At 46.4% G+C, this 57,671-nt stretch carries 21 protein-coding genes (2 of these 21 running past the window's edge); 1 reads left to right on the top strand and 20 read right to left on the bottom strand.

The features are described from left to right. The 19 genes from CPIN_RS16900 to CPIN_RS16810 form a co-directional block, all read right to left on the bottom strand. Positions 1–4,274, bottom strand: the 5' portion of a protein-coding gene (locus CPIN_RS16900) for a non-ribosomal peptide synthetase (protein WP_012791051.1). 5,350 nt of this gene lie to the left of the window's left edge; the window shows 4,274 of its 9,624 coding nt (coding positions 1–4,274); the start codon lies at positions 4,272–4,274; the stop codon falls past the left edge of the window. Positions 4,275–4,291: 17 nt separating this feature from the next. After that, positions 4,292–5,317 (bottom strand): TauD/TfdA family dioxygenase, encoded by a 1,026-nt coding sequence (locus CPIN_RS16895; RefSeq protein ID WP_012791050.1) that lies wholly within the window; start codon positions 5,315–5,317, stop codon positions 4,292–4,294. A gap of 25 nt (positions 5,318–5,342) precedes the next feature. Further along, entirely contained in the window at positions 5,343–8,657 is a 3,315-nt protein-coding gene (locus CPIN_RS16890; RefSeq protein WP_012791049.1) for a condensation domain-containing protein, read from the bottom strand. A 101-nt stretch (positions 8,658–8,758) separates the two neighbouring features. After that, positions 8,759–10,699, bottom strand: coding sequence for a methylaspartate mutase subunit E (locus CPIN_RS16885; protein WP_012791048.1), 1,941 nt, complete (start codon positions 10,697–10,699; stop codon positions 8,759–8,761). A gap of 18 nt (positions 10,700–10,717) precedes the next feature. After that, positions 10,718–11,434 carry an aspartate/glutamate racemase family protein gene (locus tag CPIN_RS16880; RefSeq protein ID WP_012791047.1) on the bottom strand — a complete coding sequence of 239 codons (717 nt, stop codon included), beginning with the start codon at positions 11,432–11,434 and terminating at the stop codon, positions 10,718–10,720. 27 nt (positions 11,435–11,461) lie between these two features. Beyond that, on the bottom strand, positions 11,462–13,336 hold the full coding sequence (gene asnB / locus CPIN_RS16875) for an asparagine synthase (glutamine-hydrolyzing) (protein WP_012791046.1): 1,875 nt from the start codon (positions 13,334–13,336) through the stop codon (positions 11,462–11,464). Between the two features lie 28 nt (positions 13,337–13,364). Next, positions 13,365–14,342: a TauD/TfdA family dioxygenase gene (locus CPIN_RS16870; RefSeq protein ID WP_012791045.1), complete on the bottom strand. Its 978-nt coding sequence runs from the start codon at positions 14,340–14,342 to the stop codon at positions 13,365–13,367. A 34-nt stretch (positions 14,343–14,376) separates the two neighbouring features. Beyond that, on the bottom strand, positions 14,377–17,631 hold the full coding sequence (locus CPIN_RS16865; RefSeq protein ID WP_012791044.1) for a condensation domain-containing protein: 3,255 nt from the start codon (positions 17,629–17,631) through the stop codon (positions 14,377–14,379). Between the two features lie 29 nt (positions 17,632–17,660). Then, the gene (locus CPIN_RS16860; protein ID WP_012791043.1) at positions 17,661–20,912 is read right to left on the bottom strand and encodes a non-ribosomal peptide synthetase; all 3,252 of its coding nucleotides are present in this window, start codon (positions 20,910–20,912) and stop codon (positions 17,661–17,663) included. Between the two features lie 16 nt (positions 20,913–20,928). Continuing rightward, a complete protein-coding gene (locus CPIN_RS16855; RefSeq protein WP_012791042.1) occupies positions 20,929–42,297 on the bottom strand; it encodes a non-ribosomal peptide synthetase in 21,369 nt (7,122 codons plus the stop codon). A 30-nt stretch (positions 42,298–42,327) separates the two neighbouring features. After that, positions 42,328–42,852 carry a transcription termination/antitermination protein NusG gene (gene nusG, locus CPIN_RS16850; protein WP_012791041.1) on the bottom strand — a complete coding sequence of 175 codons (525 nt, stop codon included), beginning with the start codon at positions 42,850–42,852 and terminating at the stop codon, positions 42,328–42,330. Positions 42,853–43,310: 458 nt separating this feature from the next. Then, positions 43,311–44,486 carry a lanthionine synthetase C family protein gene (locus CPIN_RS16845; RefSeq protein WP_012791040.1) on the bottom strand — a complete coding sequence of 392 codons (1,176 nt, stop codon included), beginning with the start codon at positions 44,484–44,486 and terminating at the stop codon, positions 43,311–43,313. A gap of 93 nt (positions 44,487–44,579) precedes the next feature. After that, entirely contained in the window at positions 44,580–45,311 is a 732-nt protein-coding gene (locus tag CPIN_RS16840) for a LytR/AlgR family response regulator transcription factor (protein ID WP_012791039.1), read from the bottom strand. A gap of 11 nt (positions 45,312–45,322) precedes the next feature. Beyond that, a complete protein-coding gene (locus CPIN_RS36725; protein WP_012791038.1) occupies positions 45,323–46,495 on the bottom strand; it encodes a sensor histidine kinase in 1,173 nt (390 codons plus the stop codon). A gap of 7 nt (positions 46,496–46,502) precedes the next feature. Beyond that, positions 46,503–47,831, bottom strand: coding sequence for a S41 family peptidase (locus tag CPIN_RS16830; RefSeq protein ID WP_187294782.1), 1,329 nt, complete (start codon positions 47,829–47,831; stop codon positions 46,503–46,505). 228 nt (positions 47,832–48,059) lie between these two features. Then, on the bottom strand, positions 48,060–48,239 hold the full coding sequence (locus CPIN_RS16825) for a hypothetical protein (protein WP_012791036.1): 180 nt from the start codon (positions 48,237–48,239) through the stop codon (positions 48,060–48,062). A 194-nt stretch (positions 48,240–48,433) separates the two neighbouring features. Further along, entirely contained in the window at positions 48,434–51,562 is a 3,129-nt protein-coding gene (locus tag CPIN_RS16820) for a lantibiotic dehydratase (protein WP_012791035.1), read from the bottom strand. Between the two features lie 88 nt (positions 51,563–51,650). Continuing rightward, the gene (locus CPIN_RS16815) at positions 51,651–53,780 is read right to left on the bottom strand and encodes an outer membrane beta-barrel family protein (RefSeq protein WP_012791034.1); all 2,130 of its coding nucleotides are present in this window, start codon (positions 53,778–53,780) and stop codon (positions 51,651–51,653) included. Between the two features lie 405 nt (positions 53,781–54,185). Further along, on the bottom strand, positions 54,186–54,425 hold the full coding sequence (locus CPIN_RS16810; RefSeq protein ID WP_012791033.1) for a hypothetical protein: 240 nt from the start codon (positions 54,423–54,425) through the stop codon (positions 54,186–54,188). A gap of 383 nt (positions 54,426–54,808) precedes the next feature. Here CPIN_RS16810 and CPIN_RS16805 point away from each other — a divergent pair, with 383 nt between their 5' ends. Beyond that, positions 54,809–56,584 carry an amidohydrolase gene (locus CPIN_RS16805; RefSeq protein ID WP_012791032.1) on the top strand — a complete coding sequence of 592 codons (1,776 nt, stop codon included), beginning with the start codon at positions 54,809–54,811 and terminating at the stop codon, positions 56,582–56,584. Positions 56,585–56,831: 247 nt separating this feature from the next. On the opposite strand, the gene CPIN_RS16800 is transcribed toward CPIN_RS16805, so the two are convergent. Next, positions 56,832–57,671: the 3' portion of a helix-turn-helix domain-containing protein gene (locus CPIN_RS16800; RefSeq protein WP_245552114.1), read on the bottom strand. 129 nt of this gene lie beyond the right edge of the window; the window shows 840 of its 969 coding nt (coding positions 130–969); the start codon falls outside the window, past its right edge — the gene reads right to left on this strand; its stop codon occupies positions 56,832–56,834.

Below are 57,671 nucleotides of genomic sequence, written 5' to 3'. Positions count from 1 at the left end.
TTCTCACCGAACTGATAATTTTTCAGCTGCACCATTACATCATATAAAGGAGACCGGCTCATATCCCTGTCCAGGTTAAGGTCATCGACAAGTCTGTCGAAGGGATATACCTGGTGTTCCAGTCCGCTGAGCAATGCTTTTTTCACTTTATCCAGCAGCAGGGTGAAAGGTTGATTACCGGCAAATTGTGTACGCACCGGGATGCTGTTCACATAAAAGCCAATCTGATCTTCCAGCTCCAGGTGTTCCCGACCGGCATTAGGCACTCCGATAACCATATCTGTCTGACCGGTGTACCGATAGAAGCAGGCTTTCACGGCAGCCAGTAATACCATAAACAGAGAGGCATCTGCCTGTTGGGCAAGCGCCGTCAGTTTTTCTTTCAGCTCAGCCGTGACGCTGATGCCCATCTTACGACCGTTATAACTTTTTACACGCGGGCGGGGGTAATCCAGTGGCAGGTTCAGTACAGGCACTTCTCCTTCGAACTGTTTCCACCAATACTGCTGATGTTCTGTGATAGCTGAGCTGGTCAGTAATTTATTCTGCCAGGCAGCGAAGTCTTTATAATGTATTTTTAAAGGAGCCATCGGGTTAGCAGCTCCTGCGGTATATGCATTGTATAACTGCAGTACATCATTGACAAAAACCTGCATGGACCAGCCATCGGAAATGATATGATGCATATTGTAGATAAACAGGTGCTTATTGTCTTCCAGCTGGACCAGTTTTGTTCTGATCAATGGTCCTTTTTCGAGATCAAAAGGCGTATCTGCTTCTTCGTCCAGGTACTTGCTTGTAAGTGCCTGTTTATCACTTACCGCACTCTCGTCGATATACTGCATAGCGAAGCGCTCTGCTTCATACCCGCTGATCACCTGTCGGGGAGAACCTGCCACGATCCGGAAGCTTGTACGCAAACTTTCATGACGTCTGATCAGAGTCTCCACGGCCTTTTCCAGTGCTTCCCTGTTAATATTTTCAAGCACGTAGTTGCCTGGCATATTATAAGCAAGTGCAATTTCTTCGAATTTACACAGTACCCATATTCTTTTCTGCGCGTGAGATAATTCATAATCCGGCTGCAGGGACAATGGGGTGATTTTTTCGAAGGAGGTGCGACGTTGTTGCCTGATATGCTCGGCCAGTCCTGCGATGGTCAATGCCTCAAACAGGTGGCGGATCTCCAGTTTTACGTTCAGCTCTTTGAACAAACGGGAAATGATACGTATGCCTTTGATGGAATGTCCACCCAGGTCAAAGAAGTTATCGTTAATGCTGATACGCGGTTTCTGCAATACTTCTTCCCAGATCTTTGCGATACCTGATTCCAGTTCGTTACGGGGAGCTATATAGGCAGTCTGTTGCTTCAATGCAGCTTTACGCGGATCCGGTAACTCTGCACGATTTATCTTACCGTTTGGCGTCAATGGAAGCGCCAGCATATTTACGTAGTAGGCAGGAATGCTCCAGGAAGGTAATTGTTTCTTCAGGAATTCATCCAGGGCAGCTTTATCCGTCTTTGCGCCGGATACGAAATAAGCGGTAAGGTATTTATCACCCTGTTCATCTGTAGTGGCAATGACAGCTACATCTCTGATGCCAGGGAATTGGCGCAGACAATCCGCGATCTCTCCTGTTTCCACACGATAGCCTCTGATCTTTACCTGGAAATCAGATCTTCCCAGGAATTCAATTTCACCAGAGGGAAGCAGACGGCCCAGGTCACCCGTACGATACAGGCGACTACCTGGTTGCAGCGGGTCTGCGATAAATTTCTTTGCTGTCAGTTCTGGATTGTTGAGATAACCAATGGCTACCCCTTTTCCTGCAATACAGATTTCACCGATAGCACCTACCGGTACCTGTATGTCAGCACCTTCCTGCATCAATCTTATTTTATTGGTACCCAGGGGACGACCAATAACAGGACGATTACGGAAGTTATCAAAATTGTTATAGGTAATAGTACGGGCGATAGCGCCGATGGTCGCTTCAGTCGGACCATAGTGATTGACAAAGGTAACATCCGGACGATGGGCAAAGTATTTCTCCAGGTGTTGCGCCCTGATCTCTTCTCCACCAAGCAGTATTAGTCGCAGGCTGTATTCCTTTACCTGTTTTTCAAATCCCGGATCATTGACCAGCAGATCGAAATGAGAAGGTGTCAGCTTGATAAAGGAGATTGCATTCCGGGTAAGGGCGGCAATCAGTTCATCCGGATTCAGTGTTGGTCTTTCTGGCAGCAGGTATAAAGTTGCACCAGATAAGAGGCTACCCCAGAAGGCAGTATAACCCAGGTCAAATGCCACTGAAGAGAAAAAGAGACTTGCATCTCCCTTGCCTATCTGGTAGGCAGATCTGAACCAGTTTGCGTAATGCAGTAAAGATCCGTGAGAGATCTGTACGCCTTTAGGACGACCGGTAGAGCCAGAGGTATAGATCAGGTATAGCGGATCAGCCGGTGCAATCGCTACCGCTTCCACATCTTCGTTAAAACCTTTCAGTACCTGCAGTCCTTCATCCAGTCTCAGTAAAGGAATAATATCAGGTACGGCGGTTGTTTCGCCGGTAATCAGCAGGCGGGACTTACTGTCATCCAGCATAAACTGTTTTCTGTCATCAGGGAAAGAAAGATCCAGCGGGAGGTATACCGCACCAGCCCTGATAATACCGAGTATGGCAACGATCATCATGGGAGAGCGTTCGATACAAACGGCGACAGTATCACCTTTGGATATGCTATAACGGCGCTGCAGCATATTGGCCAGCCTGCAGGCAGCTGCATCCAGCTGCTGATAGCTCATTGTTTTATCATCCCATCCGATAGCAGCCGCATCTGCATTGACGCCCGCTACTGCACTGAATAAAGCCGCTATACTATCGGCAGGAGACTGTAGTTCATATTGTGCGGTATTGAGTACGTTGAAGACCTTTTCATCTGCCCGGCTCAATGCAACACCATCTTTGATGGCGGCTTGTGGCGCCTGAACGAATTGTTGCAGACAAGCGACTACCTGTTGTAATAACAGGCCCGCTTCTTCTGCGTTTAAATATTTCTTACTCCAGGATGCCTGTAAACCCAGTTCTTCATTAGCGTATACACCATTCAGTTTGAATCCAAAGAAAGATTCTGCACTTTCCCAGCTATGCAGCAGCTGCCCGTTGCCGGTGGCTTCCGGGAAAGATAGCCATTCGAATCCTACCTTGAAATACTCCCGTGCCACAGCTGCGTATTCGCTGCTGTTATATCCGAAAGTGCTGTATTCTTCCCAGCTGCTTACGCGGATAATGGATTGCCTAATATTCTCAAGCAGGCGCTGACAGGTGACATCCTCTCCCAGCTCCAGGTATAAAGGCAGTGTTTTGCCGACAGGCCCCAAGGTACCCTTCAGTTCTTCATATAAGCGTTCGTTATTAACATAACCGATTACCAGTGCATCTTCTTTTGTATGCCTGTAAAAAGTCGTAAACAAAGCGGCGAGCAGTAGTTCGCGAAGGTCTTTTCCTGTTTTTTCCGCCAGCGTTTCCAACTGCCGGGTAAGCGTAACGCCCAGTGGCAGCAGGCGGGTATGCCTTACTGCATCAGGCAGTTGCTGACCTGTTGCTTTACCAAAGAACTCCTTATCCAACAGTTGCTCAAATTTATACTGGGACCAGAATTCTTCTGCTTCCTCAGCAGGAGTTTCAACGAGGCTGTTCTGCCATTCAGAGAATTGCTGATAAGGAATCACTTCTTCTACAAGCTGGCTTTTCAGCAGGATATTTCCTTCTGCATTGTACAGGGTACACAGTTCATGCATCAGGAAACCGGCGGAATAGCTATCCATCAGAATGGCTTCAGCCAGGAAATGAATCATGTGATCGCCACCAGGTGTGCTGCTATGGATAAAGGCAGCATAGCCACCACGCCCATTACGGGCCTGTATAGCCGCTTTCTCTTCAAACATGGCTGCTACCTTCTCTTTTGCATCATCCGGCCCCATACCAGCTGGTAACAGCAATTCCTGCAATTCAGGCGCCTGCTTCTGCTGTGTTATCTGCAGCGGGAACAGGGCGCCATCGCGTTCAGGGAACACGGTGCTCAGCACAGGATACGTGTTATAGAGACTTTCGACCGCATGTTGCAGCACCGGTCTGTCAAACACACCGGTGACTGCTACTGCAATATGATGATAAGGCATACTGCCTGTTTCTTTATACCAGGACCAATAACGTCTCTGCTGCGGCGACATGCGTACGCCATCCACCTGCAGACCTACTTCTGAGATCATCTTGAAAGTTTAATTGGTTAACGATTTGGTTCCCACATGGCGACCATTATCTTTCTGTCGCCTTCAAAAGGATTACGTCCATGGGACATCAGCATGTTATCGAGTAACAGCACATCTCCTTTCTGCCAGGGGAAAACGATCTTTGCCTTGTCATAAGCAGCGCCTATTTCCTTTAATATCTCCCCGGGTATCGGCGTACCGTCTCCATAAAAAGTATTAAAAGGCATTTCTTCGCTGGAAGTAACTGCATCTGCTACTTCTTCGTCCAGGTTGGCCGCGTTGAAGAAATAAGCATGATTGAACCATATTTCTTCACTGGTCACCGGATGCGCTACAATAGCCGGACGCGTCCAGCGGATCTGCAAGCGGTTATTCTCTTTCCATTCAAACTCCATTTCATTCTGCCGGCACTCCTCTTCTACCTCGCTGCGATCGCTTGTCTGGAATACTGTTTGCCAGTCCAGACCAAGTCCCCCACCCAGGTTACGGACATACATAATGCCTTTTTCCTTGAACAGGGCCCTGGTTGACGGAGACAATGCTTTCAGTACCTGTCTGCTATCTGCAATGGGCGTCTCCCCTCCTGTTTCTGATGGTTGCAGACAATAAAACATGATCTGCAATGGCCATCTGTAAGAGTAAGACAGTTCATTATGCATGTTGATGTACTGATCTGCAGGATGGTCAGTAGACGTATAGATGCGGTCTTTGATCTCGGTACGAGGAGAAGAACGTTGCGTATATGGCATTGCATTCTGCGAAAACTCCTGTACGATCAGCTGGAATAACTCTACAGAGCTGACATTAAATCCTTTGAAGAGCAGGCCGCCACGGGAACGTAACTGCTCTTTAATGAGATTCATATTAGCAGGTATCCATCTGTGCAGCAGTGTATCTTTATCTTCTGTTATAATCGTTGCGGGCACCTGCCGGCTGCCCGGCTCTCCGTACAGCACATTTACATTGGTCTTGTCCAGCCGGTGTAACCTTGGCTGTGTGGCCAGCAGGCTTTTTAACCTTTGCTGTCTTGAGTCCTGATTCATAACTATGTGATTTTATAATGTCAGCTCATCTTGCGCCTACACGGAAATTCTTCAATACTTCCAGGTTGCGATGCCTTACATGCTGTTGTTTTTGTTCATCAGCCTCGGCCGATTGTGTTTTTACATTTGCGATCAGCGTGTCGAGGGAAGCCGATGGCTGCTCAACAACCAATGCGGCCAGACCATTTAAGTCGTCCATTAGTTTTGTTGCAAAGGAAGCTTTGAACAGGTCGGTATTGTATGCTAATACGAATACGAAGGGCTCATTCCCATTTTCCACCGCTTTGATCCATAGATCCGATTTGATGTATTTAAATCCCGGATAGATTCCTTTTACGGTTATTGTAGCGTCTTCCGCCTGCTGATCAGCCGTTCCGGCATCCGATGCGGCATTCATGAAAGAAATGTAGGTCAGGCCGACATCAAACAGGGAATTACGCTGTTTATCAAACTCCGCATCTATATCTTCCAGTACATTTTCGAATGGATAATCAACATGGTCAAATGCCCTGAGGGTCACTTCTGCTACTTTACCCAACAGCTGTGTAAAATTGTCGGTTCCACTGAAACGGGTACGTAATGGAAGCGTATTGAAATAGACACCGATCTGATTGTCTGTGTCAGCGTGTGCGCGGTCGGCTACCGGTGAACCAATCACAATATCCTGCTGTGCTGTATGCTTATACAATAAGAGTTTTACAAGTGCCATCACCGCATTGAAGCCACTTACTTTATGCTGAACAGCGAGACTACGGAGCGCGGTGCTCACTTTTTCGTTCAGTCTGAAAGACACTTCTTCTGCATTAAACGTCTGCTGTGCAGGGCGTGGATAGTCCAGTGGCAGTTTGAGTTTAGGGGCCGCCTCTGCAAACTGTGCTTTCCAGAAAGCGCGATGATCTGCCGAACGGGAAGTCAGTCTTTCGTTATGCCAGGCGGCAAAGTCTTTATACTGGATCTTCAGCGGTTCAAGTGCCGTTTGTTTTCCTTCATTGAAGGCATCATAGAAAGCCAGCACGTCACGTGCAATGATTTCCTGTGACCATGCATCGGAAACAATATGATGGGTAACAAAGACGAACAGGTGTTCATCCTTACCTGTTTTCAGCAATGTTGTTCTAAGCAGGGGGCCATTCTGCAGATCAAATGGTTCAAGCGCTGCTTCCGTTGAAAAAGCGATTGCTTTGTCAAGTGGAGACGCTTCATTGCTATAGTCATACAACTTCAAGGAAACGTTCCAGGAGGCGGCGTCATGAATACGTTGTCTTGGTTCTCCATTTATAAGCTCAAAAGTGGTACGCAGTATCTCATGACGTCCTACCAGTGCTGCCAGTGCTTTTTCGAATGCCGCTGTATCCAACGGGCCTTCGAAAAGGTAAAATTCCGGTACGTTGTAGAGCGCACCATTATCCGAAAACTGGTCAATGGCCCATATTCTTTTCTGTACAGCAGATACTTCATATGTATCCTGTTTAGCAACCGGTCTGATAGCAGTGAATGCTTTCTTACTGCCTTTTTCTACAAAACCTGTCAGCGTTGCGATGGTTGGATTTGCAAACAGGTCATTGATCGTGATCATCACTTCAAAACGTTTGTAAACCTGTGAAATGACCCTGATCGCTTTCAATGAAGTGCCACCGATAGAAAAGAAAGACGCATTACGTCCGATCTGTTTCATTTTGAACACGTCACGCCATATATCCTCCATAATCGTCTCACTGGCGCTGGCAACTACTGCAGATCCACCTGCGGCATCTGTGTTGTCTTTATACTCCGGCTTAATCAGTGCCGCTTTGTCTACTTTACCGTTCAGTGTAAGCGGGAATTCCTTCAGGTGTATGAAATAAGCGGGCAATACACTGTCGGACAGTTTTTCTTTTAATACGCTACGCAGCTTCGTTGCATCCTGCGCAACACCTGTATAATAACAAGCGAGTTCCATAGCGCCTGTCGGACTTTCGATTGCTTTAATCACTACCTGTGCGATACCCGCAGTTTCCAGGATAATCTGCTCCAGTTCCTGCAGTTCCACCCTGATGCCGTTGATCTTCAACTGGTCATCCTGACGGCCCAGTACTTCAATACTACGGTCCTTACGATAGCGGCCCATGTCACCAGTACGATATGCCAGTGGTACGGAGCTGCCTTCCAGTGGATTCTTTACGAAACGTTCAGCGGTCTTTACAGGATCGGCGAAATAACCTTTTGAGGTATAATGAGTGATGATATATATTTCTCCGATTTCGCCGATTCTGGCCAGGCGGTTACCATTCATGACAGCAATAAATGCCTGGTCGATTGGTTGTCCGACATGCAGCGCCTCTCCACCATCTTCAGGTATCTCTGATATACGGTGAAAGGTTTTTACCAGGGTTGTTTCAGAAGCGCCGTAGAGATTAACAAGTTCTGTCGTGGTACCTGCAACACGTCTCCAGGCGGCTATATCTTTTGCATATAACATTTCTCCCGCCATGAGAATAAATTTCAGATCGGGGAAAGCGACGCTTCCTACCGGCTGCTGTTCCAATTCCCTGGTGAGCAGACGGAATATAGAAGGCACACAGTGGATCAATGACACTTTCTGTGCCTTCAGCCATTCAATCAATACAGGCATCTGAAATTTTGCATCTGCAGGGAGCACACACAAGGTACCTCCGGTACAAAGCGGTACGAACAGATCGCGCAGGGAAGCATCAAAGGTCACCTGTGCAAGCTGGCTAACGCGGCAGTTCTCATTCAGGCCGAATTCTTTTATCTCCCAATGTATGTACTGGCTCAATCCCTGGTGACTGCCAAGAATAGGCTTTCCGCTGCCGGTGGTACCGGAAGTGAAAAAGATGTAACAGCTATCTGTTTCGGTATCATTCTGAGCGACATTGCCAGGAAATGCAGCGGGAGCAAGCGTACCCGCTTTATCAACTGAAAAGAGCTGTGTCGCCACATCGTCCAGCACCAATACATACTGAAGACTGTCAGGCCCACCTTTGACAATATTCCTGGCGGTATCCAGTAATTCTTTATTGGTAACAATGACTTTGCTTCCGGTGATGGAGAGCATATTCTGTACACGTATTATAGGAATACGTGGGTCCAGCGGCATATAAATAAGTCCTGTTCTGAACAGTGCGATGGTGGTTGCTGCCAGGTCAGCCCCGGCGGGCAACAAGGTAGCTACTACTGTTTCCTTTTCCAGCCCGGCGTCCTGTAAAGAGGCTGCCAGCTGCAGGCTACGCTGCTGTAGCGCTTCGTAGGACACTTCCTGCTGTCCGTTTGCAACAGCAGTCCTGGATGGATATTTGCTGCTGATATTATCAAACAGCTCATGTAATAAAGGATATTTCATCTTTTAGATTATTTTTTGTTGCTATAAAATCTGCCGGTCCCCTCGCGTTTATCCTGCACGGTCGCCGGCTGACAGATATCGATGTACGTTTATGTGATAGATCAGGTTACATAATGACCGTCCAGCGGCCAACGTTGGTATTCATTTTTCCAGATCCGGCTCAGGTCTTTTTCCAACAGCGAGAAAATACTGGGGTCTCTTTCCATGGTTTTCCTTTTGTGGACTTTCTGGTGATGGAAGTCTTTTACACTTTCACTAAAAGGCAGATTGCCAAAGTCATGAAAACGTACTGCTCCTTCTACATCGCGTACACATACAACCTTGTTCTGGTTGTAGATATTCGGAGACCATGGGATATCGATGACGCCCTGTTCTATTGCCATCAGCGCACCTTTGATAATGTCGCCGTTACCCAATTCGAGGATCACGTCGATGATCTGTTTTACTTCTTTCCGTATGAGCTGTTTTTCTTCTTTTATTTTCACGTGGTTCAGCAACGATTTCTCTGCGCAGAGCGCACCACGTTTTGATAAAGCCACTGCTTTGGAGTTATCATATCGATCCGGTATACGGATGGCTTCTACGGCGGTCTTTACCATTACTTTGGTTGCGCCGGCGAGCGTAGCCGTAATGGAAGAATTAAAGATCAGCTCTTCTGCTTTAGCATAATCTGCAGGGAAAGCAGCCATGAACTGATGGTATACAGTAGTTACCCTGCAATTGGTGAAACCGTATTTACGCAGGTAGTAATTGACCTGCTCATCCAGTACAGTTACCGCGGCGATATCCTGCGAGCGGTTGCCCTGTTCTGCGTATCCGGCAGAAATACTTACGATTCCCTGCCGGGCGCTGGCTACTGCCTGTATGACATTGACCACAATCGCCAGGGACGGTTCAATCAGTGTAGCTGTCAGTACCCCAAAATATTCGCGGTTGATCGCAACCCCGAACATTTCATAGTAGCGTGCTGCCAGGCGGTCTACAAACTGCCATCTCTTTAAAGATTCTGTCGGAGAGGTCAGTTTATCGTAAGGCAGGCAATAACAGATAAAACCACCTTCCAGCGCACTTACTCCCGCCTTGAGGGCGATCTCGTAAGTGAAGCGATGGTCCGGGCCACCACCTCTTAGCTGAAAAGGTCTTTTTAGTGATAAGAGCAAACGTCTTACTTCGCTTACACCATAAATCGGAATAGGAAAACCATTCAACTGGGAAGACTTTCGTTCAATACTGAGCAGGCGCCCTTCTTCGGCACGGTGATACAGTTTTGAACGGGAGGCAGCATCCAGCTGTACGGAACTGACATCGCTGCCTTCCGATTCCAGGTACTGCAGCAGTTCTATCTGATCTTCAATATTGGCGACGCCTGTTCTGGGTTGAAAAAGCGGCGATTTATTGCTGACCTTATTGTTCCATAACAAATCGTCGAGCGTACCCGTCACTGCGGCGACTTTCTGGTACTCCGAATGCAATACATCTGTACCTGTTGGCCATTCCTGCAATACTTCCCGTCTTTCCTTTTCCAGCTGTTCGTCTGTCAGCCGGCCGGTATGTACTTCCGACCAGTTTACAGGCTTTTGCTTTGCCATGTTGGCAAAGCGCTGGCGGTTGTTCTTTTTGGGAATATTATGGTATTGCAGATCGCGCTGGATATTGTTCAATACTTCGCTGAAGGGAACTGGCTTGGGATACACATTACTGAATCCCATGTTCAGAAAACGCTTTTTAATGGCAAAGTCTGACTCACTCACGGAAAGGCTTCCTCCGAGATACCAGAGTTTGGTGTTTTTTTCTTTCAACTGATATTCAGAAAGAAGGCGATTAAAGTCCTGTAGATAGAGTTCTGCGTGGCCATTTTTATTAGAGATAAGGATCGCATCAAAGAATGGCGCCAACTTAAAAAACTCTGTCAGACTATTGCGTATGCCGATCGACTTCACATGGAAACCAGCTTCCCTGAAGCCCAGTTCCAGCAAGCCGATACCTACGGAATGCGCATCGTCCCCTATACCTCCTATCAGGATGGCATGTTTTTCTGTCATAGCGGTAAAATGGAAGTGTTAGATATATTGATAACAGGTATCAACTACTTTCTGGGCCAGTAATTCAAACACGTCTACATAAGGCATTTTCACATTCTCTTCATTCAGCACAAGTGGTACTTCCGAGCAGGCGCCGATAACCACATCGGCTCCTTTATCCTGCAGCAAAGGCACCTGGTGTGCAAAGAGACGGATAGCTTCCGCTGACGCGTGACCTGATTTCAGTCCATCAGGTTTATAAATCGGCCCCATGAAATATCTTTCCTGTTCGTCTCCCTCCAGGCAGATCACTGTTGCTCCCAGTGGTTCAAGCGCCTTTTGAAAAATGCGTGACCGTAATGTGCCGGTAGATGCAATAACACCCACCTTCAAGCCATCCAGGTCACCGAACATTTCCTGTAAACGTTCAACAGTAAATTCGATCGGGTCGGCAAAGTAGCCATTGAAAACAGGCGCCAGCGAGGACTTAAAGTGGTATGCCGTCAGGCAGGCCATTACAGCCACATCGACGTCATTATTGTTTAGTATTTTTACTGAACGCAGTAGCTCCGGTAAAGGAGAAGTCTCATTGTATACGATAGCCCGCGTTCTGTCAGGTATCGCCGTATTATTATGTAACAACACATCGATATACTCCTGGTCCTTCTCGCCATAAGACAGATCGGTGATCCGCTTAAATAACCACGAAGCTGCATGGGATCCCATGCCTCCGATGATACCAAGTTTCTTTGTCATAAATGATGTTCAGTTTAAGTATGAAGGCTAGAGGGAGGGCATATCGAATACTTCGAGGAAGGTGTTGAATGTGAGTACAATGATCAGCAGATCGGTATCGTATGGCAGATTCAGTCTGAAATCAGGTGCTGAATAAATACGTTTGATCCTTTCTATTGTGTCCGGGTTGAAATAACCCTGACGTTTGATCTGGCTGTAAGACAACATATCATTAATCCATTCCACGTTATTCTGCAGCAGCTGTGAACTGCCCGGTGCTACCCAGCTAAATTTCTGACGAGTGCTGATACTTTCCGGCAGATAACGTCTCGCCACCTGTTTCAGGATGTATTTCTCCGTCATGTGCTTCAGCTTCACCGCAGGCGGGATCGTCTTGATAAAATCTACCAATTCGATGTCCAGGAAAGGATAACGACCCTCTACAGAATTGGCATAATTCACTCTGTCGGCATGATCGGAGATCAGGTGATCTGACAAGCGTAATTTCAGATCCAGGTAAGAACGTTTATGGAACGGATGACGACCTTCCAGTCTGCTCTTGTTAATAGGTAATGTTTCCAGACAGTCGATCGTATCGAAGTTGTCATTGATCTTATTGGAATATACTGCTTTGGTCGTATTCCTGAAATCGTAGTGATTTGTTTCATAGAAGAAATCAGGATCTCCCCAGAGCTTCTCTCTTAATTGGGCTTCCAACATTTCTTCCAGTCCTGCCGGCCTTTCAAAACCTCTGCGCTGTACATCAAAACGGTAACCAACATATCCACCGAACAATTCATCAGAACCTTCGCCGGAGAGCACTACTTTGATATCGCTATTACGTACGTTTTCAGACAAAGCAAGGGAGCAGGTGTTGTAAGATTCTTTTAAGGCACCTTCTGAAAAGTAAACAGCGTCTTTCAGTTTTGCAGCCACCTGTGACCAGTCAAATTCTATCTCTTTGTGAATAGAATTTACTTTATTTGCTACTAAGCGCTGGTATATTCTTTCATCGTGCTCGCTATCTTCTGCACGGGGATAACCAATTGAAAAGGATTTGTAAGATGCATCCGGATTCAGGCGCTTCATCATAGAAGCGATCAGACTGGAATCCAGTCCGCCGCTAAGATAGAAACCCACCGGCACATCCGCATTCAGGCGATATTTCACTGATTTCAGGAGCAACTCTTCCAGACGGTCTACGTAATAGTCTTCATCTTTTTCTTCCTGATGGATCGACTCAAGGGGATAATCCAGGTCCCAGTATTCTTTTACCTGTATATCTGTGCCTTTTACCTTGAGATAGTGTCCTGCTTTCAGGCTGTTAATGTCTTTAAAGAACGTAACCGGACTTACTATACCAGGGAAAGAAAACAGCTGGTCGAGTGCCGTCGGATTTACTTCTTTTCTTACGTGCCTGTTTCTCAGCAGGGCCTTGATCTCAGAACCGAATATCAGCATCTGATCTACAACCTTGTAGAACAGCGGACAAATACCAAACTGGTCTCTGGCCAGGTACATGGTATCCTGTTTTTTGTCATAGATACAGAAGGCGAACTGTCCGTTCAATCTGTTGATGAAATCAATACCATAGGCTACGTAGAGGTGTACGATCACTTCGACATCACATTCTGTTTTGAAGCGATATCCTTTTGCGATCAGTTCCTGACGCAGTTCCTTGTAGTTATAAATTTCTCCGTTACAGATCAGCACTACGCTGCCGTCTTCGCTGTAGAAAGGCTGTTGTCCATGCGCGAGGTCAATGATGCTCAGGCGTCTGAAGCCCAGACCGATATTATCTTCAATCAAATAAGCAAAATCGTCCGGACCACGGTGCTGGATCGCATCTGCCATTTTCTTTACCTCTTCTCTTTCAACTCTCTTACGTTTTCCGAAATCTAAAATTCCTGTTATTCCACACATAAATTTATTATTCAGTTGTTAAGAAAAATTATTCTACCATAGATACTACGATCTTTCTGTCGCCGGTGTAGGCCTTACGGCCATGCGCCACCAGCATATTTTCCACTATTACGAAATCCCCTTTTTCCCAGGGCCTTACCACTGTTACGGTATCAATTACGCGGATAATTTCATGAATCGTCGATTCCGGTATTTTACTACCATCGCCGAAGGAAACGAACAATGGAAGATCTTCTTCCACACCCGCTGACATCCGCATTAATGTTTTGTATACTTCTTCCGGGAAGTGTGTTGGGTGATACTGGTCGGCCTGGTTAAACCAGACCTTCTCTCCTGTCACCGGATGTATCCTTGTGGCAGGACGAAGATTTATCAACCGGAGACCGTCATTCTTTTTCCATTCATACTGGATATCGATGCTGCGGCAGTGCTGCTCAACAACAGCTTTGTCGTCCGTGCCGAAAGTATCTTTCCAGGATGGTCCCATTCCCTGTCCTGCGTGGAGGTTTCTGATGTAGCGCAGTTGTTTTCTTTCAAACTCTTCGAGGATTTCGGCTGGCATTACATCAATGATAGTACGGCTGTCTACCAGGGGTGTTTCTCCGCCAGTTCCCGGAGGAATGACGCAACCGAATATCAGGCGTGTTGGCCATTTAGCGGAATAAGACAGCTCATTATGCATTGTGATGTTGTAGCTGGAATCGTATTCCGTAGAGATGTAGACATGTCCTTTGAGGTTTCTGCGGGGGTAACTGCCATCAAGATAATCTCTGAATTTTGACCCCAGGGAGCCGGTAATGTACTCAAACTTGTCAACGCTGTCGATGTCCATTCCCTGTACCAGGATAGCCCCGCTTTTCAGCAGGTTACTATCCAGCCAGTCTCTGTTAGACTTATACCAGGCGATGAAGTCTTCGACAGAAGCGCCGTCAAAACGTATAGTGAGCGGAAATGTACCTTCATCTATCGTTGGCGTCCGCCCGATATGTCTTGATGAAATTTCCATATAGGTAGGTATTTAGCGTGAATGACTGATTTATTTATAGTTGTGAAAGCGCATTCATAAAAGATTGTTCTTCTTCTTCCTCGTCTACGGCACGTTCGATTGTGATGTCTTTGATCTTTGTCGCAGGGAGTCTGCTTAAAGTGCGAATGACGGTCAGGAAGTTCTCTATGACCAGGCGGATACCTTTCTCTGTATAGAGCTCTGTATCATATTCGATAGAAGCCAGTATTTCATCTCCGTTCTCCTGGAAGTTGAATGTCACATCTACCTTACTGGTAGCGACGGTCAGCTCTATCTGTTTAACTGACATTCCTTCTATATCACTGATGGGGTATTCGAGGTTATTCTGTGACTGTATGAGTATGTTAAACATTGGCATACGACCGAAGCGGGCATCCAGTCCCAGGCGTTGTACCAGCATATCTATGGGGTATTCCTGATACTTATGTGCGCCCGTTATACATTCCCTTGTTTTATCGAGTACTGTCAGGAAGTTATCTTCGGGATCCAGTGTAACACGCAAGGGCATCAGATTAACATAAAACCCTGCCTGATCCTGTAGTTCCAGTCTGGGTCTGCCGGAAAAAGGCGCTCCGGTTACGATATCGGCAGTACCGGAATAATGATATAGTAGTATATTGACAATCGCGTGCAGGCTGATATAATCCGTCACGGCAGAAACCTGTGTTAAAGCCCTGAGCTGGCGGGTTGTCTCCTGGTCCAGCAAAAAATCTATGCTATGACCGATGCCGGCACGCGCCTTGTTTCTGTCTGTTTGTGCGGGAAAAGTAGCTGGCGTAAATGGAGCTGCAAACCTGGTGGCCCAGTATTCCTCCATTTCTTTCAGTCGTTCACCCTGGAGCTGACGATTCATCCAATCTGCATAATCACGGTACTGGAAGCGTAGTGGTTTCAATGTCTGCTCTCCTCTTCCTTCGAGTGTGTTGTACAGCACCAGGAGGTCGTTGAGTAATACGTCTTGTGTCCATCCGTCACCGATAATGTGGTGCCAGTTGAAAACCATTGCGTAATGGTCGTTGTCCAGCTGCAATAATGTGTTGAAAAAGAGCGGACCTGTTTCGAGGTTAAATTCCCGCTGCTGTTCTGCCCAAACGATGGATGGTATACCTCCATATAGTTCCAGTTGCTGCTGTCTGTCAAAATAAGCGAAGGGGATCAGTTCACTATTCACGGGGTGAACACGTTGTTTGGGTTCGCCGTCTACTTCGATAAAAGTAGTCCGTAACATCTCATGTCTGGTAATCAACGCTACCAGTGCTTCACGGATAAGCGCCGGTTTTATATTCCCTTTTAGCTCTACTGCGTGTACGATGTTATACAGGTTCTTTTGTCCGCCAAGCTTATCATAGATCCATAACCTGCGCTGTGCATAGGTAACATCATAGTACTCTTTCTCGGGTAGTGGTACAATGTTGGCGCCGCCTGTTTTTACTGTTTCATCGATAAGTGTGGCCAGTTGCCTGATGGTATTATTGACAAACACGTCTGCAAACGTCAGCGATACATTAAACACGTGAAAGATCTGCGATACCATCTTAATCACCTTCAGCGAAGCACCACCCACTCTGAAAAAGTTGATAGCCGTACCCACGCGGGTCAGTCCCAGCAACTCCTGCCACATTGCTTCCAGTTTGTTCTCTGTTGGCGTTTGCGGGGCAACATACGCATCATCTGATATCAATACTTTCTCCGGCTTAGGCAATGCATTCTTATCTACCTTACCATTGATGGTCAACGGGAACTCTTCCATTCTGATCAACGCAGCGGGTAACATGTAGCGGGCCAGTTCAGATTCCAGGTGTGTTCTCAGGACATCTTCTTTCACTTCTGTAGAAGTATAATAGCAAATCAGCTCATTTTCATCTGCTGTATTTTTCAGGGCAATGATCTCAGCTCCGGAGATTCCATCCAGACGTAATACTGCCTGTTTTACTTCGCCCAGCTCTACTCTGACACCATTGACTTTTACCTGTTCATCCTTTCTGCCTATGACCTCTACGGATCCGTCCTCCAGGTATACACCATAGTCTCCCGTACGATGTACAATCTCTTCGCGGTCTGTTACAAGCGGGTTCTGTACAAAGACAGTGCGGGTCAGTGCTTCGTTTTTATAATAACCTTTAGTCATGAAAGGCGTCACAATGTAGATCTCTCCGATCTCACCTGCACGGCACAGGCGACTGCCATTAACGACAGCGATCATTGTATTATTCAGCGGCCGACCTACATGTATCACTGCAGAAGGATCTTCCGGTACGGCTTTAATACGGTGGAAGGTTTTGGCCATCGTTGTTTCCGAAGTACCGTACAGGTTCACCAGTTCCACATGTTCTCCTGCAATACATCTCCATTGGCTGACATCCTTGCTGTACAAGCGTTCTCCCGCCATTAAGATATGTTTCAGGGCAGGTAATAACTGTTTGCCGGTATTAGTATTGAGTGATCTGGTAATCAGTTTGAAGATAGAAGGCACACAATGCACCAGGTTGATCTGCGATTCTTCCAGCCACTCTATCAGCAGGGGGATGTTGGTACGGCTACCGGCAGGCGGAAAACATAAAGTACCTCCGATACTCAGGGGTACGAAGACATCACGCAGGGAAGCGTCAAAAGTGAACTGACTCAACTGGCTGACGCGAACGCCGTTGTCCAGTTTAAACTCATTCATTTCCCAATGAATAAAATGACTCAGACTGTCATGGCAGCCTACTATTGCTTTCGCTTCTCCGGTCGATCCACTGGTATAAATAATATAATTGGCATCATCTGGTCTGATCTCCGGGAAAGGCTGAAAGGCAATACTGCCTGGTGTTTCTGCACCGGCGTAAGTGCTGTCTTCAAAATGTTTTACCGTAACCGGCAGCTCCTCGTCCAGGACGATCATTGTGCAGTTGAATGCAGACTGTTCACGGATAATATTCTCCGCTACTGATGCCAGTGCAAGGGTAGTGACACATACCGCAGGACGTGTCTGTTCAAAGATGGTATGTAGTTTTTTTGCGGGCAATGATGCATCAAGGGGCATATAAATATTACCGGAACGAAAAACTGCCAGCAGTGCGCTTACCAGGGAAAAACCAGGAGGCAGCATCACAGCGACGGGTGTACCTGTTGCCGGATTATAATGCAGCAGGTACTGCGTCAATGCTTCGGAGCTTTCTTTCAGCTCTTTATAGGTCCATGATCGACGGCCTTCTTCAACAGCCACCCTTTCCGGAGCTGTAACAGCCTGCTGATCAAACACGGTATGAATGATTCTCTTATTCATTTGTACAAAATATTGAACGGTGGAAATGTTTAATAATCGCGACTGATACCATTACTGATCTGCAGACTGATATTGCTGATCTCTTCGTTAATAGCTACCGGTACACTGTTGCTGAGTGCAGCCAGTGTTGTCTCCGGATTAGCAGCCACCTGTTCCAGCAAGCGGATAAAGTCATCCTGTACCTGCCGTATACGCGCTTCTGTAAATAAAGCGGTATTGTATTCTATTACTACGCTGATCCTGCCGTTTGCAGGTGTTGCGGCGAAGTTAAACGTGAGATCAAATTTGGCTGACTGGTGTTTGAAATCAACCGGAATGACATGCAGATCCTGTAACCCTTCCTGGTATGTTTCCAGGGCTTCTTCATGTGCCTCCTGCATTTGGACAAATACATTCAGGAACTGCATTCCGCTTCCGTTGTTGGTCAGCTCCAGTTCCTCCAGTATCTTTTCAAACGGATAGATACCATGTTCATATGCTTCTGCTGCATTTGCAGCTACTTCGTCAAGTAATTGAGAGAAAGTCTCTCCGGCTTCCAGCTGGCTTCTTAACAGAATAATGCTGACAAAAAGACCTAATTGGTCTTCCAGGTCCGGATGACTACGACCTGCATACGGTGAGCCCAGCAGGATATCTTCTCTGCCGGTATAGCTATACAGTAAAATGTTGGTGAGTGTCAACAAAATAGCAAAGCTGCTCTTTCCTCTGCTACTACTCAAGTCAAAAACTGTACGACTCAATGTTGCCGGCAGATCGAATGTAAAGAGCCGGCCTTCATAACTTTTCCCGATGGAGTTAAAACCGGCAGCCGATAATTTAAGCGGCTGTAAGTCTCCTTCCAGCTGCGCCTTCCAGAAATCTTTGTGACGCTGTGCGGCGAGACTATTGATATATGCATTATGCCAGGCGGCATAGTCTTTATATTGTAGTTTCAGGGAAGGTAATTTCGGTACATCATTCCGGCTGAAAGCAGCGAATAGCTCCAGGAACTCTTTAAGCAGGAGGTTCACCGACCAGCCATCTGCCACCAGGTGATGCTGGGTCAATACCAATATGTGTGAACGTTCATTCAGCTGCAATAACCTGAAACGGATCAGCGGTTCTTTCTGCGGATCAAACACTTTGAGTGAATCCGCTTCTGCTACTGCCTTTCCTTCCGGATCCAGTGTATTGTCATACTTTTCAAAGGAGATATTGATGGCGGCAGGATCAAATGTATGTATCTGCTGGCGCAGCTCCCCTTTGTCAACGACAAATGTGGTACGTAGCATTTCATACCGTTGTACCAATACGTGCAATGATTTTATAAATGCATCCTGATTAAAAGCACCTTCAAAACGATAGGCGCCGGTCATATTGTAAGCCGCCAGCCCTCTGCCGTATTGCAGATGCAGCCAGATGCCTTTCTGCGCATAAGTGGTTGCATAGTTATCTGCTACAGGCGCAAGTTCCAGTGATTCAAATGCTTTGCACTGCAGGCTTTTAATATGTTCATACAGACTGATCACTGTTGCATTGTCAAAGACATCTCTGATCTTCAGGCGGACATTGAATGCACGATAAAGTTTTGAGATGATCATAATGGCTTTAAGCGAAGTACCTGCTGAATAGAAAAAATGCGTATTTCTATTGATCTCCTGCAGCCCTAATACTTCTCTCCAGATACTCATGATTGTCAATATCGCCGGATCAGTTTCTTCAATCCCGTCGCCTGTAGCTGCGGGAACAATAACCGGTCTCGGTAACGCTTTCTTATCTACTTTGCCATTGATGGTCAATGGTAATTCTTTCATGTAGATGAAAAAGGCCGGTACAAATGCGGCTTGTAACTGTCCCTGCAAGTAGGTACGTAGGTTTTCATTCTGCGCTTCGCCACCCACATAATAACAGGCCAGCTGATTTTCATTAAACGCATCAGGGATCACGATCACTTCTGCATCCTGAACGCCCGGAGCGGATAACACGGCCTGCTTTACTTCGCCAAGTTCCAGGCGGATACCATTGATCTTTACCTGGTCGTCCAGTCTACCATGGACTTCAATATGACCATCTTCGAAGAAACGGCCCATATCGCCTGTTTTATGCATAATATCCACGCGATCTTTTACCAGTGGGTTCTGCACAAATACTGATTTCGTCAACGCTTCATTACGAAAATAGCCGTTTGTCATAAACGGCGTTTTGATATAGATCTCTCCTATCTCACCCGGCGAACAGAGGCGGTTGCCATTCAGTACAGCCACCATAGTATTGTTCATTGGCCAGCCTACATGTATCACAGCGGAAGGATCTTCCGGTGTTTCCTTGATTCGATGGAACGTTTTGGCCATTGTTGTTTCGGAAGTACCGTACAGGTTCACCAGTTCCACATGCTCTCCAACGATATTCCTCCATTGGGTGATATCCTTACTGTACAAACGTTCACCTGCCATTAAGACCTGTTTCAGATCAGGGAATAGCTGTTTGCCGGTGGTATCATCCAGACATCTGGTGATCAATCTGAAGATGGATGGTACACAGTGTACCAGGTTAATCTTCTTTTCTTCCAGCCACTCTATCAGCAGTGGGATATTTGATTTAATACCAGCCGGCGGGATACAGATACAGGCGCCTGTTGCCAGGGGCAGAAATATATCACGCAGGGATGCATCAAAGGTGAATTGGCTCAACTGGCTTACCCGGTAGTTTTCATTTACGGCGAACTCATTCATCTCCCAGTGAATGAAGTGGCTGAGACCTTTGTGGTTACCTAGTATCGCTTTCGCTTTACCGGTTGAACCGGAGGTATAAAAGATATAACAGCCATCTTCCGGGCGGATTTCCGTATCCGCAGGTACAGGCAGTGTATCGCGCTGACCTGTTACAGAAAAAGCACCCTCCTTGTCCATAACGATCATTACCGGCAATGTTGCATAATTCATATACAACAGTGCCTTAGCATCTTCCAGCATTTCAACTGAAGTGATCACGATATCGGGATTACCTTCTTCCAGCACCTGTTGCATTAGATTAGCGGGGAAGGTAAAATCGGCAGGCAGATAGATACCGCCGGCCTTAAAAATAGCCAGTACGGCAGCAATCAGTCTGGCGTCAGCACCCATCAGGGTCATGGCAATCCTGTCGCGACCAATACCCTGCAGGCGCAGGGTTGTTGCCAGATCATTTGCCAGCTGGTTTAATTCCCTGTAGGAGACCTTTTTTTCCTGGTCTTCTACGGCTATACGTTCAGGGAATAACTGCGCTTTTGCTTCAAAAACGCTGTGAATGATTCTCTTATCCATGAGGATGATAATTTTTTTAGAAAGATTCGTCTATGCTGGCAGTAAATGCCTGTTGATATTGCTGCATAAGGTTACCACTGCCTGCGGCCAGCAGCATACGCGTTTCGCCCAGTGTGCGTACGCTTTCGGTAAGGAGTATGTGTATCAGGCGTATGCAATCAGCCTGAATGGTGTTAATTGTGTCGGGTTTGAAGAGGTCTGTATTATATTCCAGGTCGATGGAAATGCCGTCGTCTGTTTCCATGACATTGACTGTCAGATCGTACTTGCTGAAGGCCAGTTGCTGATCCGCCATATGGATACTAAGACCTTCCAATGCTGCAGCATCCTGCTGGTGTACCATGTGTGCATCCTGTATCTGGACCATCACATCAAACAGCGGCGATCTGCTCAGGTCTGTGTGTCCTCCCAGTTCTTCCACCAGGCGCTCAAAAGGATAAGCGGCATGTGTATAAGCATGGGTGATACTCTGCCTGATCTCATGAACGAAATCCTGTAAACTGGACTGTGTATCCAGTTTAGAGCGAAGCGCGATGGTATTGACATAACAGCCTACCTGATCTTCCAGTTCCGGGTGATAGCGGCCTGAAACAGGGAAACCAACCACGAGTTCCTGCTGTCCTGAGAGACGGTAGAGCAACAGTTTAGTGACACTTACAAAGAACATAAAGAGACTGATCTCCTGCTGTTCCATAAAGGTCTTGATCTTTGCTGTCTGCGTTTTATCCAGTATAAAGCTGCGGGTGTTCCCATTGTAGCTTTTGAATGAGGGACGCGGGAAATCGTATGGCAACTGTAAAGCAGGCACGCCGTCCTGGAACTGGCTCAGCCAGTACTGGCGATGTGCAGCGAATGCCGGACGTTGCATCTGTTCCTGTTGCCATGCAGCATAGTCTTTGTATTGTACAGGTAAGGCAGGTAATACGAGGTTTCTGCCATTGCGGATGGCGTTGTAGAATACCGCCACTTCCCGCAGCATGATACCTGACGACCAGCCATCAGAAACAATATGATGTGTTGTAAATAATAAGAGATTACGTTCTGCCGACAATTGCAGCACCTTAATCCGCAGTAAAGGACCTGTTTCCAGGTTAAAGGCAACCTGAGCCTCTTCATCAGCGATTTTCATGGCAGCAGCTTCCGCATCCGGTGTCGTTGATAAGTCTATCCATTCAGGTGTGCTATAGTCGTCCGTTGCAGGTAATACCTGTTGTGCTGCCTCATCTCCGGCTTTTACAAAGACCGTACGTAAGATCTCATGTCTCTCTACAAGACGACTGAAAGCTTTTGTTAAAGCCGTCTTATCCAATTGACCTTCGAGTATGTACGCCACCGGGATGTTAAACGCAGATCCTGATGAACTTTCAAACTGATCTGAGATCCAGAGTTGTTTCTGAGAGAAGGAAAGCGGGTAGTGTTCCATTGCTGGTAATACCCGGATACTTTCGAACCCTTCCGGTTGTTTCTTTTCTATCAATGCAGCGAGTGCGCTGATTGTCGGTTTATTGAAGAACTCTGTCAGGAGTAATTCCACACCGTACTGCCTGTAAATACGGGATAGTATCTGTGTGGCCCTGATGGAGTTACCACCAGCTTCCAGGAAAGAAGTCTGTACGCCAAATGCTTCATGGCGCAGTACTTCTACCCATATACGGAACAATGCCTTTTCTACCGTTGTTTCCGGTGGACGCATACCGGTATTCATTCTTTGTTTCTGTACCTGGTATACAGGTATCTGCAGGAGTCTGGCGCCACTGTTATAGAGTAATGGCAGCTGCAAAGCATAGTGTGTGGCATCTTTTTCCATTGCCAGCACCGGTTCCCAATCTGCAACATCCGTCAATACTGTTTTATGTTCTTCTTCTACCGTAAAATAAGGCGGCAAAAGATGCATTGGATACTTCTCTGTCGTATCAGTATGCAACAGCAGGCGATGAATATGCGGACCGTTCTGTTGCAGGAATGCGGCTCTTTCTGCAACTGCTTCAGGCAGCGGCATGATCAGGCGTATTGCAGGACCATTTGCGGCAGTATGCAGAACAACGACATACTCTTTGTTCACATGATCTGTGATATGTCTTGTTTCCCTATACCCTACCAGCTGGAAGAATTGTAATGCCGGCTGGATATCGAAAGTGACCATACTGATTTCCATCTCTGCCGGTAGCAGCTGACCGGGCAGACTGTCATTGTCTTCTATAAACTCGACAAGGCCGATTTGTTTAATGTCGATGAACACGACCCGTTTATAGCCGAACAATACAGCCTGCTCCGGTTGCTTTACTATTTCAAACGCCAAACCTTTTCTTGTAAGCCTGTCGAACAGCGTATCAATGTCCTTCACACGGTAACACCAGTGATAAGGCTGATCGCCGTTACGGCTGATAATATTGTTTACCGGAGATAATTCATCGTGTGCAGCGATTAATTCAATACCACCGCCAGATGCTGTCCGGCACATATAAATTTCTACATTCTGTATAGGATCATATACCAGTTCTGATGCAGTGAATCCGCTATCTGTATAGAATCTCAGGGATGCTTCCAGATCGCTTACCGCTACACCAATATGGTCAAATACCAGTACTGTTGATTCTTCTGTCGTTGTCGCTACAGGTTCCGGCGGTGCCGCACTTGTCAGTACAGGCAATACAGCAACTATGTTCTCTGGCAATATCTCGTAAAAAGTGGATTTGCCTTCTGTCTGCACCGCGGTCCAGGATGTGGAAGCCAGGAACTGTGCAAAAGGCTTGTTTTTGCCTGTATCTGTGAAATGGCAAACAATCTTCTGCAATCCGGCTGCCTGTGCCTGTTCTTTCAGCACTGCCAGCATACTTTGCTCTACCTGACGCCCCAACACACGACAACTCAGCAGGAAGGTGTCTACAAGCAGGCTGTCTTCCTGGATAGTCGTGATCAATGCGCCTGTCAGACCGTAATCACCGAATTTATCTGTTACCCGGATTGTCTTACAATGACGGGCGCCACCCAGCATATATGCCTCGATCTCGTGTGCCGTCTTCTTCTGTCCATTCAGATTGAACTGATTGGTACGTTCCGTCAACTGTGCCACACGTGGAATATCGGCTTCCTGTACATCCTGCACGATGATCTGTAATTGTAACTGTGCAAGGAAATCACCAATAGTAGGCTGTGCTTCCAGGATGTTCCGACGTTCTTTTTCTGCCTGGTACATCTCAGTACGTTTTCTGTCTTCTTCAGTTACGGTGAACTTATCGAAGGCCCAGATATGCGACAACCAACGTGGTATAAAACTGGTTTCTTCCGGTAACTGCAATACGAGTACTTCAGGATGGGCAGCTGTGACAGCGGTACATTCTACCGGACTATCATCTATGAAACAGCAGGCGTTAATACCGATATTCAGTTCTGTTACGATTTCCTGTATGTTAGCCGCCTTATTATTCCAGTTAATACGCCAGGTGACGAAATCATCCTTCCGCAGCACCATATCCGTACGCTGTTCGAAAACCTCCCATACATCCGCCTCATTGTTCTTGCTGGACAATGCCAGCAGGAAACCTTCTTCTTTCTTCTGCTTCATGAAACGTTGCAGCGCGATATGTTCGGGTAACAACTGAATCCCGTTCACGCCATCCTCTCCTACCACCCCAGACCATAAAGTATTATCACAGTCCAGTACGATCAGTTTGAACGATGGTTGTTTGTAAGCCCTGATCTGTCTGGCCACCATGGTTGCCACGGCTGCATAGACTTCTTCCTGGAATGGGATATGACCCAGTTTATCACGTTGCGTATCATATAGCTCCGCTATTCCAAAGCGTTCTCCAATGCTGCTCAGGTCCAGTGTATGTACATGGTCCATCCCGGCAAGCGCCGCCGTCCAGCGATAATTAATCTGTTCCAGGAAAAGGAACATCTCAGTATCAGGACAAGCCGCTGCTACAGGCGGTATTACACCGACCATGTACAATGCCTGCCGTTGAGCCGACTGTAAAACAGAGATCAGTTGTTCCAGGCTTTGTGTTACCAACTGGCGTTGTTCAGCAGCTGTTCCCCTGGCGTCTCTGATCCAGTCTTCCCAGCGTACCAGCAACAGGTTGATATCCTTGTTACGGGCGCTCAGGCTGTCATCATTCAGGAGTTCCTGGAAGACCTGGTTGTAAGGTGCCAGTTTTACCTGTACAGGAATACTGAAGCGGTCTGTCCACCAGGTGATATAATCTGATAAAGGATCTGCTGTAAAGGTAGCAGCCACCACCAGCTGAAGGGACGTGGGCTGTGCCGCCGGCACTCCCTTCAAGGTGGCATTGTAGGTTTTTACTGCATCAATCCTCCTTTTTTGAATTGCATTTGTATAATCAGTCAGGTACACATTGACATTACCCAGGTAAGCGGGCAGTCTGTCATGTATCATACCGTTGATATGCGTGTAGTAAGCAGCTACATCGTTCCATCCTGGTTTCACGGCAGCAGGAGTAGCCGCTGCTCGCTGATGCTGATGATGAATCGCGTAGATATTATAAAGCGCTGTTCCAGCCAATTCTTCTTCCTGTTCTACATATACGCCGAAGCCATGTTCTTCCAGCAGACGGGTAATACGTTCAAGACGACCGTCCGTATCATGTACTTCCACAATCACCTGCCGGATACGTTTCCAGTCAGCCGCTTCAATACCCTGCAAAATGTCCCATTCGCTCTTTTCCACGTCAACTTTCAGCAGATCGATCCATTCAACACCCTGTTCTCTCATCACATTGGATACGGTAGACAGCCGGCATTCCCATTTCTCGGAACGGATCATATCTTCCAGTATCTCTTCCATGTGTTTTTCTGACATGGTGCTGCCTTCACTATCCAATTTGTTCTGCAGGTAGCGGCGTACCACTTCCTTGTCCTCTATGGCGTCGCCAAAACGGCCCGAGATGATGGTGTTGTTAGGATAGTATACGAATTCTGCCGTCGTCTCTTCGGTGGACAGCCCCATATTCATCGCCGTAATACCTAAATTGTACATAGCGGCATTAGCAGCCAGACAATTGTAGATCGGTGGTATCGGTTCGAAGGCGAATACACGGCAACCAGGGAAGTGATGTCCTGCATACATGCTGAACATACCAATGTTAGCGCCTACATCGAATATGACATCACCGGGATGAATGGTGATATCATTCCTCAGGTAAGCATGTTGCTCAAATACCTCGTGATAAGTAAAGTCTGTCTCTGTCTTGTTCTTGTAACAGATCGGTAACCCGTTAGGGAGTGTGTAGACCTGTTTATCTTCTCTATGCTCATCCAGGGCGATGTTGAGTAACCGGGCAATCGTATGTCCTTCTTCACCACCCGGTGTTATGAATACATCCAGTGTATTCTCCTCCGTCACCTGGGCATTCGCTGCTATGATACCAGGCAAAGTCTCCAGAGCGGCATTCACTTCAGCCGCATATACCAGGTGACCATTCATGATCGCCATTGGGATGTCCTTATCAGACACTTCATCTGCCGGGATATCTTTCACCGCCAGCTCTTTCACTGTAATCGCAGGTGCTGACAACATGTTATTTGTCAGTACTGTTAAGGCCTGTGATATGCTAACGATACGCGCTCTGTCGTAGATATTCGTATTGAAGCCGAGGTCCAGGCATAGCTCTCCCTCTTCCATCGTGAAGATGAAAACGAGATCAAATCTGGCAGTATTTGTGGAAAGATCCAGCGCAGCTGTCACTGTACCTTGCAGATCCAGTGAAGTGGATTCATTACTCTGCAATACCAGCATTACATCTGATAAAGCTGCATGGCTCGGATCGTATTGTTGTGTAGCGTCTTCAATGACCATATCATAAGGATACATCTGATAGCGGTATGCCGCTACGGTTGTATCCTTCACTTCCTGTAACAGGGCTTCAAAGCTCTGTTCGTCAGAAAAGCGTGTTCTTAAAGGCAGTGTATTGGCAAAGAAACCGATCTGGTCATTCAGGTCGGCATGTTCTCGTGCTGCTATCGGAGAAGTAATGACGATATCATCGATACCTGTATAGCGATATAACAACGTGTTTACCAGGGCCAGCAGACTCATAAAAAGGGTTGCATCCTGTTCTCTGCTGAACTGTTGTAAACGTGTTGTTACAGCTGTGCCGAAACGGCATTTAACTACATCTCCATCGAATGTCTGAAGGCGTGGACGTAATCTGTCTGCCGGCATATTCAACCATGGAGCAGGCTTGTCAAAACGTTTGCTCCAATAGTGTTTTGCCTCTTCCCCAAACTGTCCTTCCAACAGACGGCTATGCCAGCCGGTATAGTCTTTATATTGTACAGACAGGGTTGACAATTCAGGGGTCCGGCCTGCTATCAATGCATTATAGATAGCAGAGATCTCCTTACCGATCACACCCTGTGACCAACCATCTGAAATAATATGGTGAATACAGAAAACAAAGATGTAACGTTCTGCTTCCAGTTGTATCAGCGAAGCACGGAACAAAGGCCAGGTATGCAGGGCAAAGCCATTATGCATAGCTGCATGTAAAAGTTGTTCCGCTGTGGCTTCCTTATTGGCGTCCTCTCTCAGATCATGGTAAGCAATCTGCGCTTTTACCTTATCCGCAGCAAGTACCTGTTGTTTTGGCTCGCCAGCGGATTTGATGAAGATTGTACGCAGACTCTCGTGTCTTCCCAGCAGTATATTCAGCGCAGCATCCAGTATTGTTTTATCCAGCTGACCTTCTATATTGTAAGCGCCCGGGATATTATACGCACTGGTGTTGCTTTCCATCTGATCCAGTATCCACAGGCGCTTCTGTGCATGTGACACATTATAATGTACCTGTTCGGCTACCGGTGTCAATGCTTCATAGCTTACCTTATCCGCAGCTGCGATCACTTCAGATAATGCGGCGATGGTATTATGCAGGAATAAGGTCTTCAGTGATAGTTTCACGTTCAGTTCCTTATGGATACCCGCAAGCAGTCTGGATGCTCTTAACGAGTGCCCCCCTTTATCAAAGAAATTGTCATAGATGCCGATATCTTCTCTCTGCAATATTGTTTTCCAGATGGACAATAATGCAGTTTCAGTTGCATTACGCGGTGCTTCCAGTGCTGCTGTCAGTTCAAGCTGAGGAGCAGGCAGGCCATCCCTGTCTACCTTTCCGTTTGCATTTAAAGGCAGTACTTCCATATCGATGTAACAGCCGGGTTGCATGTAGGAAGGTAATCTGTCTCGCAGGAAGGATTGCAGGGCAGCTGTTGCTGTTGCTGCCGTCCATACCACATAGGCAGCCAGTTCCTTTTCACCGGCAGCTGTCGTAAATGGTATTACCACGGCATCTTTCACTGCTGTATGTTCCAGGATAGCATCCGCTATTTCACCTGGCTCAATACGGAAGCCTCTTATTTTTACCTGGTCATCGGTACGACCTGTAAATTCTACTTCTCCTTTATTGTTCCATCTGCCGATATCTCCGGTACTGTACATGCGTGTACCTGGTTTGAATGGATTATCGACAAAACGTTCCCTGTTGCGGTCATCCATATTCAGGTAACCAGTAGCCAGACCATCACCTGCCAGATATAGTTCGCCGTAGCTACCTACAGGTAACGGACGGAATTGTTTATCCAGGATGTATACCTGTGTACCGCTGACAGGATAACCTAATGGTATTGCGCCGGTCTGGGCTTCCCGGATCGGGTAACAGATAGAGAAAGTTGTATTCTCCGTCGGACCGTAACCATTAATGATATTGATATCCGGGTACAACGAAAGTACCGCGTTAATATGTGCAGGAGATAATTTATCACCTCCTACCAGTATATCTTTCAATCCTTCAAACAAGGAAGGGTCGTTATCTACCAGCTGATTAAACCAGGGCGCACTGAACCACATCATAGTGATATTATGCTGTTGAATGGTGTCTTTCAGTATATCTGCGTCCATCAGTTTATCGTGATCCAGCAGGTACAGGGTACCACCGTTCAGCAGCATGCCCCATATTTCAAAGGTGCTGGCATCAAATGATACAGAGCCCGTCTGCAGGAGTCTGTCTTCTTCGCTGAACGTAACATAGTTCGGCGCATACACCAGGCGAACGACACCGATGTGTGGTACCATCACACCTTTAGGCTTACCGGTAGAACCGGAAGTATAAATAATGTAAGCCAGTGCATTAGCATCATTGGCAGTATCAACATTCCCATTGTCTACACCATTGCTTAGTGCTGCCGCGGCCAAAGCAGCTGTCAGGACTACTCTCGGAAGACTATCTTCCAGCATATAACTGATACGGGATGCAGGGTAAGAAGGGTCTATCGGCACATATGCCGCACCTGCCTTTAAGATACCCAGTAAACAGACAATCAGCTGTTCTGAGCGTTCCATCATTACCCCTACCAGGTCGCCATTTACTACACCATGTTCACGGCGCAGATAATCGGCTATTTTATTTGCGGCACTGTTCAATGCCGCGTAGGTTAGCTGACGGTCTTCATATACCACGGCGATGCTCTCACCCATACGCAGGGCTTTTTCTTCAAACAAGCTGTGTATACTACGATCGGCAGGATAAACACTGCTACCGGTATGATTGAATGTATGTAATACGCGGTTGAGTTCTTCTGCAGACAGATAAGAGATATCTGCCAGGGCAATGCTGCTGTCAGCAACTATCTCATTGACAAATTCACTATAGTGTGATGCGAAACGCGCTATTCTTTCTGCACTGAACAACCGGGTATTATATTCTATCTCTATTGAGATGCCGGCTGCGTGTTCTTTAAAAATCAATGTCAGGTCAAACTTGCTGACTGCCGTATCCATATTCACTTCTTCCCATTGCAGTGCATTACTACGGAATTGCTGAGACACACCACGTGCATCACGGTCCTGTAACACAAGCATCACATCAAACAGCGGGCTGCGGCTCATATCGCGCTGTACATCCAGTTCTTCCACCAGGCGGTCAAAAGGATAGTCCTGGTGTTCAAAACCACCTAACACCACCTGTCTCACTGCCTGTAAAAGACGATCAAAGCTATCCCTGCCGTCGAACTGTGTACGCAATGCCAGTGTGTTTACATAGAAACCCAGCTGACGTGCCAGTAATTCGTGGTTACGACCTGCTACAGGGCTACCAATTACGATATCTGACTGACCAGTGTAACGATATAGTAATCCTTTTACACTCGCCAACAGGGTCATGTATAAACTTGCCTCATTACGGCGACCTGTTTCATATAAACCTGCCAGTTGCGTTTTGTTCAATTCCATCCGCAATGTCTGACCTGCATAGGTCTTCACAGCAGGACGGGAATTATCAACGGGTAAATCCAGCACAGGGATGCCATCGGCGAACTGGTTCCGCCAGTAAGCTCCTGCTGTTTCCAGCTGACCACCCTGTAACTGTGCCTGTTGCCATGCACTGTAATCTTTATACTGAACAGGCAGCGCCGGCAGTTCTATTGACTGACCATTACTTAGCTGATCATATATGCTCACCAGTTCTTCTACCATTACTTCCGCCGACCACTCATCAGAGATAATATGATGCATGTTCAGCACAAACACATATTCTGCTTCTTCTACTTTATATAAACCAGCCTGTAATAATGGAAAACCTGACAGCTTGAAGACTGCCTGATGAATACGAGTTACATATGCAGATAAAGCTTCGCCTTTATCTGTACGTGCTTTCAGATCTGCATAGTCTAATGCGATCTTCGCTTCCGCTAATACCTGTTGACGGGGATGACCATCTTCTGTAATAAATATGGTACGCAGTATCTCATGACGCGCAATCAATGCATTAAAAGCATCCTCTAATACACCGGCGTCCAGCGCTCCCTTCACCCGGTATTCTACCGGCATGGTGTAAGAGCGACCCTGTTCTTCCAGCTGATCCAGCAACCAGAGGCGGCGTTGTGCATGAGACAGTTCATAGCTGGACTGCTCTTCCACCGCTACCAGTGGCTTAGCCGTTACTGCGGATGTTGCCTGACTGCCCAGCAGTGCTGACAACTCCGTAATACGCGGGTAAGTAAACATGTCACGGAAGGACAGTTCTACACCCAATTCCTGACGGATACGCCACAAGGCGCGCATTCCTTTCAGGGAATGACCACCGAGGTCAAAGAAATTATCATGGATGCTGATCGGATGTTTCTGTAATACTTCTTCCCAGATACTCACCAGGGTTTCCTCTACTTTATTACGAGGACCTTCATAAGTACAATTGGCATTCAATACCGGTGCAGGTAACTGCTTACGGTCTACCTTACCATTGCTGGTGAGCGGCATCGCATCCAGGGTGATATAATACGCAGGATGCATGTATTGAGGCAGTTTCTCTCTTAACCAATTACGCAGTCCTTCTTCGTCTGCCCCCTCCTGCCATACGATATAACTTACCAGTTCTTTCTCTCTGTCAGATACACTATAAGCCAGTACTACCGCTTCACGTATGCCACTATAAGCACCCAATACATTTTCTACTTCACCTGGTTCAATACGATAACCACGGATCTTCACCTGGTTATCACCACGACCCAGGTACTCGATATTACCTGCGGATGTCCATCGTGCCAGGTCACCGGTACGATAGATACGTCCACCTGCCAGATAAGGATCAGTAATGAAACGTTCTGCCGTTAATTCAGGACGGTTCCAGTAGCCCAGACCCACACCAGCGCCACCAATGCACAGTTCACCCGTTACACCATAAGCACAAAGCTGCAGGTTTTTATCCAGCACATACATGCGGGTATTCTTGAGCGGACGACCAATACTTAATCCGTTATTGTCATCAGCTGTCACTATTTCGTATGTAGAGTCTACGGTTGCTTCTGTTACTCCATAAACATTAATCAGGTGTACGGTATTACCAAATATTTCATGGAACAGGGCACGGTCTTCCGCAGGCAGTGCCTCTCCTCCTACCAGTATGTATTTCAGTTGCAGTCCATCAGTACCTGTCACTTTCAGTACATCCATCAACACGCGCAGGTAACCTGGCGTGATATCGATCACCGCAACATGGTTCTTCTTCAGCTGCGCTACATAACGTTCTATCTGACGGCGATCTGCTTCGCTGATTATCACCAGCTGTGAACCAGACAGTAAAGGCGCAAACAATTGCTGTACGGAAGCATCAAAATTAATGGAGGCAGTCAGCATAGCTACCAATCCATCCGGATACTGTATATAGATCAGTTCGCGCAGCCAGTAGCTAAGGTTGATCACTGCATGATGTGCGATCATTGCTCCTTTCGGCTGACCGGTAGAACCAGATGTATAGATCATGTAAGCCAAAGAGGTACCATCACCTTCTGTAGGCACATTGCCCAGGTCATTACCGGTGCTCAATGCGACAGCTGCCAGACTATCCGTCAATACCACCCGTGGGGTGCTATCTTCCAGCATATAACTGATACGTGCTGCAGGATAAGCAGGATCTACCGGAACATAAGCGGCGCCTGCTTTCAGGATACCCAGCAGACAGATAATCAGTTTTTCTGAGCGTTCTACCATCAAACCAACCAGGTCGCCACTTTCTACACCATGTTCACGGCGCAGGTAATCAGCTACTTTGTTGGCAGCACTATTCAGTGCTGCGTAAGTCAGTGTACGGTCTTCATATACTACCGCTGTGCGACTGCCCATATGCAGCGCATTTTCTTCAAACAGACTATGGATCGTACGTTCAGAAGGATAAGCATCATTACCGGTATCATTGAATACATCCAGTAAACGATGCTGCTCTTCTATTGACAGGTAAGTTATTTCAGCAATGGCATTGGTACTATCGGCGACAATGCCGTTAACGAAGTTATCATAGTGCGCACAAAAACGTTCCATCCTGGCAGCACTGAACAACTGTGTGTTATATTCCACTTCCACCTGTATGCCTTCTTCATGCTCACGGAACAAAAGGGTCAGGTCAAATTTGCTGACACCTGCATCTGTCGATGTTTCTTCCCATTGCAGACCATTCTCCCATGTCTGCTGCGTCATGCCCTGATAGTCACGCCCCTGTAATACGACCATGGTATCAAACAGCGGACTACGACTTATATCGCGTTGTACGTCCAGTTCTTCTACCAGCAGGTCAAAAGGATAGTCCTGGTGCTCAAAACCACCCAGTACGACATCTCTTACGGATTGCAAGAGACCATCAAAACTATCGTTAGCATCAAACTGTGTACGTAATGCGAGGGTGTTTACATAAAAACCCAGCTGACGTGCCAGCAGTTCATGACTACGACCTGCTACCGGACTTCCTATTACGATATCAGACTGACCGGTATAGCGGTATAATAAACCTTTCACACTCGCCAGTAAGGTCATATATAAACTAGCTTCATTACGACGACCTACTTCATATAAACCCTCCAGCTGTTCTTTATTCAGTTCCATACGCAGCGTACGGCCCTCATAACGTTTTACAGCCGGACGAGGATGATCAGCAGGCAGATCGAGTACAGGAATGCTATCGGCGAACTGGTTCCGCCAGTAAGCAGCTGCTGTTTCCAGCTGACTGCCCTGTAATTGTGCCTGCTGCCATACACTGTAATCTTTATACTGAACAGGAAGGGCAGGCAGATCTATGGCCTCACCGCTATTCAGCTGATCGTATATGGTTACCAGTTCTTCTACCATTACTTCTATGGACCATTCATCAGAGATAATGTGGTGCATATTAAATGCAAACACATACTCCTCCTCTTCTACCTGAAATAAACCTGCTTGTAATAATGGGAAAGCAGACAGATTAAATACTGCCTGATGGATACGATTTACATATGTGGACAGGGCTTCGCCTTTATCTGCACGTCCTTTCAGATCGGCAGTTTCCAATACGATCTTCGCGTCGGCTAATATCTGTTGACGAGGATTTCCCTCTTCTGTAATAAATATGGTACGCAGTATCTCATGCCGTGCAATCAATACATTGAATGCCTTTTCCAGAAGCGCTGTATGTAGCGTTCCTTTCACGCGGTATTGTACCGGCATGGTATAAGAACGACCTTGTTCTTCCAGCTGATCCAGCAACCAGAGGCGGCGTTGTGCATGGGACAGTTCATAGCTGGCCTGTTTTGCTACTGCTACCAATGGATAAGCTGTACCCTGAGAGGCAGTCTGTCTGTTTAACAATGCTGACAATTCCGTAATACGCGGATAGCTGAACATATCACGGAAGGACAGTTCTACCCCCAGTTCTTTGCGAATACGCCATAACGCACGCATTCCTTTCAGGGAATGACCGCCGAGCTCAAAGAAATTATCATGGATACTGATCGGTTGTTTCTGTAATACTTCTTCCCAGATGCCAACCAGTGTAGCCTCAACTTTATTACGCGGACCTTCATATGCCCGATTAACGTTTAATGTTGGCGCCGGCAGTTGTTTACGGTCTACCTTACCATTGCTGGTCAGTGGCATCGCTTCCAGGGTAATATAATATGCGGGATGCATGTATTGTGGCAACTGCTCTCTCAGCCAGCTGCGCAGCCCTTCTTCGTCTGCCGCCTCCTGCCATACGATATAACTTACCAGTTCTTTCTCTCTGTCAGATACATTATAGGCCAGTACTACCGCCTCCTGTACACCACTATAAGCCAGCAGTACGCTTTCCACTTCACCTGGTTCAATACGGTAACCACGGATCTTCACCTGGTTATCACCACGACCTAAGAATTCAAGATTACCAGCTGCATTCCATCGGGCCAGATCACCGGTACGGTACATCCGTCCGCCGCTTACATATGGATCGGTTACAAAGCGTTCAGTGGTCAGTTCCGGGCGGTTCCAGTAACCCAGACCAACGCCCAGTCCGCCGATACACAATTCACCCGCCACACCGATACCACATAATTGCATTTCTTTATCCAGTACATACATCCTGGTATTTTCCAGCGGACGACCGACAGGTACATAACCTGTACTTCTCAGGTCAATACCCAGTCCTTCGTAAAAGCTGGAATCAATAGTTGTTTCAGTGGTACCATAGCTATTAATGATACGCAGCTCGCTATGGCTGAAACGATCATATATTTTACGGTAATCTTCTACTGACAGGGTATCAGAACCCAGGATGAAAATGCGCATAAAGTCGAGACGGGCGCCTTCTTCATACATATAATCCAACAGCGGGAGTAATAAACCGGGCGTAGATTCCATTACTGTAATACGATAGCTATGCATCAGTTCATACAGTGCAGGCAGATTATAACGATGTTCCGCAGGGCAGATCACCATCAGGCCACCTCTGAAGATGCTACGAAGCATATCGCCAAAGAATACGTCAAAGGAAATGCTGGCCACCTGTAGCAACCGCACTTCAAAAGTATTGAGATCATAAGCTGTTTCAAGGCTATCCCACAGACCTAACAGATGACGATGTGTGATCATCGCTCCTTTTGGTAAACCGGTAGAACCGGATGTATATACCAGGTATGCCAGATCATCTGTAGCAGGTTTAACAACTGGGTTCAGTTCGCTGTACTGATCGGCCATAGATTCAAATATGGCGAGGTTCAGTATGCGCATGTTATCCACTGTTACCGGCAATTCATCCAGTTCAGTCAGCAGTACTGTTACACCACTGTCGGCGATCATATGATTCACGCGTTCAGCAGCATATTCCGGATCCATGGGTATATAAGCAGCACCTGCTTTCAGGACGGCCAGTACGCTTACTACCATCCATTCATTGCGGCCGACCATGATACCTACCCGATCACCAGGCAGTACGCCAAACTCTTTCACCAGGCAATCAGCCAGGCGATTGGACAGTTCATTTAATGCGCTATAACTCAGACTAAAGTCTTCACAATGAACAGCCGGCAAATGACCATATTGCTGTGCTTTTGATTCGAAAAGTGTTACCAGGTCGGTAGCAGGCAGCTTTGCCTGTCCTTTACCTGCAAATGCAAGTACACGCGCCTGTTCTTCTGCAGGCAGGTAAGTTTGTTTATTGATGGCCGCAGCACTGTTAAAGGCCATATTCTGCAGCTGTTGCAGATAACGGCTCAGGAGTATGCGGATACTATCTTCTCTGAAAATATCTGTATTGAAATTGAGGTAAAGGGATAACTGTCCCTCGGCAGCTGTAAAGTCAAATGATAAATCAAACTGGCTGGCTTCCTTGTCAACAGGGAAAGGGCTGAGTATCAGCTGATCTAGTTCCAGGGGTTTTTTGACAGTCGTTTTGGTATCCAGGAAGTCTACCATTACGTTGAACAGTGGCGTACGACTTTCATCACGTACGATATCCAGTTCCTCTACCAGCAGGTCCAGGGGATAATCCTGATGTTCAAATGCATCCAGAAAAGTCTGCTGTACATTATCGATCAGGGCATCAAATGAATGATCTTCCGCAAAGGTGGTACGCAGTGGTAATGTATTCACATAGAAACCCACCTGTGATACCAGGTCAGGATGTAACCGGCCTGATACAGGGGCACCAATCACGATGTCGGTCTGACCACTGATGCGGGACAGGAACGCTTTTACAGAAGCCAGCAGTACTACATACAAACCACATCTGTGTGCAGTGGTCAGGTCGTTCAGCTGTTGCTGTAAAGCGCTGTCAATATTGATATGTACTGTCTGTCCGTTGTAAGTCTGCAGTGCAGGTCTGGTATTATCTTCCGGCAGTTGCAATACAGGAATATCTCCTTTAAAGCGGTTCAGCCAGTATTGCTTTGAAGCATTGATTTCCTCGCCGTCCAGTTTCGTTTGTTGCCATGCGGCGAAGTCTTTGTATTGTATCTGTAATGCAGGCAGATCAGGTTTCGTACCCGCTGCAAATGCATTGTAAGCGAGAGACAGCTCGTCAGAGATCAGATCCATTGACCAGGCATCTCCAATAATATGATGCAGGGCCAGTACGAAGAGCGCTACGCCGTCATTCAGCTGAATAATGGTGGCTTTCAGTAAGGAAGCTGATTGCAGGTCGAATGGATAAACGGCTGTTTCTTTTACATAGTCACGTACTTTTTCAATTGCTTCCGGGTCATTGCTGTAATCAAGGAAGTCTACCTGGAATGCCTTGCCGTCTCTGATCACTTGTGTCAGACTACCATCAATGAATGCAAAGTTGGTCCGCAGCGCTTCATGCCGGCTTACCAGCCAGCCTAAAGCCTGCGAAAACGCATTATAATTAAAAGGACCTTCTATCACGAAGGCCCAGCTGAGATTGTAAGCACCTTTATTTTCATCAAAATTGTCCAGCAGCCACAAACGTTTCTGACTGAAGGAGGCCGGATAATGAGGAGCAGTAGTCAATACGGGTATCGGTTCGTAGATACCGGTCTGCTGGTGACTTAAAGTAGCTATCAGTCTGGCCTGTTCCTGTACCGTAGGATTGCTGAATACATCCCGCAGGGTGAGCCGTAGTGCATATTTTTTTTCTATCCATAGTATGAGGCGGGTCGCCATCAGGGAGTTACCACCCTGTTCAAAGAAGTTAGCCGTAATGCTGCTTACCGGTGTATCCAGGATGTTTGTCCATCCTTCCAGTAAAGAGGCTTCCCATTCGTTACCCGGTAATACATCCGGCTGCGTGTTATCGCTGGTATCTACTGCTAATGCAGACAGTGCTTTACGGTCTACTTTTCCATTGCCTGTCAGCGGTAAAATATCTAATTGTGCCCAGGCAGCAGGAACCATATAGAACGGCAGGCGTTCTTTGGAAAAAGCCTTCAATGCAGAGAGGCTGATATTTCCCTGTACAGTATAGTAGCATACCAGCATGTCTTTGCCAACACCATTTTTACGCGCTACTACAACAGCCTCACCAACAGCAGGATGTTCTGCCAGCTGTGCTTCAATCTCTCCTGTTTCAATACGATAACCATTGATCTTCACCTGCTGGTCTTTACGACCCAGGAATTCCAGGGTGCCATCTTCTCTCCAACGGCCAAGATCTCCTGTACGATACATCTTACCAAAACGGCTGACGGTATCTTCAAAGAAGCTCTTAGCAGTCAGTTCCGACTGATTTACATATCTATCTGCTACACCCAGACCACCAATATAAATTTCGCCTACAGCGCCGGCAGGCACCATGCATTTATCTTCATCCAGCAAGTATACTTTTCTGTTACGGATAGCACGGCCAACAGGAATATTACCTGTACCCGGTACTACTTTATGGTAAGTGGCGCAAACAGTCGTTTCTGAAGGACCGTAGGTATTGTATATATTTACGCCTTCTTTCAGCAACTGGTCTATTTGTGTATATTTCAGCATTTCACCACCACTTATCAGAACTCTCAGTCCTGTCATTACACCCGCATATCTGTTCAGTTCTGCGATGACAGCAGGCGTCGTACTGAGAATAGTGGCTTTGCCTGTGTCTATGGCATACAGGATCGCTTCGATATCACGACCGCCATCTCTCAATATGTGTATAGCAGCACCCTGGCAAAGTGCAGGGAATATTTCCTCCAACAGTGTATCAAAGGACAACGCAGACTGCTGTATAACGATATCTGTATCTGTGATACCGAAATACACCACTACGGTCTGTGCGTAATCATATAAGGCCAGTCTGTTGACAGACACCCCTTTCGGACGGCCGGTGGTACCGGAAGTATAGATCACATATGCTTCATCTATATCACGTACGATCGTACCCGGATTATCTGTAGGATAATCAGTCAACTGAGCAGCTATCTCTTCCCATACCAGCTGTGTGGCCTGGCTGCTGCTGAAATCATGTTCACAGGCAGCATCTGACAGCAATAATGTCAGTCCGCTGTCTGCAATCATAAACTGCAGACGGTTGGTAGGATACTCTTGTTCCAGTGGCACATAGGAAGCGCCTGTTTTCAATATCGCCAGTATAGCGATCAGTGATTTATCAGAACGAGGTAAACAAATACCCACTCTGTCGCCATAACCTATACCATGTGCTGCTTTCAGAAAATAAGCCCATTGGTTTACCTGGGCGTTCAGTTCTTCGTAAGAGATATATTTACCTTCAAACAGTACCGCTGTTGCCTGTGGCGTTTGCGCTGTCATGCGCTCAAAGCGTCTGATGATATCATTTTCCACATAGATGTGAGAATAATACAGGTCGTTATGACGTTTCGCCAGCAATACTTTTTCTTCCGTTACCAGCATATTGACGCTGTTCAATCTTGCAGCAGGTGTGTCCAGTAATGCCGTTAACAGCATATTGAAATGACCTGGCCACCAGGCTGCCTGAGAGCGGGAGAATAAGGATGTTCTGAAATCAATATGGCAACGCAGTGTATCGGCTTCTTCGATGAATTCGAAAGACAATGCGGCCAGTGAAGTTTCAGCAGGCAGTTCTATCAGCTGTGCTTTTGCATTGCCGAAATTATCGTAGGTAGTCAATCCGAAGTTCTGGAATAGTACCAGTACATCCATCACCGGTGCTTCTGCTGCATTTTCCTGCTTCATATCAGCCGGATACAGCTGGTGTTCGAAGGCGTCGAATATTTTTCCTGCGGTATAAGACAGCAGCCAGCCAAGACTATTATCTGCAGTAAAACGGTTCCTGATTACCATCGTATTGATAAAGCAACCGGCTATACCTTCCAGTCCGGCTGCCAGTCGGCCGCTGCTATCTGTTCCAATCGCAATATCTGTGCGACCGGTAAATTTATACAACCAGGCACTGATCAGCGTAATCAACGCTGCAAATACGGATACCTGTTGTTCTTTACAATGCTGCTGAAGTCTTTCATAAGTAGCTGCATCTAGTTCAAAAGAAACACGGCTGGCAGCGAAGTCTTTTCCATGCTGCTCCATACCTTGTGGCAACTGGAATAAAGCGGTCTGTTCGAAACCGGCATACTCATGCAGCCAATATTGTTTATCCGCCAGATATTGTGCACCTGACAACCAGGATGCGTACCAGCTGGTGTATGCCCTGAAATCAGTGGTCTGCGGCAATTGTACCTGCTCACCAAGTAACATTCTGTAAATAGCTGCCAGTTCATTTTTGATCAGCAGTAATGTCCAGCCGTCGCTGATAATGTGGTGCATCACCACACATATCATGCTTTTACCTGGCGCTACTTTAAACAGACCTATGCGCCACAGGGGTGCACTTTCCAGGTCGAAAGGCATGCGGCTGAATGCCTTACATGCCTCCTGTGAAGCAGCCAGTGGGTTGCTGGCTGATGACAGATCATTGTATAGAAAACTAACGGAAGCGTCTCTGTTAAAATACTGTCGGGGACCGGCATCTGTGAGGCGGAAGAAGGAACGCAGCACGTCATGTCTGCGGGCCAGTTCTGCGGATGCAGCTTCCAGTACGGCGGGGCTGATATCGTCTTCTACCAGCAGTGTGTAAGAAATGTTCAGCGGGCTATTCTCCGGCTGTAACATTTCCATCATAAAGAAGCGTTGCTGGGTCAGGGTAACCGTGTGTGCCTCTTCTGCTGCGTATGGCAGCAGACAGGTATTTATTTCCTGCTGTGGAGCGGCTTCCAGGAATGCTTCCAGGGCAGCTACAGTAGGATGTTCGAAAAAGTCTTTAATCGTCAGTTTCCTGGACAGCTTTTCGCTGACAATCGCAATAAAGCGCATAATCAGCAGACTGTTCAGACTGGCATCCAGCATAGACTGCTGAGGGTTTGTCAGCTGCTGACCACTCACTTCCAGCCATGCTGCGGCAATCACTTCTGCCGTGGCTCCTACAGCTGCTGATGCAGGTGCGGATAGTGCTTTTAATTCTGCCAGCGTTTTATCCCAGTAACCGGAACGGAACTGTTCTATCAGACGGAAGTGCTGTACTTTACCACTGGTGGTTTTAGGTACTTTCTTGATAGGCACGAAACTTTCTACACCGAGTCCGGTTGCTTCCAGTATTCTTTTCTGTGCAGCAGCAGCCAGTTCTGCGAATGGTTCCAAGGCGCCTTTATGCAGGATAAACAGTACCAACGCATCATTCTTCTCGTCAGCCTGTTTGATGGCGCACGCCACCACTTTACCCAATTCCATACCGGGAATGGTCTGCACGACTCTTTCGATATCGTGCGGATAATAATTCTGACCATTTACGATCATCATATTCTTTGCACGACCAGTGATTACGAGTCTCCTGTTGCGTACAAAGCCAATATCGCCGGTACGCAGCCAGCCATCTTTTGTATACAGCTGACGGGTTACATCATCCTGCATATAATAGCCGGCGGTTACATTGAGCCCTTTGATCTGAATATTGCCAACGGTATCATCGCCCAGCCATTCATCTTTAGGACCGGCAATCCTGATATTACAGTGGTCTATGGGTAAACCTACTTCAACAAAACTTACGGCGCTTTTATCGTGTGGATCCAGCTCGCGCACCTGATTGCCGACACTGAGGTTTTCTCTGTCCAGGTAATAAACAGTCAGTTCATCACCAGGTATAGGTAATGTAACGGCCACAGAAGCTTCTGCGAGACCGTAACCCGGATAACATACTCTTTCCGGCAGACCATAAGGCGCCAGTGTATGCTGGAAGTTACGACAGATAGCAGCGTCTATTGGTTCAGCGCCATTGTAGATGATCCTGATGGATGAAAGGTCCATACCAATACTGGTAGCTTCCTCTCTGGAGAAAGCCGCCAGGAAATACTGGTAACCGAAGTTAGGAGAATACAGCTGTGATATCCCATGCTGAGAAGCTTTGGATAACCACAGCGAAGGTCTTCTGATGAAAAGCGGCGTAGGCAGCAGATACTGATCAATCCCTGCAAAAAGAGATGACAGGTGAAAGCAGATCATACCCATATCATGTGTGAGCGGCATCCAGCTCAGGCTTTTATCCTGGGCGGAGGTGCCGGAACGCATCACGATATCACGCGCATTATATAAGAGGTTCTCGTGCGTCAGTATTACACCTTTGGGATTACCTGTGGAACCGGAAGAATATTGAATATAGGCAATATCTTTTCTGCTGATAACGGGCAGTTCTGTTGCACATTGTTCCCGTATAGTAATAGCATCAAGCGGTACACAGGCGGCGACCATTTCTGCATAGGTAGCGGCGCCTGCCTGGTCATCTGCAAATTCAGACATCCTTTTCAGCTGATCAGCAGTTGTGATCAGGAAAGGGTGTCTGAGTGTGCGCCATACGGCGAATAGCTTGTGTTTATATTCTTCCTGTCCACCGAAAGAAAGGGGCACCGGAATGATTTTACCAATGAGGCAGGCCCAGAATATAAGCAGGAAGGATTTATTATCCTCTAACTGAATGATCAGTTCATCCCCTGCCTGTAAACCTGTTTTACGCAGGTTATACAGTACGAATGCTGCCTGCGCTTTCAGTTCTTTATATGACAGGAATTCCTCTTTATCCTGACCGGTGATAAAAGTAATACCTGTACTTTTTCCGGCACTACTATCGAACAATATTTCAACCAGGGAATTGATGCTGCTGAAAGACATATCCTTTAAGTATGATTAGGTTATTGTTTATTATAATTGTTGTTCTTCCTGAAACGGGATCAGTACGCTGGCCGGCATATCTGCCATAATGCTTCTTTGCAGCATATGCACACGTACGAGTATTTTATCTTTGCCTTTGTATTGTATCACTTCGCAGTTCAGACCGCAGAGCGGGCCTTCTTTAATCATCATCTGCTGACCAGGGGTAAAACGTTCGCTGGAAACTTCCAGGTTATTACCGGCTTTAGCGATCGTCCTTACAGCATCAACAGCCGCATCACTTACACGGGCTACTTCATTACCGAAACGTACATAACTGCAGGCGCTTTCCAGGTTTGATCCGTAGTAGAATTCATGCATATTGGTGAGGTGCACGAATACATAGGATGGAAAGAGCGGTACTTCAAGTACTTTGATCCTGTCAGTCCATCTTCTTGTTACTGTTGTATAGGGCAGGTATATCTGTATGTTTTTGTCCGCCATTTCCTTAGCTACTCTGGCTTCCTGCCGGGGTCTTGTATAAAGGAGATACCAACCAACGTTAAATTTGGACATACAATGCGGTTTAAAGAGGTCATTAAAGAAATTGATACAGATTGCTAATTCGGTTAACAGTAGAAGCCCCTGGGTTTGCGGTATTTTTATTGTTTCTACCAGCGGGGCACAGCTATCGCTACTAAAAGTCCCAATGCGAATTTTTAAAGGCAACAGCGGGTACAGCACATAGCTATCGCTACAAAGAGTCCCGATCTGTACGTTTAAAGGAAATAATGGGTGTGGGACATAGCTATCGCTACAAAAGGTCCCAATGTGAATGTTCTACGAAAAATGAAGGGTGTGGGGCATAGCTATCGCTACAAAGAGTCCCCGGTTGAATTTTCTGAAGAGAGATGGATGATCAGGAGTGGGTGCGATCATTTCATTTCTCTGATGATACAAACTTAGAATGATTTTCTTCTCTTCTCAAAGTTGTTACACGAACAAGCTCATTCTAAGTACAAACTACTCATTACTCATAATAAAAACGCTTTGCTCCAGTTCAGTTCATGCTCAGACACATAAGAGAGCAGCGTGAAAGCTACGCCTATAGCGCCTTCCAACACATCTCCTTCTTTGCCTGCATAAATATTCTGGGGCAGTTCTTCTTCCAGCAGGATAATCGTACGTTCGATCCAGTACTCATATCCTTTCCGGTATTGTTCTAATCCTCTTTCATTGTACAACGTTTTACAGAACTGTGCGAGACCTGCGGCGCCATGGCAAAATCCGGAGGAGATGACCATTGTCGCATTTTCATCCTGACGCATCATACTCTGCACACCTATAAGGTCTGCCAGCATGAGGAGGTTGTCGTCATTGAACAGTTTACCTGCACGGTACAGTAATAATACCTCGTTCAGATCACCGTAACACCATCCCATTCTGTTGGGAGCGGATATTTCACGGGCGTCTGATTTCATGATGAAAGGAAAAAACGAATATTCGTTCAGAGAGAAGTCTATGTCTATTTTATGCTTGAGTATAAAGTGTATGCCGCCAGTAATTACTTTTCTGATCAGCTCTTTGTGTACAGAATGCGCATACGCATTGAGTAATATCAGCAGTATGCCGCACTGACCATGTGATAGGCCGAAACTGATCACGTCTTCTCCGTCAATTTTGATCTGGCTGTTTTTAAACCAGTATCCACCGTCTTCTTCTACGGCGTTCAGGCAGATCTTTTCGATCAGACTATCCAGGTATACAGCTACCTGCGGACTGGTATGCATTCTTTCTGTGAAATAATGTACCACGCCCAGGGCGCCATGCAGAAAGTCGAAATTATCTGCGGCAATCAGGTCGAGGGCGGATCTGTACAGGAATTCATCCAGATTTTCCAGTTCGTCGTTTACTTCGAACTGCAGGAATCCCTGTAGGGACATTGCGTTCAGGGCATAACCAAAACCGGCGCCACCACTACTGAGTGAGGCGCCCATTAAAGCGGGAACGCCCGCATTGATATTTGCAAAGACTTCTCCGATCAGATCTTCCGTCTTGCATTTCAATGCGGGCGCTTCAGTAACTTTATAAAGGTGGGAATAATAATAGATCAGACCCAGTTTCCCTTTCAGGAAAGTATCGTTTGTAGTACGATAATTTTCCAGGAGGAGATTTAATTTGTTAAGATGTTTCTGGGCGATTTGTTGCATTGTTCCTTAATCTTTATCTGCAACAAATTTACCTTTCTACACTGCCAAAGGGTAATTTACTACACCAAAGGGCTGATTCAAGGTACGTACATTTCAGCCCATCAGCTTGTCTTTCATGATGTCGTAAAAACCTGCCTTGTAGGTGTCTCCCAGCAGGATTTCAGCCTTTACATCCTTCAATACGATCATACTGCCTTCAATGGCGATAATCTTGCTTAAAGACACGATAAATGACTTGTGCACCCGGTAAAAATGCTTTTTGGGCAATCTGCTTTCCAGGTCTTTCATATTGAGCAGGGCCATTGTTTTCTGCCCAGCGTGGTGAATCGCTACATAGTTTTTCATACCTTCTATGTAGTCGATATCCCGGAGGTTCACCTTGAGCATTTTGCCCTTAAATTCCGTTTTCAGAAAAATATAGTCATTTTCAATAGAAGACGCGTCTTCTACCGGGGTCGCCGCCACTGAAGAAGTGACCATGTTCAGTACCCGCTGTACAGCTTTCAGAAAACGAGGCATAGGAATAGGCTTCAGCAGGTAGTCTACTACCTCCAGGTCAAAGCCTTCCGCCGCGAATTCACTGTAAGCGGTGGTCAGAATCACTTTACTTTTTCCCTGTATGGTTTTGGCAAAATCCAGTCCTGACATTTCAGGCATCTGGATATCCAGGAACACCAGGTCTATTTTCTGCATGTTTACGATCTGCAGGGCTTCAATGGCGTTAGTAGTTGATTTTACCAGCTGCAAAAACGGTATCTGACTGATGTGGTGTGTTAATACGTCTATGGCGTGCTGTTCATCGTCTACTACTAAACAATTAATCATAATACGAGGGTTTACGGATTATCAATGAGGAGATTATAATTGGCATAACCGGCATAGCCGTCTACGGCGTCCGCTCTTTCCACAGACGAAACAGCTTTCCTTGCTGCATCCTGCTCTGTCCCCAGATGAATAGACAATGCCACGGTATAGGTATTGTCTTCATCTTTTATTTCAAGCAGGTATTTGTCTTTATATACAGCGGAGAGCCTTTTACGGATATTGTCCATGCCAATACCGTGTGATAGCTCTTTTGGTCCGCTTTTCTTTTTATTGCGGGTGGAAAAGTGCACCATTCTGCCATCCTCACTGACTGTCAACCTGAAAATAACGGGGTGTTCCGGATTATTCAGGTCTCCATGTTTAAACGCATTCTCTACCAGTGTAATCAGCACCAGGGGAATAATGCGGAGGTAACCGATATTGCCGGTAACATCAAACTGTACCTGCAGGCGGTTACTGAAGCGGAGCTGATTAATTTTAATCACGTTCTGGAGGTGTTCCACTTCTTTAGAGAGTGGTACCATGCCGCTTTCATCTTCACCGCTGTTCAGCGAATAACGCATGATCTCACAAAGTGTTACGATCCCTTCTGCCAGTTCCCGGGAGCAACCCAGGGATTTTGCATAGAAGAAGTTCAGCGTATTATGTAGAAAATGCGGATTGATCTGTGCTCTCAGGAAAGCATATTCAGCTTCCAGTTTCCCTCTTTCTGCCTGCATCTTTTTCAGTTCGCTTTCTCTTAGCTCTTTTTCTTTTGTAATGAGCCGTGCAGCGAAATAATAGCCGAAGGCAAAAAAGGAATACCTGATAAAAGTCCATAAACCGGCTACGACGAAGCTGCTCAGCTCAAAAGGCGGCACTTCTACATTGGGCAGCATCAAAGGAAAGATGACGTCGCCGATGAACGCAAATAATAGCAGGTATGTAATAAAAAGCATTATTTCTGCTGCCAGCAGCAACAGGTATTTCTGTTTCCGGGCTGACAGTAGTTTCAGGTAAACGTAAATGCTACCGTAGAAAACATAAATGCCGGGCAGCTGTGTAAGTACGACGTCTGCAAAGTCAAGCGCGTCAGTATGGGTAACGTAGATCTTATTCAGCGTGCCAAATGCGATGTATAGCAACCAGGCCCCTATGTGGAGTAACACTACCCTGTATTTCCTGTTTATCTGGAAATGCATCATATAAGGGTTATTTAGTTCTAACAAACTCTACCCAATCTACAACATTATCGGGAATTTCTACATCCGGTTCGATGCCTTTGTTGTCCAGCGGCTCTTCCGGCAGTCTGTTGGTCCGGGAAGTGGCATAACGCAGGGTATACAGCTGGCAGGGCATTCGCGTAGACGCTACATCGAGATAATCGATTGCGCCCATACTGTGCCGTCCGTAGAGTTTTACCTTCTTACTCTGCTTTGCTTTGAGCAGCAGGATCTCTGCGGCGCTGGCACTGCTTTCATTCACGATAAAGGAGATTGTTTTGGGATAAGGTAACACAGTAGGCATAGTGAGAGTGTCATCCTTCCAGAGTTTATACATGCCTCCTCTGTTGGCCTGTAGTTCTTTCAGTTCGTTTTTGAAAATTGTTTCCATGCTGTCAGAAATGTTAGGGTAGTCTGTAATGGAGTACAGGTCTTTGATATTGTCGTCGGTAGCCATCACAGACTGTCCTTTTGTAATAATAGGATTGGTATACAGATACGGCAGCAGTTTCTGGAAACAGAGCACTGATCCACCGGTATTATTCCTGAGATCTACGATCAGATGTTTGAGCTGGCTGATGACGGCCTTGTTCTTTTCTATCAGACTATCGATCAGTGGTTTGGCCAGTAAACTGAAACTGGGCATGACCAGCAGGCAGGTCTGATCGTCCAGCGTACGGAAAAACGGATCATAGTAGTGCCCCCTGAACACTTCGCTGTTGCTGTCACCCGGGTATACTTTACGCCAGATACCGGCCACGCCTGCATTCAGGGTGTGCCGGGCCAATGCCAGGATAGGCGTAATGGTATCGTGATATTTATTATAGAAATACCGCATTCTGTACGTTCGTCCGTGTTTGCTGACCCTGGCTTTTACCTGTCCTGGCAACCAGAACACACTATCCGCCCTAAGTATAATCCCCACAAACTCCTGCCCTTTCCTTTGCTTGTCGCGGATAAAGGCGACCTGGTATGCGTCGTCTTCATTCTGCCAGATACCTTCGAGTGAATCCAGTTTATCTCGCTGCTTATCCAGGTAACGCATCACCTGATCGCGTGAAATCGGTTGTGTCTCTGCATTAGCAAAAAGTGCTCTGATACGGATGCTGTCGCCCGGGTTATCGCCTTTGATGGCGAGGGTCATATGGCGATCGTTAAAGAACTTTATCCAGCTTCTCAGTACCGTTACACAATTACGTTCGTCTGTCCGGGCAGCTATCTGGCCAAGACTATCGGTATAGTGTACAAATAGGGAATGGTTGACCTGGGTTACTTTGTCGGCGTACCCGGCGTAATTCTTTTCCACCTTTGACACCATATGATTAAAATTATCTATACAACCACAGTCCTGGGCATTTAACTGTCTGGCAAACAAACAAAAGCAGATAGCGATTAGATACTTGGTTAATACTCGGTTACCCATTTATACTCCTTTAAGATAAAAAAAATACGGGAATCTCACTGCTACAAGGCCCGGAGTTCTTAGCAAGGGGCACCGATATGTGAGTTTCCCGTAAAAAATTTTTGGACGACTGTCCCTGAGATATCAGAGTGTCAGCATAGCAGTTTCCCTTGTGTCACACTGTGGACGACCGGAAACATCTGTCGTATTCATAATAATTCCGCCACCTCCCCAAAGGTTGTTCATTTTTTCAGCGTTCAGCTTGATTACAGTTACCTTGTTCAGTTTCAGCATTTGCTCTTTTTTGTCTGTAGTGTTTTCCATTTTTTTAAGGTTTAGCAGTTAAGAAATTAGTGCTGCGGTAAGGTTTGAAATATAAGATCGCTTGTTTCTGATTGTATAATAAAATTACCTTGTAATCCCCTCCTCCTGAAAAATGCTACACGAAATGCCCGATTCCAAGTACCAAATCGTTTATTTCGGGTAAGATTTTGCCACTTTCCCGGCCTTATGGGCATTTATTCCTCCCAGGCAATGGTCTTTGTACGGGCCAGGGCTGACTGATAATAACGGGCCAGGAAGTCATACATCACCATTTCCTGCTTACGGGAATAGGTAATCGTAGTACGGTTGATCATCATATGAATATAACTACGTAGCAGGTCTCTGATACATATTTCCAGTTTACCGGCACTCTCCATCATCAGGATATCATGGGCTACGCCGGCGATATTCAGGGACTTTTCCCGCAGGATCTTCATGAGGGGTTGCAGACTATCCGACTGACTGGCATTCCGTTCCATAAAGCTGGCAATCGCCTGCCTGTTATTCCTGTATTTATTATCCAGTTGCTGCTTCATTTCCTTGCTCCAGTTAAACTCTGCCCGGAAATCGTCCCGCAGGCCGCTCAGCAGGGTATGTTTTTCGTGCAGGGAGAACATAAAACAGTCCAGCAGTTCATCTACCGCACGGAGACTCCAGAGCCATCTGATTTCTTCCCGCTGGTCGCCCCAGGTATTGTGCAGCAATTCTGCGAAGGCTACGCTGTCATGATAGAACAAGGTTTCTGCCTGCTCTATGGCATTGGCGCCATAACGGGTGATCTCACGGGAATAGGTATCCAGCTGCACCTTCCAGATATAGCCTGCTGCGGTAAATGGCTGCAGACTGGCAAGTATCTTTGCCGTCACCTCCCCTATCTTACTCACATCAGTAAGGTGGAAGCGTACACGCAGATGGAAATCAGGATCGTTGAATCTGACGAAGAACCATTTATCCGTCAGACCGGCATCTACCAGTTCTGCGCCCAGAGGTCTGAGTGCGTTTAACAGTATCTTATCGGCTGATTTTACGCCGCAATACAGTTTATAGTACAACCAGTCGCTTCCCGGGGTAAAGTCCCGCTGTGCAGGCTCGCTCGCCATTTGTTGCGGTGCGGCTGTTTTGAGGTGTGCATAAGACGCGGTATCCTTTCCAAGGGTAGCCACCAACTGATTCACATAGGGTGCTCCGTTTTCATCGGTAATGCACTGCTGATTGTTCAGGGATTCGCGCAGTTCAAATGTCTGTCTGCCTTTTACAGTACTCAGCCAGGCACTCACCATACTGTGACAGGAGAAATCTATCATCAGTTCGTTATCACCATCCGCCAGTACTATTGTCTGTGGCAATTTCCAACGTTCCCTGAACGCCTGCAATGCTGCAGTCAGCTCCATTCCGCTCTCATTCAGCAACTGTGCAATGTCTTTCTGTGCGAAAGTCCATCTGGCCAGGTGCAGGATCGTGTTGCGGCAGGTCACTCTCGGGAAGAAACGGTATTTGGATTCCAGGGCGCCCCAGTGAAAAGACATACCGCCTCTTTTATCCTGTAGTTGTAAGTCGCACAGGAAGCGATATACAGGCAGCGAGTTATTGGTATAATTATGCGCGGTACTCAGGCGCGGGATTACCTGTTTGCCCAGGCGGCGGGAACGCATTACTACGCGGTTATTACGAACGGAGATATAGAGGTCCTGTAAGTCGATCTGTTGTTCTTTGTCGAGGGAAGATTTTGCCAGGTAGGGAATTTCGTATCCTCTGAATACAGGATGCAATAATATATTACCTGTACGGCTTTCCGGCAGGTGAATGATCTCTGCATACACCACTTCCGGATCCATGGCCTGCTCTTTTTCGGTGATATCGCATACCAGTCTGTTAATCGCATTGTCAGCATAAGCAAAACGTCCGAGCAGGTTGGCAGCGCTGGATCCACCCGCGCTTTCCAGATAGATAGCATTGTCTTTTTCATCAACGATCCGGAACATAACGGAGAAGGATGGCGGCAGGTCATGCCAGTTTGCCGTAAAGTCTTTCAGGTCTTCCTCATTGATTTCGATGGACTGACGACCTTCTGCGTACATGTCTACCAGTTTACCGCTCAACAGCTGTTCCAGGGCGCCCCAGGAGAAACGTACTTCATTCATTTTACCTGGCATACTAATATCATCCAGCAGGGGTGCAATGTTTGTACTGCTGCTGTCTACATAACCGATACCGGTTTCACCATCCAGTACTTCCAGGAGGGGCATTTCCTGTTCTTCATAACGTTCGCGGAAACGCTGCATAAATGTTTCCAGGTGTGGGTTTGCCTTGTATTCGCTGAGTTTGTTCATGACGTTCAGCGCATTCTGCAACTGATTCTGTACGTCTATATTAATGCCATTGCCGGACACATGTTTCACTACGTCTGTCTGAAACAGTTTGCTTTCATCGTATGCGACTTCCAGCATATCGAGCAATTGCATGATCTCGCGGTAGCGTTCGATACTATTGGTAGCGGTATCATCCAGTTGTTCTAACAGGGTGGCTACTTTACTTAATACGGTGAGCAGGTCTTTTACTACAGCGGGGTCCAGCAGTTCAATTCTTTGCAGTACTTCAATCACCTGTTGTAAAAATTCTTTTCCGGTGATGGCAGGTTCAATTTCACACACGAGTATCTGTGCTGCTATCAGTTCGTCGATGAAGATCCTGGCATCTTCTTCCGCGATATTATCATCTGCCAGCCAGTTACACAGTTGACCAATGGTAGCGCCGTTATAAGCGGCCGTTACCATTTTATCCAGGTATTCAGAGGCGCTGACTGCGCTGATCTGATGCAGACGTGTACCGCCTACATACAGGTATTCTACATAGCGGAGTTCATCACCGATCGTATACACGCTGCTATTAGGCATATAGAGCAGGTATTCCTTCACACCCGGCATGGTGGCCAGTTGTTGTGACAGCGCGCAAAGGTAATGCATATCCAGACGGGTATGGCGGCTGAAAGTTGTACCGCTGACAGTCACCGCTGTAGGTTGCTCACTCCATGCAGTAACGGCGCAACCGGAGAATAATCCGAATGGAGTACAACGTCTGCTCATACGGATTACATATTTGGTGAGTGAGCGGGTCAGTTTATCAATATCTTTTTTATTGGTGATACCTCCTTCTCTCCATTTGATACATTCGCTGTATAAAACAGGTGAAGCGAGATAGATTGCTTCAAGGAATGCGTTATCATGCAGTAAAGCTGGCAGTTGATCATTGGTGGGAATTTGCATTAGCGGGAATCTCGGCGTTCTTAGTACAAGGCGATTATCAAAAGAGTAAGGAGTGCTCATAATCAGATTGGGTTTTACTCGCTAGTATAATTGTTGGTGCCTACTCTGTTCTACAGCTTTTCGGCTTCCGCTGTGTTAGGGTGTGGAATCAACCACCTATTCTACGCAGCTCTTTTTCGATACCTGTTTTACGGTTTACGGCTGCTTTTACTTGCTGGTTCCCGAACTTGTAACTGAATACCAGCTTAATAAAACGTGACTCTATTTTATCGACATGCGTCGAGATGACTCCGAAGGAGGCCACATCATATGCGGCATTGAATGTATTGAAGATGTCTGTTACGTTAAATGTTAATCTCCCTGCTTTATGCAATATACTTTTACTGATTCCTGCATTTACTGAATAGCGGGCTTTCATGCGGTATGTGGCCCATTTTACCGGGGAATACCAGTTGGCGCTTAATTCTCCGGAAAATCCACCCGGCAATGCAAATGTATTGGCAGAGCTGGCATACATGCCTGCACCGGCAGTGTTAATTTCTGCATAGCGGGTATATGTCAGTGTTGCGGCGTTGGTGGTCTGCCATTTGTTACCCAGCAATCCTTTTGACCAGCTGAGGCTTGCGCTTGCAGTGGATGCGCCTTTCAGGTTGTCGAAGGTGCTGATCACCACATTACCGGTATCTTTTCTGTATACGTCTGTCAGTACCTGTGCATAATGTTGATAGCCCAGTGTAGCATATAATTCATTCCGGTAAGTATAAGACACTTCAAATGTATGGCCAATAGAAGGTCTGATATCAGGATTGCCCTGATAGTAGAAATACTGGCTGACGTAAGTCAGGAACGGATTGACAATGCTAAAGCTGAAGCGTTCTATATTCTTTCTGTAAGCAAAACCATACTGGTGATTTCCGGACTGTCCATACACCAATGAAAATGATGGAAAAATATTAAACTGACTGCGTTTACTGATCTGACGCAATGTTACAGATTCGCCCTGCATAGTGGCTTGTTCTGCACGCAGTCCGGCTCTCAGCTCCCATTGCTTCATCGTGCGCTGGTAATCGAGGTATCCTGCGTGAATATTTTCCTTATAAATAAAATGATTTGTTTTTCCGCTATCTGTCTGCCATGTTTTTCCGGTTTGTTGTTCCCATAGTACATTATTATCTGTCAGCGTGGCGGTTGTTTTAATGCCTGCTTCGAGTTTTCCTTTCCAGAGTGGCTGTGAATAATCTAACGCCAGCGATTGAATTGTGTTGTCTGAAGGTGAATTATCCCTCAACAGCCAGGGATTTTGTAAAGTGTGATTATTTGTTTCGAAATAGTTTGTGGTGTAGTCATCTCTCCACGCTTTGTTGTAGTTAAAATAGTCGGCATTCACAGTTAGCTGTCTGCCCATGGTATCCAGATTTACTTTATACCAGGCGTTCACAGCAGGATTTAACACACGAAGATGACCAGTGGTGGCTACAACGGATAATGCATCCTCTTTTTCTGACCGTGTATCCATTACACGATCTCTGTAGATCAGCAGTCCTTTGAACATGATTCCGGTGCTGCTGCGCTTATTGACATCAAAATCTATTCCTCCTTTGAAAGAATGATTATAGCGTATCCTTGTTTCATAACTATGCTGAGCAATCGTTGTTTTATTATCAGCATAGCGGTCTGAACATAAATCGTAATATTGCTTATTATATAGATAGTCATAATTACCATATACGTTCAGTTTTTCATTGCGGTAGTTCAGCGCCAGTCCCCCGTTATGTCTCCCATATCTCCCCATTCCTATACCTGCGGTCAGTACCCCGTTGAGCCCGTACCGTTTATTTTTCACAGTGATAAAGTTTATTACGGCTGCTCCTGCTGCATCATAGCGGGCAGAAGGATTCGTAATCAGTTCTACTTTCTCTATGCTACCTGCCGGCAATGCGCTCAGCCAACCTTTCAATGCATCCCCGGATAAGCGGCTGTCTTTTCCATCTACCAACACAGTTACTTTTTTTCCGTACAACTCATATTGTCCATTTCCCCTTTCAATAACACCAGGCGCGAGTGTCAGCACCTGTAGTGCATCACCGCCGACAGCGATCTTACTGTCTGCGATGTTTAATAATATTTTCCCGGTTTTCATTGTCACTACCGGAGCAGCGGCGTTTACTGTAAAGGCCTGCAGATCGTGTCTGCGTAATGTATCAGCCTGCTGCGCTTCAACTGCCTGCTGGCTCAGGCATAGGGTGGTGGTGATCACATAGAGGGCTTTGTATTTCATATAGTCGGGTTAATCCTGTCAGCCTTCCGCACATAACGACGATGAAACAAACTTAATGCAGGGAGGGGGATGCGCGAATAGAAATACACGAATGAGGATTTTAGAGGGACGAAAAGGGGTTTGGGGAGGGAGGTGTTCCAATATAGCTGTAAATGAAATAAGCCGCCTCTTCCGTGGCGGCTTATTTGTTGTATAAGATTATAGTTACGCGTTCAGTATGACCTTGGAAGCACTGATTTCAGACAACCGTTCTTTCCTTTTAGTGTCTCTCCTTACTATTCTCGCCTGTTCATTGATAAATTCTCTTCTTGCAGCTGCCTCCGGACCGCTTTCTATAAAAGATTGTCCATTTTGTTTCAGACGTTCTATAATTTGCGCTGTCTTATTTTATGCGAATACCCATTATTAAAAGCCATTTAAGTTTCTTGTATAAATATTAAACTTTCCTAAAGATAAATTATTCTTTACCAATTCCCTGCTTTGAGAATCGGGATAACAAAACAACTCTTTGTATCCTCCAAAGATTAAAGCCTTATAGCTTTCTATATTAGGCTCTGTTGCATCAAGAATAAAAAGGCCATGGGCCAATTTTTGTTTTAAATCTGATTTATCTGAGATCTCCCCTACCCAAATAAATTTTGGCATTAGTATTTCCAGAATAACCTCTTTAATATCTGGTTGAAAACTTGTATCCCTAACCAGATAATCTTTATAGGATCGACTAGAAGTGACAAATACTCTTATAAAGATTCTGTACCATTCTGAATTGGATACTCACCATCTAATAGAAGCGTCTTCATTTAAATTATATCACGTGAACAAAAAAAACATTGAAAATATTTTTTCTTGATAATAGAATCTCCCTTTCATTATGACCCTATCATTGTACAAATCATCGATTTTCCTTCCCTTCGATAAATCAGACAACTAATCATCGCAATTCGCGGTTGACCGCTCTTCCTCACAGCACTAGCTTTGCATCATCATCAGGGAAAGGCTTGCCTGACCTTCACTTTAAACGACAACACATGAAAAAAACGATGCTATTGTTGGCTGCTGGTATAGGAATGATGCTCTCTGTGCAGGCGCAGCAAAACCCAACGCTGATCATTCACAATGCAAACATTATTACACTGGACGATGCGAAACCTCAGGCGCAGGCGATTGCTATTGCGAATGATAAAATCATCGCAGTAGGTAACAATGCGGATATTCTCCGGCTAAAAGCGACAAATACCAAAGTAGTAAGCGCAAACGGACGTACTATTATTCCCGGATTGTATGATTCACACCTGCATGTTATCAGAGCAGGCAGGTTTTATAATACTGAACTGAGATGGGATGGCGTAAAGTCTTTGAAAAGAGCTTTACAGATGCTGAAAGAGCAGGCGGCAAGAACGCCGAAAGGCCAATGGGTAAGGGTTGTCGGTGGATGGAATGAATATCAGTTCGAAGAGAAACGACTGCCAACACTGGAAGAGATCAATGAAGCGACCGGGAATACGCCGGCATTCATTTTATATCTCTATGCGCATGCTTATCTGAACAAAGCAGGTATAGCAGCATTGCATATCGATGAAAATACGCCCAATCCTGCCGGTGGACTCATACAAAAAAATGCAGAAGGACAACCTACCGGTTTGCTGATAGCAGAACCGAATGCCTATATCCTTTATTCTACATTAGCCAAGCTGCCAGAACTGACGCCTGCTGAAAAAGGCAACTCCACGCTAGGTTTTATGACAGAGATGAACAGACTGGGTGTGACCAGCGTCATGGACGCCGGTGGTGGATTCCAGAATTTCCCGGATGATTACGGCATCACTGATTCTTTGTTTAAACTGGGTCAGCTGACAGTGCGCCTGCCTTACTATCTTTTTGCACAGAAAGGTGGTTCCGAGCTGCAGGATTATCAGAAATGGATCAGTATGGTCGATATAGAGCACCAGCAAGGTGAAGAAGCTGAAACGGAATATTTTGTGGAAGGTGGTGGAGAAAACCTGGTGGCGACCGGCGGTGATTTTGAAAACTTCAATAAACCTCGTCCTGATCTCGCCCCTGTTATGGAACAACAGCTGAAAGAAGTACTGACAGTACTGGTAAAAAACAGGTGGCCTTTCCGCTTACATGCGACTTACAATGAGTCTATCACCCGATTCCTCAATGTCATTGAAGCAGTGAATAAAGAAGTGCCCTTAAACGGACTCTCCTGGTTCTTCGATCATGCGGAAACCGTATCCGAAGAAAACCTGAAACGTATCAAAGCACTGAACGGCGGTATTTCCATTCAGCACCGCATGGCTTTCCAGGGGGAGAATTTCGTGGCCCGTTATGGTAAACAGGCAGCCAGGAATACACCTCCTATCCGTCAGATGCTCGATATGGGACTTAAAGTAGGCGCAGGTACTGATGGCACCAGGGTAGCGAGTTATAATCCTTGGGTGGCCTTACATTGGCTCTCTACTGGTAAGACGATCGGTGGACATGATTATACGGCGAATGAGAACAAAGTTGACCGTCTGACCGCATTGAAATTGTATACACAGGGTAGTGCCAGTCTGATTAATCAGCAGGGTGACAGGGGAACCCTGAAGGCAGGTTATCTGGCAGATCTGGCGGTATTGAATGATGATTATCTGAAAACAGATGCAGCAAAGATCAGGGATATTCATTCACTGCTGACGATCCTGGACGGCAAAATCGTCTATGGTGAAGGCGAGTTCAAATCTATAGCACCGGCGCAGCCGAAAGCGATGCCAGCCTGGTCTCCGGTGAATTTCTACGGGGGATATCAGTATAAGTAATACAGTGTATTGTTGTAGGTTTTATATACTTCAGGAAGCCGTCCGCCGCTGTCAGCGGCGGCTTTTTATTGACATTGCCGTATATCCTATTGTGTATCAGATAGCTACAACAGTTTCTACGATTAGATCGCGATTACACCGTTATTACAGCCATATTTCTTCGTTCCCGAACGAAGCGGTAACGGCGTAATAACGGCGTAGTATCGATGTAATACGGATAATCGATTGATATGAACGAAGAATATCACTAAGAACGGAAACTCTGCGCGGTGATCTTCGCGTGTTTTTTAAAAAAATTTGAAAAATGGGCTAAATCATCAAATCCGAGGGTATAACCAATATCATATACACTCCAATCCGTCTTTTTCAGCAGGATCTTCGCTTCCTGTGTGATCCTGTCACTGATAATATCTGTCGTTGTACGACCTGTTTTTGCTTTCAGTACTTTATTGAGGTGATTGACATGTACCGCCAGACGATCTGCATAGTCTTTCGCAGTGCGTAGTTCTAAACGCTGATGCTGCGATTCCAGCGGGAATTGTCTTTCCAGTAATTCTACAAATAATGAAGAGATCCTGTCGGCTGCATTTTGCGGCGCAGTCAGTACAGACATCGGTTGCAGCTTCTGTCCGTAGTGAATGATTTCCTGGAGGAGATTGCGCAGGAGATCGTATTTATAGACATAATCACTGGCAATTTCCCTTAACATTTTACGGAAAATATATTCCAGTTCAGCGACTGCTTCCGGCGTCAATTTGAATACCGGCAATGCACCCGGTTTGAAAATGGGCAATTCATCCAGAAAAACCCCTGCATTATTCCTGGATAGAAACTCTGCCGTAAAAATGCAGAACATACCCGTTTGATCGCTGTCTACAGGTACCCAATGATAAGGAATTCTGGGTGTAGCAAAAAGCAGCGCACTGTCTTCAATCTCTATCACTTTATCCGCATATTCCGCCCTGCTGTGACCACGGATGAGGCTGACCTTATAATAGTCCCTTCTGCTATACGGCATAATCCGGTTACCCGTCTTTTTATCATACAGCTTTTCAATTTCAAAAACATTAAAATGCCCATTCTCCGT

This window comes from Chitinophaga pinensis DSM 2588 (assembly GCF_000024005.1).
Lineage (GTDB): Bacteria > Bacteroidota > Bacteroidia > Chitinophagales > Chitinophagaceae > Chitinophaga > Chitinophaga pinensis.
This window is presented reverse-complemented; position numbering and strand designations above follow the sequence as displayed.

Coding starts and splice junctions, on each gene's coding strand:
- CPIN_RS16895 (WP_012791050.1), bottom strand. CDS start 5,317: ATGAATCAGGACTCAAGACAGCAAAGGTTAAAAAGCCTGCTGGCCACA.
- CPIN_RS16890 (WP_012791049.1), bottom strand. CDS start 8,657: ATGAAATATCCTTTATTACATGAGCTGTTTGATAATATCAGCAGCAAA.
- CPIN_RS16885 (WP_012791048.1), bottom strand. CDS start 10,699: ATGACAGAAAAACATGCCATCCTGATAGGAGGTATAGGGGACGATGCG.
- CPIN_RS16880 (WP_012791047.1), bottom strand. CDS start 11,434: ATGACAAAGAAACTTGGTATCATCGGAGGCATGGGATCCCATGCAGCT.
- asnB (WP_012791046.1), bottom strand. CDS start 13,336: ATGTGTGGAATAACAGGAATTTTAGATTTCGGAAAACGTAAGAGAGTT.
- CPIN_RS16870 (WP_012791045.1), bottom strand. CDS start 14,342: ATGGAAATTTCATCAAGACATATCGGGCGGACGCCAACGATAGATGAA.
- CPIN_RS16865 (WP_012791044.1), bottom strand. CDS start 17,631: ATGAATAAGAGAATCATTCATACCGTGTTTGATCAGCAGGCTGTTACA.
- CPIN_RS16860 (WP_012791043.1), bottom strand. CDS start 20,912: ATGGATAAGAGAATCATTCACAGCGTTTTTGAAGCAAAAGCGCAGTTA.
- CPIN_RS16855 (WP_012791042.1), bottom strand. CDS start 42,297: ATGTCTTTCAGCAGCATCAATTCCCTGGTTGAAATATTGTTCGATAGT.
- nusG (WP_012791041.1), bottom strand. CDS start 42,852: ATGTCCAAATTTAACGTTGGTTGGTATCTCCTTTATACAAGACCCCGG.
- CPIN_RS16845 (WP_012791040.1), bottom strand. CDS start 44,486: ATGCAACAAATCGCCCAGAAACATCTTAACAAATTAAATCTCCTCCTG.
- CPIN_RS16840 (WP_012791039.1), bottom strand. CDS start 45,311: ATGATTAATTGTTTAGTAGTAGACGATGAACAGCACGCCATAGACGTA.
- CPIN_RS36725 (WP_012791038.1), bottom strand. CDS start 46,495: ATGATGCATTTCCAGATAAACAGGAAATACAGGGTAGTGTTACTCCAC.
- CPIN_RS16830 (WP_187294782.1), bottom strand. CDS start 47,831: ATGGTGTCAAAGGTGGAAAAGAATTACGCCGGGTACGCCGACAAAGTA.
- CPIN_RS16825 (WP_012791036.1), bottom strand. CDS start 48,239: ATGGAAAACACTACAGACAAAAAAGAGCAAATGCTGAAACTGAACAAG.
- CPIN_RS16820 (WP_012791035.1), bottom strand. CDS start 51,562: ATGAGCACTCCTTACTCTTTTGATAATCGCCTTGTACTAAGAACGCCG.
- CPIN_RS16815 (WP_012791034.1), bottom strand. CDS start 53,780: ATGAAATACAAAGCCCTCTATGTGATCACCACCACCCTATGCCTGAGC.
- CPIN_RS16810 (WP_012791033.1), bottom strand. CDS start 54,425: ATGCCAAAATTTATTTGGGTAGGGGAGATCTCAGATAAATCAGATTTA.
- CPIN_RS16805 (WP_012791032.1), top strand. CDS start 54,809: ATGAAAAAAACGATGCTATTGTTGGCTGCTGGTATAGGAATGATGCTC.